At 32.9% G+C, this 57,671-nt stretch carries 44 protein-coding genes (2 of these 44 only partly in view); 28 read left to right on the top strand and 16 right to left on the bottom strand.

All coding sequences use genetic code 11. The annotated features are described in order from the left end of the window. From ABD859_RS06470 to ABD859_RS06425, 10 genes are all read left to right on the top strand, one after another. Window positions 1–119 carry the 3' portion of a YraN family protein gene (locus ABD859_RS06470; protein ID WP_345141837.1) on the top strand. Its footprint begins 253 nt before the window's first position, so only the last 119 of its 372 coding nucleotides appear in the window; the start codon falls outside the window, past its left edge; it ends in the stop codon at window positions 117–119. Window positions 120–238: 119 nt separating this feature from the next. Continuing rightward, on the top strand, window positions 239–895 hold the full coding sequence (locus ABD859_RS06465; protein WP_345141834.1) for an aspartate kinase: 657 nt from the start codon (window positions 239–241) through the stop codon (window positions 893–895). Window positions 896–1,281: 386 nt separating this feature from the next. Then, a complete protein-coding gene (locus ABD859_RS06460) occupies window positions 1,282–1,845 on the top strand; it encodes an RNA polymerase sigma factor (RefSeq protein WP_345141831.1) in 564 nt (187 codons plus the stop codon). A 281-nt stretch (window positions 1,846–2,126) separates the two neighbouring features. Further along, window positions 2,127–3,305 (top strand): FecR family protein, encoded by a 1,179-nt coding sequence (locus ABD859_RS06455; protein ID WP_345141828.1) that lies wholly within the window; start codon window positions 2,127–2,129, stop codon window positions 3,303–3,305. Window positions 3,306–3,496: 191 nt separating this feature from the next. Then, window positions 3,497–6,709 (top strand): TonB-dependent receptor, encoded by a 3,213-nt coding sequence (locus ABD859_RS06450; protein WP_345141825.1) that lies wholly within the window; start codon window positions 3,497–3,499, stop codon window positions 6,707–6,709. An 8-nt stretch (window positions 6,710–6,717) separates the two neighbouring features. After that, window positions 6,718–8,226, top strand: a complete 1,509-nt coding sequence (locus ABD859_RS06445; protein ID WP_345141823.1) for a RagB/SusD family nutrient uptake outer membrane protein — start codon at window positions 6,718–6,720, stop codon at window positions 8,224–8,226. 14 nt (window positions 8,227–8,240) lie between these two features. Further along, window positions 8,241–9,320: a SusE domain-containing protein gene (locus ABD859_RS06440; RefSeq protein WP_345141820.1), complete on the top strand. Its 1,080-nt coding sequence runs from the start codon at window positions 8,241–8,243 to the stop codon at window positions 9,318–9,320. A gap of 110 nt (window positions 9,321–9,430) precedes the next feature. Beyond that, complete coding sequence (locus ABD859_RS06435; RefSeq protein ID WP_345141817.1) at window positions 9,431–10,810, top strand: alpha-amylase family glycosyl hydrolase; 1,380 nt, start codon at window positions 9,431–9,433, stop codon at window positions 10,808–10,810. A gap of 80 nt (window positions 10,811–10,890) precedes the next feature. Beyond that, window positions 10,891–13,038 carry a glycoside hydrolase family 97 protein gene (locus tag ABD859_RS06430; RefSeq protein ID WP_345143874.1) on the top strand — a complete coding sequence of 716 codons (2,148 nt, stop codon included), beginning with the start codon at window positions 10,891–10,893 and terminating at the stop codon, window positions 13,036–13,038. 225 nt (window positions 13,039–13,263) lie between these two features. Then, window positions 13,264–16,380, top strand: coding sequence for an Ig-like domain-containing protein (locus ABD859_RS06425; protein ID WP_345141814.1), 3,117 nt, complete (start codon window positions 13,264–13,266; stop codon window positions 16,378–16,380). A 100-nt stretch (window positions 16,381–16,480) separates the two neighbouring features. Here the strand turns inward: ABD859_RS06425 and ABD859_RS06420 are convergent, their stop codons facing one another. The 3 genes from ABD859_RS06420 to ABD859_RS06410 all read right to left on the bottom strand — a co-directional run bounded on the left by ABD859_RS06420 (window position 16,481) and on the right by ABD859_RS06410 (window position 18,746). Further along, window positions 16,481–17,278 (bottom strand): hypothetical protein, encoded by a 798-nt coding sequence (locus ABD859_RS06420; RefSeq protein ID WP_345141811.1) that lies wholly within the window; start codon window positions 17,276–17,278, stop codon window positions 16,481–16,483. Window positions 17,279–17,320: 42 nt separating this feature from the next. Then, window positions 17,321–17,968: a hypothetical protein gene (locus ABD859_RS06415; protein ID WP_345141809.1), complete on the bottom strand. Its 648-nt coding sequence runs from the start codon at window positions 17,966–17,968 to the stop codon at window positions 17,321–17,323. 223 nt (window positions 17,969–18,191) lie between these two features. Beyond that, window positions 18,192–18,746, bottom strand: a complete 555-nt coding sequence (locus tag ABD859_RS06410) for a DUF5683 domain-containing protein (RefSeq protein ID WP_345141807.1) — start codon at window positions 18,744–18,746, stop codon at window positions 18,192–18,194. Window positions 18,747–19,083: 337 nt separating this feature from the next. Here ABD859_RS06410 and ABD859_RS06405 point away from each other — a divergent pair, with 337 nt between their 5' ends. Both ABD859_RS06405 and ABD859_RS06400 read left to right on the top strand, forming a co-directional pair. Beyond that, window positions 19,084–20,106 carry a hypothetical protein gene (locus ABD859_RS06405; protein WP_345141804.1) on the top strand — a complete coding sequence of 341 codons (1,023 nt, stop codon included), beginning with the start codon at window positions 19,084–19,086 and terminating at the stop codon, window positions 20,104–20,106. Window positions 20,107–20,161: 55 nt separating this feature from the next. Then, the gene (locus tag ABD859_RS06400) at window positions 20,162–21,253 is read left to right on the top strand and encodes a hypothetical protein (RefSeq protein WP_345141801.1); all 1,092 of its coding nucleotides are present in this window, start codon (window positions 20,162–20,164) and stop codon (window positions 21,251–21,253) included. 69 nt (window positions 21,254–21,322) lie between these two features. Here the strand turns inward: ABD859_RS06400 and mfd are convergent, their stop codons facing one another. Then, window positions 21,323–24,688 (bottom strand): transcription-repair coupling factor, encoded by a 3,366-nt coding sequence (gene mfd, locus ABD859_RS06395; RefSeq protein ID WP_345141798.1) that lies wholly within the window; start codon window positions 24,686–24,688, stop codon window positions 21,323–21,325. Continuing rightward, window positions 24,681–25,292: a hypothetical protein gene (locus tag ABD859_RS06390; protein ID WP_345141795.1), complete on the bottom strand. Its 612-nt coding sequence runs from the start codon at window positions 25,290–25,292 to the stop codon at window positions 24,681–24,683. Before ABD859_RS06390 ends, mfd begins: the two co-directional genes overlap by 8 nt. A gap of 418 nt (window positions 25,293–25,710) precedes the next feature. Here ABD859_RS06390 and ABD859_RS06385 point away from each other — a divergent pair, with 418 nt between their 5' ends. Beyond that, a complete protein-coding gene (locus ABD859_RS06385) occupies window positions 25,711–26,649 on the top strand; it encodes an L-threonine 3-dehydrogenase (protein ID WP_345141793.1) in 939 nt (312 codons plus the stop codon). Between the two features lie 171 nt (window positions 26,650–26,820). Next, window positions 26,821–28,026 (top strand): DUF418 domain-containing protein, encoded by a 1,206-nt coding sequence (locus tag ABD859_RS06380; protein ID WP_345141790.1) that lies wholly within the window; start codon window positions 26,821–26,823, stop codon window positions 28,024–28,026. A gap of 60 nt (window positions 28,027–28,086) precedes the next feature. Here the strand turns inward: ABD859_RS06380 and ABD859_RS06375 are convergent, their stop codons facing one another. Both ABD859_RS06375 and ABD859_RS06370 read right to left on the bottom strand, forming a co-directional pair. Then, complete coding sequence (locus ABD859_RS06375) at window positions 28,087–29,967, bottom strand: M1 family metallopeptidase (RefSeq protein WP_345141787.1); 1,881 nt, start codon at window positions 29,965–29,967, stop codon at window positions 28,087–28,089. Window positions 29,968–30,030: 63 nt separating this feature from the next. Further along, window positions 30,031–31,665, bottom strand: coding sequence for a S8 family peptidase (locus ABD859_RS06370; RefSeq protein WP_345141784.1), 1,635 nt, complete (start codon window positions 31,663–31,665; stop codon window positions 30,031–30,033). 241 nt (window positions 31,666–31,906) lie between these two features. Here ABD859_RS06370 and ABD859_RS06365 point away from each other — a divergent pair, with 241 nt between their 5' ends. Next, the gene (locus ABD859_RS06365; protein ID WP_345141781.1) at window positions 31,907–34,720 is read left to right on the top strand and encodes a LamG-like jellyroll fold domain-containing protein; all 2,814 of its coding nucleotides are present in this window, start codon (window positions 31,907–31,909) and stop codon (window positions 34,718–34,720) included. A gap of 185 nt (window positions 34,721–34,905) precedes the next feature. Then, window positions 34,906–38,076, top strand: coding sequence for a T9SS type A sorting domain-containing protein (locus tag ABD859_RS06360; protein ID WP_345141778.1), 3,171 nt, complete (start codon window positions 34,906–34,908; stop codon window positions 38,074–38,076). A gap of 75 nt (window positions 38,077–38,151) precedes the next feature. Here ABD859_RS06360 and ABD859_RS06355 read toward each other — a convergent pair whose 3' ends face one another. Both ABD859_RS06355 and ABD859_RS06350 read right to left on the bottom strand, forming a co-directional pair. Further along, window positions 38,152–39,009 carry an MBL fold metallo-hydrolase gene (locus tag ABD859_RS06355; protein ID WP_345141775.1) on the bottom strand — a complete coding sequence of 286 codons (858 nt, stop codon included), beginning with the start codon at window positions 39,007–39,009 and terminating at the stop codon, window positions 38,152–38,154. Window positions 39,010–39,091: 82 nt separating this feature from the next. Continuing rightward, window positions 39,092–40,018 carry a hypothetical protein gene (locus ABD859_RS06350; RefSeq protein WP_345141772.1) on the bottom strand — a complete coding sequence of 309 codons (927 nt, stop codon included), beginning with the start codon at window positions 40,016–40,018 and terminating at the stop codon, window positions 39,092–39,094. Between the two features lie 375 nt (window positions 40,019–40,393). Here ABD859_RS06350 and ABD859_RS06345 point away from each other — a divergent pair, with 375 nt between their 5' ends. The 6 genes from ABD859_RS06345 (at window position 40,394) to sufD (ending at window position 45,326) form a co-directional block, all read left to right on the top strand. Beyond that, a complete protein-coding gene (locus ABD859_RS06345; protein WP_012023267.1) occupies window positions 40,394–40,723 on the top strand; it encodes a HesB/IscA family protein in 330 nt (109 codons plus the stop codon). 63 nt (window positions 40,724–40,786) lie between these two features. Continuing rightward, window positions 40,787–42,235 carry a Fe-S cluster assembly protein SufB gene (sufB, locus tag ABD859_RS06340; RefSeq protein ID WP_207298284.1) on the top strand — a complete coding sequence of 483 codons (1,449 nt, stop codon included), beginning with the start codon at window positions 40,787–40,789 and terminating at the stop codon, window positions 42,233–42,235. Window positions 42,236–42,239: 4 nt separating this feature from the next. Continuing rightward, window positions 42,240–42,728 carry a flavodoxin family protein gene (locus ABD859_RS06335; RefSeq protein WP_345141767.1) on the top strand — a complete coding sequence of 163 codons (489 nt, stop codon included), beginning with the start codon at window positions 42,240–42,242 and terminating at the stop codon, window positions 42,726–42,728. 11 nt (window positions 42,729–42,739) lie between these two features. Beyond that, window positions 42,740–43,486 (top strand): Fe-S cluster assembly ATPase SufC, encoded by a 747-nt coding sequence (gene sufC, locus ABD859_RS06330; protein WP_057121683.1) that lies wholly within the window; start codon window positions 42,740–42,742, stop codon window positions 43,484–43,486. An 85-nt stretch (window positions 43,487–43,571) separates the two neighbouring features. Next, entirely contained in the window at window positions 43,572–43,961 is a 390-nt protein-coding gene (locus ABD859_RS06325) for a four helix bundle protein (protein WP_345141763.1), read from the top strand. A gap of 48 nt (window positions 43,962–44,009) precedes the next feature. Continuing rightward, window positions 44,010–45,326, top strand: coding sequence for a Fe-S cluster assembly protein SufD (gene sufD / locus ABD859_RS06320; RefSeq protein WP_345141760.1), 1,317 nt, complete (start codon window positions 44,010–44,012; stop codon window positions 45,324–45,326). A gap of 105 nt (window positions 45,327–45,431) precedes the next feature. Here sufD and ABD859_RS06315 read toward each other — a convergent pair whose 3' ends face one another. Continuing rightward, a complete protein-coding gene (locus ABD859_RS06315) occupies window positions 45,432–46,781 on the bottom strand; it encodes a serine hydrolase domain-containing protein (RefSeq protein WP_345141757.1) in 1,350 nt (449 codons plus the stop codon). A 217-nt stretch (window positions 46,782–46,998) separates the two neighbouring features. On the opposite strand from ABD859_RS06315, the gene ABD859_RS06310 reads away from it, so the two are divergent. The 6 genes from ABD859_RS06310 to ABD859_RS06285 all read left to right on the top strand — a co-directional run bounded on the left by ABD859_RS06310 (window position 46,999) and on the right by ABD859_RS06285 (window position 51,153). Continuing rightward, complete coding sequence (locus tag ABD859_RS06310) at window positions 46,999–48,213, top strand: aminotransferase class V-fold PLP-dependent enzyme (protein WP_345141754.1); 1,215 nt, start codon at window positions 46,999–47,001, stop codon at window positions 48,211–48,213. Window positions 48,214–48,226: 13 nt separating this feature from the next. Further along, window positions 48,227–48,652 (top strand): hypothetical protein, encoded by a 426-nt coding sequence (locus ABD859_RS06305; RefSeq protein ID WP_345141751.1) that lies wholly within the window; start codon window positions 48,227–48,229, stop codon window positions 48,650–48,652. A gap of 2 nt (window positions 48,653–48,654) precedes the next feature. Continuing rightward, window positions 48,655–49,080 (top strand): SufE family protein, encoded by a 426-nt coding sequence (locus tag ABD859_RS06300; protein ID WP_345141748.1) that lies wholly within the window; start codon window positions 48,655–48,657, stop codon window positions 49,078–49,080. Window positions 49,081–49,219: 139 nt separating this feature from the next. Next, window positions 49,220–49,543, top strand: coding sequence for an SUF system Fe-S cluster assembly protein (locus ABD859_RS06295; protein ID WP_012023258.1), 324 nt, complete (start codon window positions 49,220–49,222; stop codon window positions 49,541–49,543). Window positions 49,544–49,614: 71 nt separating this feature from the next. Beyond that, complete coding sequence (locus tag ABD859_RS06290; protein WP_345143871.1) at window positions 49,615–50,124, top strand: DUF2480 family protein; 510 nt, start codon at window positions 49,615–49,617, stop codon at window positions 50,122–50,124. Between the two features lie 78 nt (window positions 50,125–50,202). Next, complete coding sequence (locus ABD859_RS06285; RefSeq protein WP_345141744.1) at window positions 50,203–51,153, top strand: DUF3078 domain-containing protein; 951 nt, start codon at window positions 50,203–50,205, stop codon at window positions 51,151–51,153. A gap of 51 nt (window positions 51,154–51,204) precedes the next feature. Here ABD859_RS06285 and hflX read toward each other — a convergent pair whose 3' ends face one another. The 6 genes from hflX to ABD859_RS06255 form a co-directional block, all read right to left on the bottom strand. Beyond that, window positions 51,205–52,434, bottom strand: a complete 1,230-nt coding sequence (gene hflX, locus ABD859_RS06280) for a GTPase HflX (protein ID WP_345141738.1) — start codon at window positions 52,432–52,434, stop codon at window positions 51,205–51,207. A 150-nt stretch (window positions 52,435–52,584) separates the two neighbouring features. Beyond that, window positions 52,585–53,442, bottom strand: a complete 858-nt coding sequence (locus tag ABD859_RS06275; protein ID WP_345141736.1) for a hypothetical protein — start codon at window positions 53,440–53,442, stop codon at window positions 52,585–52,587. Window positions 53,443–53,608: 166 nt separating this feature from the next. Next, window positions 53,609–54,595 carry a hypothetical protein gene (locus ABD859_RS06270; RefSeq protein ID WP_345141734.1) on the bottom strand — a complete coding sequence of 329 codons (987 nt, stop codon included), beginning with the start codon at window positions 54,593–54,595 and terminating at the stop codon, window positions 53,609–53,611. Window positions 54,596–54,597: 2 nt separating this feature from the next. Continuing rightward, a complete protein-coding gene (locus tag ABD859_RS06265) occupies window positions 54,598–55,515 on the bottom strand; it encodes a hypothetical protein (protein WP_345141732.1) in 918 nt (305 codons plus the stop codon). Between the two features lie 80 nt (window positions 55,516–55,595). Beyond that, window positions 55,596–56,504: a hypothetical protein gene (locus ABD859_RS06260; protein WP_345141730.1), complete on the bottom strand. Its 909-nt coding sequence runs from the start codon at window positions 56,502–56,504 to the stop codon at window positions 55,596–55,598. A gap of 89 nt (window positions 56,505–56,593) precedes the next feature. Beyond that, window positions 56,594–57,671: the 3' end of an OmpA family protein gene (locus tag ABD859_RS06255; RefSeq protein WP_345141727.1), read on the bottom strand. It continues 1,781 nt past the right edge of the window; the window shows 1,078 of its 2,859 coding nt (coding positions 1,782–2,859); its start codon lies off the right edge, out of view; its stop codon occupies window positions 56,594–56,596.

The following is a 57,671-nucleotide window of genomic DNA, read 5'->3' as shown; positions in this document are numbered from 1 at the left end:
ACTATAGGGAAAAGGATTTTGAAGATGATTTAAATGTTCGTTTTGACATCGTTGCCATCCACAAAAACGAGGAAACATTTGCAATTGAACATCTTACCGATGCTTTTTATCATTTTTAACATAATTTTTTATTGTTATAATTGTAACAAATTGTTTTTTTATTTATCTTTGCAAAGTTTTATAACATCAAATTAACTAAACCAACCCAATTAAGTTACAAAAAAAAAGAAAAAAAACTATGAAAACCGTTTCTTCAATCGTCGAAAATTACATCAAAACGAAACCATTTCTCTTAAACGCTTTATCGCTGGGCATCATCAACCTAACGTCGCTTTCTCGGAACATTATGACAGAGCTTGAAAACGAGTTTGGTAAAGAGGTAAAACAAGGTGCAGTTGTAATGTCTTTAAAAAGACTTACTGAAGAATTAGATTTTAAATTAAACCACAAAATCAATAAAGTAATTAAAAACATTGGTGAGATTACAGTAAGATCTGAACTTACGGATTACACCTTTGCAGCTTCGGAAACTGTTTTAAACAAACAAGCTGATTTAATTTCAGATATTAATACTTTATCAGATATTTTCTATACCTCATCTCGTGGTGTAAATGAAACCAATATTGTAGTAAGCAGCAGTGTAAATCATTTGGTAGAAAAACACTTTATGAGAGAAAAACTGATTCAAAAACTAGATAATCTGGCTTCGATTACTGTAAAATTACCAAAAGAAAATATTGTTGTTCCTGGTATTTACTATTTCATTTTCCAACGTTTAGCTTGGGAAGGAATTATTATAAACGAGGTAATTTCTACTTCAAATGAATTTACTATTTTAGTTGGAGAAGATCAGGTTGATGTGGCTTTTAAAGTTATCAAAGACCTAAAAAACTAATTAAAATATATCTAATTTTAGATCTTATTAATATTTCAATTTCGAAAATCCTTTTGTCACCAGATAAAAGGATTTTTTGTTATTAATTGCTATTACATTTTCCTAATTCTATATTTTGAAAATAAGAATATTCTCAAAAACAAAAGCTCAAAATAGTTAATTTTTAAAATTAAAGCTAAAAAACTATCAACTTCACAAATTGCTTTTCCTTAGTGTTTGCTGAGATTTTCGCGATATTGCCTTAAAAAAAACACAAATTATGTTTTTTTACCACTTTTTTATGAGAATAATATTTTTATATATTTGTTAACCTCTCAAGGCGTTAAAGTATCGATTTTTGATAGTATCGTAATATAATTAGATTAAAATAAGAACTAATTAATTTCATGTTAGAAGGCAAGGACTATAGCGACAGATTAGTGGTAAGCGAACTCAAAAATGGCAGCGAAAAAGCATTTCGTTTCTTGTTTGATTTGTATTATCAGGATATTTATGGCTACAGTCTAAGTTTATTAAAATCGAAAGAGGCAGCAGAAGAGAACGTTCAGGATGTTTTTATGAAAGTGTGGCAGCACCGCGAAAACTTAAATCCGGAACAATCTTTTAAATCATATATTTTTACCATTGCCAGAAATCAGGCTTTTAATTTATTGAATAAAGCAGCCAATGATTTAGTATTAAAGGAAGCTGTTTTTTATGAAAGTCAGAAATCGCATGAATATGGAGATTACACAATTCGCGAAGAAGACTGCAAAAAACTCCGAAAACAAGCAATGAAACAGTTACCGCCAAAGCGGAAACAAATTTTTAAAATGTCACGAAAGAAAGGCATGAGTTACGAAGAAATAAGTCAGGAACTCGGCATTTCTATAAATACTGTCAGGAACCAAATGAGCAAAGCATTAGAATCGATGCGGGTCTTTTTTCAAGTTCATGATGAAATTATCTAACCAAAACCACATGTTAACCAATTAAAATCACTCTTTTCCGAGTGATTTTTTTTTGCTTTAAATTTTAATTCTATTGAATCCGTTTGTCATAATCTACAAATTTGATGAAGATTTTTAGTAATTCACAAAAATATTTTTCAGAATAAAAACCCTTAAAAAACAATACATTACATTGCTTTTTATAAATATCAAATGTTAAAATTTAAAAATTTACAACGTTTAAGTAGTACTTAAATCCTTTTCAACTGTATTATATAAAACCCCACCAAAAACAATTCGTAATGAATTCAAATTCTGAAATAAAAAGTCTTTTACAAAAGTTTGTTTTAAACCAATGCACGCCCGATGAAGTGAACGAGGTTGTGGCTTATTACAAAAAAAATCAGCTTACAGTTGATTTTCCAACTGTAGAAGATATTCAAAACCTTCTTGGCGAAATGCCAAAAATGGATAAAAAAACCGCCGATGATATTTTTAAAAATATTCTTTCTGCTTCTAAAGAAGAAAATACGGTAATTGAAATGCCTCAAAGAAAATCAAACTTTAGAAAATATATTTCGATTGCTGCTTCGATCGTGGTTTTACTTGGAATTGGCTTTTTCTATAAACAAAGTCTTTCTACTAAAACTGCGGTAAAAGAATTTGATTTTAAAAGCACTGATATTGTACTGCAGTTAGAAAATGGTGAAACACAGATTTTATCTGAACAAAATTCTGCTCAGGTAAAAGACGAAAAAGGAAATATTATTGGAAATCAAAACGGAGATAAACTGGTGTATGAAAACAGTTCAGATCCTGAGAAACTGGTTTACAACACAATCAAAATTCCGTATGGAAAAAAATTCCGTCTGCAGTTATCTGATGGAACTTTTGTACACTTAAATTCAGGAACTACTTTAAAATATCCTGTAAAATTTATTGCCGGAGAAAACAGACAGGTATTTCTGGATGGTGAAGCTTTTTTTGATGTTGCCAAAGACAAAAAACATCCTTTTATAGTAAATGCCGACGAACTGAATGTGCGCGTTTTAGGAACACATTTTAACGTTTCAAATTATCATGAAGATGCTTCTACAGATGTTGTTTTGGTTGAAGGATCAGTTGGAATGTATGAATCAAAAGAAGAGTTTGATGCTGCCAAAAACACGATTCTAAAACCCGGATTTAAAGGAACTTTTAATAAAGAAAACGCTAAAATCTCCACGAAAGCGGTTATTACAGATATTTATACTTCCTGGATTAACGGAGGTTTAACTTTTAGAAATATGACTTTTAAAAACATTATTACCAAGCTCGAAAGACGCTATAATGTTACAATTGTAAACAAAAATGAGAAACTGGCTAACGAAAAATTCAATGCCAGCTTTAAAGAAGAATCTATAGAAAATGTGATGAGTTATTTCAACGAAATCCATGGCATTAATTACACGATAAAAAACAATCAAATACTAATTAAATAACCACTAAAACCAAATACAAAATATGATGAAATAACATTACGGGAATAAAAAAATCGGAAAGAGCTGCGAACAATTTCCGATTAACTAAGTGATTGAATATAACGAATTAACTACAATCAATTAACAAAATTATGAAAAAAAAATCTAAGAATAATGGGTTTCTATACTCATTGTTCCAAAATGACCTAAAATTGAAACTAACTACTCTACTTCTTTTGGTCGCCATGTTTAATATTAGAGGGAATACTTATGCCCAAAAAACAAAAGTTACTCTTGAACTAAACAATTCAACAATCGAAAAGGTTATTGAGACCATTGAGCAAAAAACCGACTTTAGATTTATTTACAAATTGAACGATATTGACTTAGATCGTACCGTTTCAATTTCTGTAAAAGATCAGTCTATATATGTTGTTTTAGACAAAATTTTTAAAGGAACTCCAACCGAATTTAAAATTCGTGATACACAAATCATCCTTAAAAAACCAGAGCTGAAAACGCAAGTAATCGAATTTCAAAAACAAACCGTTTCTGGTGTCATTACTGATGAAAACGGTCTGCCGCTTCCCGGTGCTTCTGTTATTGAGGAAGGAACAAAAAACGGAATGGTTACTGATTTTGACGGTAAATACAAACTTACTGTAGAAAGCAGCCAGTCAGTAATTATCGTTTCTTTTGTGGGATATAAAGAGAAAAAAGTAACGGCAAATCAAACTGTAATCAATATTCAGCTTTTTCCAGATGCAACTGACTTACAAGAAATTGTAGTTGTTGGTTATGGAACTACAGCCAAAAAAGATGTAACCGGAGCCGTTTCTTCTATTGCAGCAAAAGATATGAATCAGGGTGCGATTGTAAATCCGTTACAATTAATTGCCGGAAAAGCAGCTGGTGTAAATATAACGCAGATAGGGAGCGAGCCGGGTTCAGGACCAAGTGTTCGTATTAGAGGAATTGGCTCTTTAATTGGAGGAAATGATCCTTTGGTAGTTGTAGACGGAATTCAGGGAAACATGGATTTATTAAATCAGGTTCCACCAAGTGAAATTGAAAGTATCGATGTTTTAAAAGATGCTTCTGCAACTGCGGTTTATGGTTCAAGAGGTGCGCCTGGTGTAATCATTGTAACCACTAAGAAAAACAAAGCAGGAAAAACTACGATAGAATATACAGGATCAACTTCTGTTGATTTTATTCCAAAAAAACTGGATATGTTAAGCGCAGACCAATGGTGGGAAACGGGTCAAAAATATGGCGTTCCGGCTTCTGCAAATCATGGTTCAAATACAAACTGGTATGGTCTTTTAACTGAAACCGGAATTACTCAGACTCATACGTTATCATTTGGCGGCGGAACAGATAAATTTAATTACAGAGCTTCTATAACGGCTATTATGCAAAATGGTGTTGTAATTAATTCAAACAATCAAAAATATATTGGACGTATTCAGGCGACACAATTGGCCTTAAACGATAAATTAAAATTGACTTTTAATTTAAATTCAGGAGTAAATAATATTACAAGCAGTATTGGAAGTATTGGTACAATTGCTTATCAGTCCAACCTAATCACAAATGCATTATTAGCAAGACCTACAGATCCTGTTTATAATCCTGATGGAACTTATTTTACAGATCCTGCGGTATTTCATTATCTAAACCCTTATGCAGCTGCGCAAGAAGTTACAAATGAAAGACAAGAAGATAATTTATTTGGAAGTTTAAAAGCTGATTTAGACTTAGGTAAAGGTTTTAGCGCAAACTGGTTTGGAAGCTGGAGAAAAACAAACTATACGGCAGGCTATTATATGCCGGCAGAATCTACAGATTTTAATGCCGTTGAACAGCATGGTTTTGCCAATATCGACAATAAAAAACAAAACGAAAAATTAACCAATTTAAGTCTTACTTATAAAAAAACTTTCGGAATCCACAGTTTTAATGCCTTGGCTTTATACGAATGGCAAAGTCAGACTTATCAAGGTAATTATACTCAGGCAAGAGGTTTTATAAGTGATGAAGCTACTTATAATGCGCTTCAGTTTGGTGATTTATCAAAAGTAAGAACGGGAGATATTAGATCTTATAAAAATGACAGATCATTGGTTTCTTATTTGGGAAGATTAAACTACTCTTTATTAGACCGTTATTTGTTAACGGCGAGTATCAGACGTGACGGTTCATCTGTATTTGGCACCAACAACAAATGGGGGAATTTCCCTTCAGCATCTGTTGCGTGGCAGATAAACAAAGAGCCGTTTATGATGAATCAAACTCTGTTCAGCGAATTAAAACTGCGTGCGGGTTATGGTGAAACAGGAAACCAGCAGGGACTTTACCCGCAGACTTCACTGCCATTAGTTGACAGCGCAGGAAATATTTATTTTGGAGGATCTATCATTACTAATTTTGGTATTTCTCAAAATGCAAATGCTGATTTGAAATGGGAAACCAAAAAACAAACCAATCTTGGACTTGATTTTGCACTTTTAGACAACAGATTAAGAGGAAGCATCGATGTTTACGATTCCAGAACAGATAATCTTTTATTTGATTATACTGTACCTCAGCCTCCATATCCGTATAATAAAATTAAAGCCAACGTAGGAAGCATTTCTAACAAAGGTTTAGAAGTTGCACTTGCTTATGATGTTATTAGAACTGAAAACAGCACGCTGACAATAGCAGGAAATGTCTCTTTTATGAAAAACGAAGTTCTTAATTTAAGCGGAAGCATTAACGGTATTCCTTTAAATACAAATTTTGTAAACTGGGGAGCACCAAACTCATTATTAGTACAAGGAAAACCAATTGGCTCGTTTTATATTTTAGAAAGTACAGGTACAAATGATAATGGCGTCGAAACAGTAAAAGACCGCGATGGAGACGGTAAAATCGATCAGGGAGCTACAAGTGCAGATCGTTATTATGCAGGTTCTGCACTGCCAACGTACACTTTTGCATTTAACCCATCTTACAGATACAAAAACTTCGATGCCTCTATGTTAGTAAGAGGTTCGGGAGGAAATAAAATTTACAACAACCTTAATCAACGATTAAGCATGCTGGAAAACACTGGTAGTTCGAATGTTCTTCAAAGTGCTGTTGACAGAGGAATTTTTTCTTCTCCATACGGATCTGATGCATGGTTAGAAGACGGTTCATTTGTTCGTTTAGAAAATCTTACTGCCGGATATACTTTCCGCTTTACAGATAAATATGTAGACTCTGTACGCCTTTCTCTTACTGGAAATAATTTACTGTTAATTACAGATTATACAGGTGTTGATCCTGAATTAAACATAAGCGGAAGTGGTGACCCTAATGATAATTTTGGCGGCGATAAAGGAATTTATCCTCGTACCAGAAGTATTGCATTTGGTTTGACTGTAAAATTTAAATAGTAGAAGAAATGAAAATTAAAAATATAGTAATAGCAGGAAGCGCATGTTTCCTGACACTTTTCAGCTGTACAGATATCAACGAAAATATATACGACAAATATCAGCCGGACAGCTTTTATGGAACTCCGGAAGGAGCAAATATAGCTCTTGCCAGCGTTTATGCAGAAATTCCGGGAGATTTTGAACGTAAAGGTGTCCCAGGCGTAGGTTATGCAGGAGCAGATAACGGCTGGTATGACATGAACTGTATGTCATCAGATGAACAGGTAATTCCGCATAGAAACGATGGTAACTGGCAGCAGGATTTTGCCCGTTTACACAAACACGAGTGGTTACCTTCAGAATTTATCATCAACAATACCTGGAACTGGTTATATAAAGGTATATTCAATGCCAATTTAGCAGTTGAATTATTGGAAAAAGGAAGTGCAGAACCTTCAAAAATTGCCGAAGCAAAAGTGCTGAGAGCTTTCTTTTATTACTTATTGATTGATGATTTTGGTGATGTTCCTTTTTATACAGACAACAATATTACGGTTGACAAAATCCCACAGTCAAGCCGTAAAGAAGTTTTTGATTTCATTGTAAAAGAACTGACCGAAAATGTAGAATTACTTTCAGTAACAAAAGGCGGTAATTATTATGGAAGATTCAATAAATGGGCTGGTTATACTTTATTAGCAAAAGTATATCTAAATGCCGAAGTATATACAGGAGTGGCAAAATGGAACGAATGTTTAGCAGCTTGTAACAAAGTAGGCGAAGGAGGTTTTTCACTGCATTCTGGCGAAGCAAACGATGCAAGTCCGTTAGGAAATAAATATTATGAATTATTTGGAGACGTACTTCCTGATGATGAAACCATTTTACCAATTTTCGCTACTCTTGATGTTGTTTCTCGTAATGTTTATGCCGTTCGCAGTGTATACGGTCCGCAGGGTACAAATATGTTTGGATTAAGCGGCTGGAATGGAACTATAGTTCCAAAAGATTTCTTTCTGAAATATGCCACAAATGATATTCGAAGAAAACAATTTTTATTTGGAGAACAACCGGGAGGATTTAATTATACACTCGAAGTTGCTTCGTTAGATAATCCGGGAGCAGCACCGCAGGCCGGAGTTCGCAATGTGAAGTTTTATCCGGCAGGTGTAAAAAGCGGCGGAGGAGCTTCAAACGACTTCCCTATTTACAGATATGCTGATGTCATTTTAATGATGGCAGAATGTAACGCACGTTTAGGAAATCCTGCCGCTGCGAAACCTTTTATAGATCAAATCAGACAGCGCGCAGGCTTAGATGCTTTAGACCACAACCCTACTCTTGAAGACATTTATAATGAAAGAGGATTTGAATTAAGCTGGGAAGGCCACAGAAGACAGGATATGATTCGTTTTGACAAATTTTTATTGGCAAACGAATTCAGACCAGCATCACCAGCTTTCAGAAAATTGTTCCCAATTCCAACATCGGCTTTAGATGCAAATCGTGGACTTAAACAAAACCCAGGTTATTAAAAACAAAAACTATTATGAAAAAATATATTAATAAATTATTCGTATTAGGCAGTTTGCTTTTTTTAGCTGCTTCCTGCGAAACAGAAGGACAATTAACAACCTTAGCAACGGTCACTTTTCCTTCTGCAATAGAAGCTTCATCAAGTACAATTGTGCTTAAAGAAGATGTTTCAGACCAGCCGGCCTTACTAATTTCATGGCCAAAAGTAACATATCCTATTAGTGCTCCTGTGAGTTATGCAATACAATTTGATTTAACTACAGACATTAAAGGAAGTGAAGCCTGGCAGAAAGCCAAACGAATTGATGCAGGACAAGATGTTTTAAGCAAATCATTTACAGGTGCTGAATTAAATAAAATTGCAACAGATTTAGGACTAAAACCTGACACGGCAGGAGAATTAGTAATTCGTATCGAATCGACTATGGACCACCGAATTTATTCAGATCCTATTACAATAACAGTTACGCCTTACCTTAAAACTGTTGTTATGGGCGAAATCTATATGCCGGGAAGTTATCAGGGATGGGCTGTAGAAACTGCTGCAACATTAAACGAGATTCAATTGGGAGTCTACCAAGGTTATATGACTTTACCTGAAGGTGCTGGTCCTGGATTTAAATTAAACAAAGGAAGAAACTGGGCGCAATTCTTTGGAGCAGGTGACACAAATGCTGATTTAAGAAACATGAGCGACACTGATTTTACACTTCCGGGAGCAGGTTCTTATCAAATAAAAGTAAATTTAAATACTTTAAAATGGAGCCCAACACCGTATTCATGGGGAATTGTTGGAACTTCTCAAGCCGGAGGCTGGGATAACAGCACGCCTATGAGCTACGATCATCAAACTAAAACATGGAAAATTACGACCAATTTAGTAACAGGAGCGTTAAAGTTTAGACTAAACAATAGCTGGACTATCAATTACGGGCCGGCAGACCCTTCTACAAATACCATTAATCTAGATAATGGAGGTGCTTATGACATCCCGGAAGCGGGAGTTTACGAAGTAACTTTCAAGATTGATGAAGTTGATCCTGTAAGCAATGGATACCCTGCAACAGCAACTTGTACCATTGTTAAAAAATAATCTAACATGTAATAAGCTAGATTAGTTTGAGTGATACCTGCCTTTTTTGAGCGAAAGGCAGGCTATCTTAAACTAAAAAAATACTGGACTTATTCAAAAAACTGAAAAATATGAAATTCAATACAAACATAATTTATACCCTTTTGCTGGCATTAGCGTTTGTTTCGTGCAGTTCATCAGACAGCGATCCAACACCGCCATCTCCATACACACAATATGGAGCTCCATTTGAAAAAATGCCAAATAAAGAAGACGCCATTATCTATCAGGTTAATATTCGCGCTTTTAGTCAGGCAGGAACCTTAAAAGGAGTTCAGGAAAGATTAACACAGATTCAGGAATTAGGTGCCAATGTTGTTTACTTAATGCCTATTTATCCTGTTGGAAAATTAAAAGCCACTGGTGAATTAGGTTCTCCTTATGCCGTTCAGGATTATAAAGCAGTAAATCCTGATTTTGGAACGTTACAAGATCTTCAGACTTTAGTAGAAGAAGCGCATAAAAAAAACATGGCTGTAGTACTGGATTGGGTTGCCAATCATACAGCATGGGATAATACATGGATTACACAACATCCCGACTGGTATTTAAAAGATGCAGACGGAAACATTACAATTCCGCCTGGTACGAATTATAATGATGTTGCACAGCTAAATTTTGATAATACTGAAATGAAAGCTGCCATGATCGATGCCATGTCATACTGGGTTTATAATGCCAACATTGATGGGTTTAGATGTGATTATGCAGATTTTGTTGCACCGGGATTTTGGACAGAAGCCATTACAAAATTAAGAAGCATTAAAAAAACACAAAAAATATTAATGCTTGCAGAAGGTTCTAAAGTAAGCCATTTTGTTTCCGGTTTTGATTATACTTTTGGATTTAATTTCTTTAGTACTTTAGAAAAAGTTTTTAAAGAAAATCAATCTGTTACTACTTTGCAATCTTCAAATTCTACTGAATATGCAAATACTTATAGTTCTGAAAACAGAGTTGTAAGATATACGACCAACCACGACGTAAACCTATCTGACGGAACGCCTTTGGAACTTTTTGGAGGTAAAAAAGGTTCTGTTGCCACTTTTGTTGTGGCTGCGTATTTAAAATCAATTCCAATGATTTACAACGGTCAGGAAATTGGCTACAACAAAAGATTAAATTATTTTGCTAAAACTCCAATCGATTGGTCAACCGCAGATAACGACATGTTAGCTGAATACAAAAAAATCATTGCGTTTAGAAATACCAGTAACGCTCTTAAAAAAGGAGAATTTACAGGATACAGCAGTGATGCCGTTAGTGCTTTTACGATGGTTAAAGATTCTGAAAAAGTATTTGTACTTTCTAATTTAACTGATTCAACTGTAAAACAGCTTATTCCAACGACATTAAAAGGAACATGGAAAGATGCCTTTACCGGAGCTTCTGTAACAGTTGGTGCAGATGTAACCTTACAGCCTTTTCAATATTTAGTGTTGAAAAATTAATACCTAAAGCAACTTTAAAACCTAAATTTGCACAAAACTAAATAAACATGAATTTTCAATCCCACAAATCATTGCTTCAAATGCGTTTGAGCAAAAAAACGGCGCTATTATTTTTTGTATTCCTAAGCACATTTTGGCTTCAGGCACAAGAAATAACTTCGCCAGACAAAAATCTTTCTTTAAAATTTGAATTAAAAGAAGGCGGTATTCCGTCTTATCAGCTTTCATATAAACAGAAACCCGTTATTAAACCAAGTACATTAGGTTTAGAACTAAAAAATAATGCTTCGTTTATGGATGGTTTTACCATTACAAATACGGCACAAACTTCTGTTGATGAAAATTGGAATCCTGTTTTAGGGGAAGAAAAAACAATTCGCAATCATTATAACGAATTGGTTGTCACTTTAGCACAAGCGAAAAACAACAATAGATTTATCCGTCTTCGTTTTCGTTTATTCAACGACGGATTGGGATTTAGATATGAATTTCCAAAACAAAATGACCTGAATTATTTTGTAATTAAAGAAGAACGCACTGAATTTCAATTGGCTGGAAATCATAAAATTTTCTGGATTCCAGGAGATTATGATACCAACGAATATGCGTATACAACATCGAAGATTTCAGAGATTCCTTCGTTAATGAAAAAAGCAACTATCGAAATAAATGCACAGCAGCCAATAAAAGAACTTTCTGTACAAACGCCTTCGATGATGAAATCTGATGATGGATTGTACATCAATATTCACGAAGCAGGATTAATTAATTATCCGGCAATGTATCTTGAAGTTGATGCTAAAACCAATAAAATGGTAAGTCATTTGGCACCAGATGCTGTTGGAAATAAAGGTTATATGCAGACTGATGCGCAAACTCCTTGGAGAACTATTGTAGTAAGCGATAAAGCCACAGATATTTTGGCTTCTAAACTTATTCTCAATTTGAATGACCCAACTTCATACAAAGATGTTTCCTGGATTAAACCTGTAAAATACATCGGAATTTGGTGGGAATATTTCGTAGCCGGAAGAAGTACGTGGGCTTTTGGAAAAGAAAACAACGTTAAAATGACGGATGATTTCACCAAATTAACTCCAAACGGAAAACACGGCGCTACAACAGAACGTGCTAAAGAATACATTGATTTTGCTTCAAAAAATGGTTTTGATGCGATTTTGATCGAAGGCTGGAACATTGGCTGGGAAGACTGGATTGGCAATTGGAAAGAAGATGTTTTTGATTATGTAACGGCTTACCCAGATTTTGATGTAAAAGCAGTTCATGCTTATGCCGATTCAAAAGGTGTCAAAATTATTATGCACCACGAAACTTCTGGATCGGCTACGAATTACGAACGTCGTTTGGATCGTGCTTTTCAATTTATGAATGATAACGGTTATGATGCCGTAAAAACAGGTTATGTAGGACAGATTATTCCGCGAGGCGAACACCACGACGGACAATGGATGGTCAACCATTACATTAACGTTGCGAAACGTGCTGCCGATTATAAAATTATGGTTAACAGTCACGAAGCCGTTCGTCCAACGGGATTACACAGAACTTTTCCAAACTGGATTGCTCAGGAATCAGCGCGCGGTACTGAGTTCGAATCTATGGGAGGATTAGCTCCGGATCATACTACAATTTTGCCATTTACCCGTTTAATGGGAGGTCCAATGGATTATACACCGGGAATTTTCCAAACCGATCTTTCGTATTACGGAACAGGAAGTTCACAACGAGTAAATACGACTTTAGTAAAACAATTGGCTTATTATGTTACCATGTACAGTCCGTTGCAAATGGCTGCAGATATTCCTGGAAATTATGAGCGTTTTCCAGATGCATTTCAGTTCATTAAAGATGTGGCTGTAGATTGGGATAACAGTTATATTCTGGAAGCAGAACCTGGAGATTATATCACGATTGCAAGAAAAGCAAAAGGTAAAAACGAATGGTTTATTGGCGGAATTACAGATGAAAATGCAAGAACTGCCAACATTTCATTTGATTATTTACCTGCAGGAAAAAGCTTTATTGCCACTATTTACGCCGATGCTAAAGAAGCAGACTGGAAGCAAAATCCGCAGAAATATACTGTTACTAAAGTTGTTGTAAACTCAAAAAGCAAACTGAAGCAATATTTAGCTCCGGGTGGCGGTGCTGCCATCAGCATCAAAGAAGGAACTGCTTCAGATTTAAAAGGATTGAAAAAATTATAGATTAACAAGTTTTTTTAGCCACGAAATCACGAATTTTCAAATTAAGATTTTTACATAAATACTTAATTCGTGAATTCGTGGCGGAAAAACTATGCTCATTTATAAGCAAAATTAAAACTTACTATTGAAAACTATTAACCACAAAATGTTTGTCGAATTTAAATACAATGCGAGTGAGAATGAATTTTAGTTAGAAATGCCGACAAGCATGCAAAAACTATTATTATGAAAATCAACATTACCCCTAAGTTATTTCATTTTACGAAAACACTATTTTGTTTTCTATTATTATTTGCAGGTTCAATTTACGCACAAGATCCCGCTCAGTACGGAACACCCTTTGCAGGCGTGCCTGATACGCGAGATATCAATATGTATCAGGTGCATATTCGTCCGTTTAGTGCCAACGGAAATTTAGCCGGAGTAACCGCCCGATTAGACAATATAAAAGCACTCGGCACCAATGTTATTTACTTAATGCCGATTTTTCCTCATGGAACAGATTCTCGAAGTTCCCCTTCGCCTTATTGCATTAAAGATTTTAAAGCTGTTGGATCTGAATATGGTTCCCTTTCCGATTTAAGAACTTTAGTTGACGGCGCTCACAATCGCGGAATGGCAGTTATTCTGGACATTGCCATCAACGGAACTTCTTGGGATCATGGCTGGACTGTTTCTCATCCTGAATATTACAAACGAACCGGAACAACGATTCAACAATTAGGAAACTTCTCAGATATTGCGGCATTAGATCTTAACAATTCAGCTACAAGAGCAGCTATAAAAGATGCCATGCGTTACTGGATTTTTGCTGCCAATATTGATGGTTATCGCTGTGATTATGCTAATAATCCACCTCTTGATTTTTGGTCAGAAGTCAATTCAAACCTTAGAAGTATATCATCTCATAATTTATTGATGTTAGCCGAAGGAGACAGACAAGAAAACTTTCAGGTTGGTTTTGACATGAATTATGGTGACAGATGGTTTCACAGCGGTTTATACGATATTGCTAATGGAGGCCCTGTTTCTCAAAGACTTCAGGATCAATCTACTTATGAATATGCTAAAGCGACAGGAAATCAGCAAATCGTTCGATACACTGGAAACCACGATACTTATACGAATGATGACGGAGTAAGAAGACCATTCGTAGCTTTTAAAAACCATAACGGAATTGTTGCCAACTTTCTCGTTTCTGCTTATATGAAAGGTGTTCCTTTCCTGATGAGCGGACAGGAAATTGATTACGAACCCAAAACCGACTGGCCTTGGCAAAACTTCAAATTCAATTGGTCGCAAAACCCAAACGCTGCCGCCGATTTCGCTAAAATTCTAAATTTCAGAACACAAAGCGCAGCTATACGTCGTGGTGATTTAACAACTTATGCAAACGACGATATCAGTATTTTTACCAAAACATTAGGTTCAGAAAAAGTAATCGTAATGTCGAATTTAAGAAATGCTTCTAAGTCATATGTAATTCCGGCAGCTTTGGCAGGAACTTATGTAAATCCGTATAACAATAATGCTTCGGTGACTTTAACTGCGGGTTCAACACGAAATTTTGCTGCTTACGAATATTTGGTTTTAACTAATACTAATGCACCAGTTATTGCCGTTACAGGAGTTTCTGTGAGTCCAACAACTGCAACAGTTGGTTTAGGAACAACACAACAATTAAACGCAACAATTGCTCCGGCAAATGCAACCAACCAAAACGTTACATGGACTTCTAGCAACACATCTGTTGCAACTGTAAATGCATCGGGATTAGTTAGTGCAGTTGCTGCAGGAACGGCAACCATAACTATAAAAACAGTTGACGGAAACAAAACTGCAACTTCTGCTATTACTGTTTCAACGATTCCGGTATCTTCTGTAGCCGTTTCACCAACTTCTGCAAGTTTGTACGCAGGAAATACGCAACAGCTCACAGCAACAATTTCACCAACAAATGCAACAAACAAAAACGTAACTTGGACATCTAGCAATACTGCAATTGCAACTGTAAATTCCGCTGGATTGGTAACCGCTGTTGCTGCTGGAAGTGCAACTATTACGGCGACAACACAAGACGGAAACAAAACCTCCTCGGCAGCAATAAATGTTAATCCAAACACTAGTTTTACGGTTAATTTCTATAAACCATCGAATTGGGGAACGGGAATCAAAATCTATTATTGGAGTGCTTTACCAACCGGAGTTTTGGCAGATGCATCTTGGCCGGGCGTAAACATGACCAATTCTGGAAATGGCTGGTACAGCTATACATTTACAAATGTAACCTCAACCAATTTAATCTTCAACGACGGAACGAGCCAAACGGCTGATTTAAGCCGAAATAAAACAGGCTGGTACATGAATGGCACTTGGTACGATTCTAACCCAGGAACTGGTATTGCGGTTACAAGTGTGAGTTTAAGTCCATCTACAGCACCATTGAATGTTGGCGGGACTCAACAGCTTACTCCAACAATTCTTCCTTCAAACGCTACTAATAAATCGGTAACATACAGTTCAAATAATACTGCTGTTGCCACTGTAAATACTTCAGGGTTAATTACCGCTGTCGCGAATGGAACAGCAACAATTACCGTTTCGACTGTTGACGGAAACAAAACAAGTACTTGTGTCGTAACCGTTTCTACAACACAAACCGGAGGTTCGTATATTACTATAAAAAACAGATGGACCGGAGCTTATCTATATGATGCTGGAACTAATGTGGGATACGGAACAACAGTTTCCGGGAACAGTTACAAATGGCAGAAAATTGCAATTGACGCCACTTATTTTGTATTGAAAAATGCAGCAACAGGCGAATTAATAAATATCGAAAATCAAACAGGAACCGTTCAATGTAATATTACAGATACTACTTTCTGGAGTGCGCAATGGTCCAGCGATTATATCGACGGAACGTGGACAAGACTTAGAAACAGATGGCAGACAGGAAATATTATTCATGTAGAAAACCAAACAGGCTCTGCCCAATACGGAAATTCGCAAGACGGCTGGTACAGCGCACAATGGCAGTTAGAACCAACAACTGTTGGAACTTCTAAAATGGCATTAAATATTGATGAATCTTCTGCAACAGAAAAAACAATTAGCATTTATCCAAATCCTTCAATAAATAATGAATTTAATGTGATTTTGCCAGAATTAGAAAACGGAGATTCAGCTGTAATTTCTGTTTCAGACATGAACGGAAGAACGGTTTTAACAGAAAATCTTTCAACTTCAGGAAAAATCGATCATCATTTAGCTTCAGGAATTTATATTGTAAATATTGTTTCTAAAGATTTAAAAACGACTAAAAAACTAATTGTTAGATAATCTGGTTTAAAATTCGAAAATAAAAGGCGTATGAAAAATTTCATACGCCTTTTTTATTTAGATTAAGCTTTCGATTTTGAATAAATCTTATTGTCCAAAATTAATTATTCAAACGGCTTTTTAACAATTCAACAAATAACTCAGGATTGGATATTAATAAATAGTAAACGGTAAACAATGTGTCTCCGGTTTTGCTGTAAACTGCAATCTCCCCGTCAGAAGGAAATGTTACTGATTGAATATCTGAAAAAAAGTAATCTTTTCCTTTAAAGTTTATTTTTTCAGAATTGACTGTAACAATTTCTTTAAATCCTTTTAGCATATCGGTGGCCTTAAGTGCCGTAATTTTATTTTTCAAAATATCATTATCCGATGACATATTAAATGTTACTTCCTTTCCGCTTTCTAACATATTTTGCAATATTGGCAGACGGTTTAGCAGATAAGCATCTTTAAATCTGTAAATTAATTCATTAGCTTCTTTAATACCTGCACCAATGATGTACCACTCTTCATTTTCGTTTTTACGAAAAGCAAGATGCTCGACATAATATCCTCTTCCAAGATAGAAAGTTCTTTGTTCTGTTATATCTTTTAACTGAATTGCTCTTTCTGTGCGAGTTTTATTTTCGATAATAATTATAGCATCATCCGTTAATTTAAAAGAAGGCTGATCTGAAAGTTGTCTGCCCCGATAAAATAAAAAAGCGCCAAGTCCAATACACAAAAGCGGAAGTAATCTAAACTGTGAAGTTTCAGGATTATTGAAGCCTAATTTTAGTATTAACCATAAAGCTGCCACACCTACTATAAAAAGTAAAACTATTGCTGCTTTTGCGATTGTGTTGTATAATGAATCTGCTTTATATATTTTATTTGCTTTAATAGAAGTACTCATTTTTGTTTTTTATTAGAAGTTATGCTAAAAGAATAATCACGACTATCTGCAATTCACTATTTCAAGCTTTTTAAAATCAGCAATCGACATAGTATCTGGATGAAAAGTATCAAATTGATTACCCAGATGGTTGTCTTCTACAATATTCATAATATCTTCAGAAACATCTCTTATCTGATATCCTTTGTAATATTTTATTGAATCATTGCTTACTGTAACAATTTGTATGAGTTTACTCTTTGTGTGATTCTTTTTTAAGAAATCAATGTCACCCTTAGTGTCATCTACACCAACCTGATATATTTTTCCAGGCGCAGCATCTTGTTCACTACACATTACAATACGATTCTGTTCAACTTCTTTTTTATGCTGCTTCTGCCAATATGTAAAGCCATATGATAATAAAATAACAACAAGACCTGTAAACAGCCAAATTGGCGGCATTGGTTTTTGCTTTTTATATAAAGCTTCATATTTAGGAGACATGGATTCACTGTCTGTCGTATAGCCGCAGTTTTTACATGATGTAGTGGCAAATCGCGACCAAGGTAAAAATGGTATCCAAAAAACGTGCAAATACTCTTGAAAAAACTGTATCGCAGTCGAACCTGTTTTTCCACAAGATTCGCATTCAATTTCTAATCCGTCTTTAGACTTTGTTTTAATCGTTTTATAACCGTAAATAACCATGAGATTGTTGTTTTAGTTGAAATAAAAAATTTTCAATTTATAGATATCCATCCAACCATTTATAAACTATTCGTTTACAATCAATCAGACATTTTCGTAACGCATTGAAAATATTTTGTAAATATCCCTTTAGTTTGAATACTTTTTTACCCCTAACCGTTTTTAAAACAACATTAAAAGACAATCTTTATTAAGACCGAAATATATTTAAGAAGATTCTATATTAAAAAGAATAATTCAAAGCAAAACCAAAATCATTTGATGATGATATTTCATTTTTTATTATAACCGGTTTAAATGCAAGCTTTTCGTCGACATTAAACTGCGATAGAGCCGCATCGATATTAGCATCAATAATGTTTAAAATATAAAAACCAACCATAAATAAAGCAGATAAATCTCTGTTTCTTTGAAACACTTTTTGAGCCGCAATTAATCTGCTTTCATCTAATTTAGCTATACTTGGATTTTCACTTATGTTTCCTCCAAGTCTGTTTTTATATTCGTTTCGGTACAAATTATACTTTTTTTGATTGTCAACAAACAAATAAGCACTTGTACCTATTGCACCATAAACTAAAGGAACTTTCCAATATTTTTTATTGTAAGCCTGTCCTAATCCTGGCAGAATTGCTGAATAAAATGATGCTTTTGCCGGTCGAAGCGGATCTATTGCTTCTAATGAAAGTGTGTCTTTTGAAAGGATTTTGGTTTTTTCCTGAGCGAAAATTGAAGTTAAACCAAAAAATAGAAATAGAAGAATGAATTGATTCTGCATATAAAGCTGGCTTTGAAAATTTGATTTCAAAGAAAACTTTTTAGTTCTAAGGTTTTTCCTAAATAAAAGGTAAATAAAACTTAATTTTTTAAAAACTTTTAGTTACTAATTCCTCGAATTTTCACAAATTTTTATTAACGATTATTATTATAAATAAAATTTTCTACTACTGAAACAACTCAAAAGTACTTTTTATTGACTTCACAATTTCGAAAGTCTATAATAAACCATAATTAATCATTTTTATTAAACTTTATCTTTAAAAGTAAAAAAAAACCTACCAAAATAAACAAAATAATTATATTTGTTTTTTTGATAACCAACAATTTTTAAATTAATGATTAAAAACTTGATTTTAACATTCCTGATTTTATTCGGATATTCTTCTTACGCCCAAAACAAATTTGCCCTAAATTATTTTTATGAAATGGATGATTATAACGGACAATTTGTAAAAATTGAATATAATCTAAAAAATGACAGTATTACTGGAACAGCAAAATTCTACCGTTACCGAACTCTGGAATTTATCAAAGAAGAAAAGATTTTTAACAATGCGGTCGATGTTGCATCAAAGCTGGATTTGGTAACCAGAATAAAAAAAGGAATAAAGAATCAAGATATTATTTTATTTGATACTAAAAATGCAGAGTTTGAAACTTGGTTTGAAAATGAAAAGAAAAAATACAAATCCTATTTTTTATTTATTCTCAACGGAAAAAAATATTACTGCTTTGATATACTTCGCCATGTTTCAACTAATTGGAGTTCTGAAACATCATCTGATTTAAAAAATGCTCTTTTGAAATGGTCTAATCCCAGAAAGTATTTGGCAAGACAAAAATATGAAAGAGAAGAAGATTCTATTGCAAAAATCAATAAAGCAACAATAACGAAAAAACCAAAATTACTTGTAAATACAAATCCTAAAGCTTTTAAAAAAATATTCATTAGTCAGTTATCTGAATTTGAAAATAAGACAAGAGTGGAAATTAAGTTAACGATTGATAACAAAGGAATTCGAACCAAAGAAATTATTTCAAATAAAGGAACCCAAACAAAAATCGATACCATTGCCAATTTTGATGTTTTAAAAAATGAATTAAATGAATTAGTTACAAAAGAAAAAATTATATTACAGCGACCTTCTTGGGTTCGATCACTTCCAGCTGTAGGCGGAACTGATGGATATATTGAAATACAAATGGTTGATAATATTTTAGATCATCAGGATGATAAAGTAGAATTTGTTTTTAGCTGGAGAGCCAATAACATTTACACTGAAGACAAAAAGCTTATTTATAATACTAAAATTGAAAAATCGTCAGTTGAATTTTTAGAAAATCTAATTTATAAATAATTGAATTTACAATTCTTAAGTAAACACAGAATTTAAATAAGAACCAAACATAATAATGAAACAATTACTTATTTACTCTTTTTTATTTACATTTTTAATATCCTGTAAACAGGAACCTGAAAAGAAGAAAACATTGCCCAAAAAACATACTGAAAAAATAAATGAGGCTAAAAAAGTAATCCCGATTTCAACAGTTGAAACAGAAGTATTAAAAAAATTAATGCACGAAAATCTGAAAAACTATGGTGAATGGTCGGTAGGTCTTAAAGAATATCCGTATGAATTATCATTTAGAGATGAAGCAGGAAACAGATCGTACATTTATTATTCTATTTTTACTTCTGATGATTTAAATGATGATGGAATAACGGATTATATCGTACGAGCTAGTTCTGATGGAATGTCTGGTTCAGATCTTATGTTTGTTATTATGGAAGATAATTTAAACATCAAAGAAAAAAAAGAAATTTTAGAGTATGCCCCATTTTCATATAATAATTTAGATGAATTTAAATATAAAGCAAAGAAACTAACGTGTTCTGCTATGAAAAATTTTAGAGCATATAATAATAACGACGGACCTTATGATAGTATAAAACTAGAATTTACATATCAAAATGGCAATCTATATGAAGGCTCTTATTTATCTAAATGTAAATTAGCTTCTCTGGAAAACAAAACCATTTTTAATGATATATCAAACATTTCTAGAAGAGAGAGAAATCTCGAAATGCACAATTATACTGAAACTATCAGTGAAACTTACAGAACAAAAGACACTCTTATTCACGCAGATTTATCAGGCTGTGACAATCCTTTATTACAATTAGAAATAACAATTCCCGCATTAATCAGTGAACTCAATGAAGTTGATTTTTTTAAAGATAAAACAGTTTCATTACTTGAGTTTTTAGCCAAGAATACACAATTTGCTAATAACATCAATCCGATAATTAAATATTACAGCGAGAATAAACTGAAGACCCAAAAAGAAATTACTGTTGACAATAATTTAGTATTTACAGTATATGCTGATAAAGAACGATATGATAAAAAACTAAAGCAATTGTCCATGAGTATTAATATCGAAAGACGCTATAATCCAAAACAAGTGGAAAACTGGGAAATAACAGCCAGAAAGAAATAGTGTAAAAAAAACTGCTCTATAAAAATTTTCATAGAGCAGTTTTTTTTAATTCTTGAAGGTTTTTAATATCTATTCCTCAAACAATTCCATCAGTTCCAAAGCCCGTTTAATAGACTTCACATTTTCAAAAGTCAACAATAAACGTAAGCCATTTACAGTTTGTTTTTCTTTCATTTTGCAAAGATTACTGTGCTTTTGAACAAAGTTTAAAACATTTCTAAACTTCACAGACTGGTAATAATCAGATTGTTGATCTGAAACAAAATAACCAATCATTTTGCCTTGTTTTAAGACCAATTTCTCGATTCCGACTTTTGTTGCGATCCATTTTATTCTGATGCTGTTTAATAAAGCCGTGGCTTGTTTTGGAAGTGGTCCGAAACGGTCAATTAATTTTTTCTCGAATTCTTGTAAACCAGCTTCGTCTTTTATCGCTCCTAATTCGTTATATAAAACCAAACGCTCTGAAACGTTATTGATATATTCATCCGGGAATAATAATTCGAAATCGGCATCGATTTGAATGTCTTTTACGTATTCTTTTGTATCAATATCATTTTCTTCCGGATACAAATCTTTGAATTCGTTTTCCTTCAATTCTTCAATCGCTTCATTCATGATTTTTTGGTAGGTATCAAATCCAATTTCATTAATGAAACCGCTTTGTTCTCCGCCTAATAAATCTCCTGCGCCACGAATCTCCAAATCTTTCATCGCAATGTTGAAACCGCTTCCTAATTCGCTGAATTGTTCCAGCGCCTGAATACGTTTTCTGGCATCTTCGGTCATTGACGAATACGGAGGACAAATGAAATAACAGAATGCCTTTTTATTGCTTCGACCAACGCGACCGCGCATTTGATGCAGATCTGATAATCCGAAATTATTGGCGTTGTTGATGAAAATCGTGTTGGCATTTGGAACGTCTAATCCGCTTTCGATGATTGTGGTTGCCACCAAAACATCAAAATCTCCGTTCATAAAACCAAGCATCAATTCTTCCAATTTCGCGCCGTCCATTTGTCCGTGGCCGATTCCGACTCTTGCATTTGGAACCAAACGCTGAATCATTCCTGCGACTTCTTTTATATTTTCGATTCGGTTATTGATAAAGAAAACCTGTCCGTTTCGTTGAATTTCATATGAAATCGCATCACGAATAATTTCTTCATTAAAAGTAACCACATTCGTTTCAATCGGATAACGATTTGGCGGAGGCGTTGTGATTACCGATAAATCTCGCGCCGCCATTAATGAAAACTGTAAAGTTCTCGGAATCGGTGTTGCTGTCAATGTCAGTGTATCGACATTCGCAGCAATCGTTTTAAGTTTATCTTTTACGTTTACACCAAACTTTTGCTCTTCATCGACAATCAATAAACCAAGGTCTTTAAAAACTACATTTTTGTTTACCAATTGATGCGTTCCAATAACGATATCCAGTTTTCCTTCGGCTAAATCTTTTAAGGTTTGCGTTTTTTGTTTTGCTGTTCTAAATCGGTTTAAGTAACCTATTGAAACCGGCATATCTTTTAAACGTTCTGAGAAAGTTCTATAATGCTGATACGCCAAAATTGTGGTCGGAACCAAAACCGCAACCTGTTTACTGTTGTCAACGGCTTTAAAAGCGGCACGTATAGCAACTTCCGTTTTACCAAAACCAACGTCACCACAAACCAAACGATCCATTGGGCGATCGCTTTCCATATCGGCTTTTACTTCTGCCGTCGATTTCATTTGATCTGGCGTATCTTCATAAATAAACGAACTTTCTAATTCGTTCTGTAGATAACTGTCAGGCGCAAACTGAAAACCTTTTTCTAATCGTCGTTTTGCATACAATTGAATCAAGTTGAATGCAATATGCTTAACACGTGCTTTTGTTTTCTGTTTCAGAACCTTCCAGGCGTTCGAACCTAATTTGTATATTTTTGGAGGCGTTCCGTCTTTTCCGTTATATTTTGAGATTTTATGAAGCGAGTGAATGCTCACATACACAATATCATTATCAGCATAAACCAACTTTATGGCTTCCTGCGTTTTTCCTTCAACCTGAATTTTCTGCAAGCCGCCAAACTTCCCAATTCCGTGATCAATGTGCGTTACATAATCGCCCACAGAAAGTGCCGTTAATTCTTTTAAAGTGATATTCTGCTTTTTAGAATAGCCGTTTTTGATGTTGAATTTATGATAACGCTCAAAAATCTGGTGATCTGTATAAGCTGTTATTTGATTTTCTTCATCAACAAAACCTTGGTACAAAGGCAATACAATGGTATGATATTGTTTGCGGATATTTTCTGAATTGGCTTCATCCAAGCTTTCAAAAATATCGTGAAAACGTTTCGCCTGAGTTTCATTCGAACAAAACAGATAATTTACGTATCCGTTAAAATGATTATCGCTTAGATTATTCAGCAATAAATCAAATTGTTTGTTGAACGATGGCTGAGGCTGAATATGAAATTCGAATTTCTTAGTGGTTTTATAAACTGGCCTTGAAGCCAATTCTACAACAGAAAAATCTAACGAACGCTTTATAAAAGAAGCCTGATTTAAAAATAATTGTTCCGGTGCGGCGTGTTTTATTTCTTTCGAAAGTTTCTCAAAAGCTTCTTCTGCTCTGGCAAATTGTTTGTCTAATTGAGAAAAAAGTCCTTCGGTATTCTGGATAAAAAGAACAGTTTTTTCGGCAATATAATCTAAAAAGCTTTCACGATTTTCCTGAAACAATTTGTTTTCTACATTTGGGATAATCGCGATTTTTTTATGTGTTTCTACGGATAATTGTGTCTCAACATCAAAGGTTCTGATGCTGTCGACTTCATTTCCAAAAAATTCAATTCGGTACGGATGATCGTTTGAAAAAGAAAACACATCGACAATTCCTCCACGAACAGAAAATTCTCCCGGTTCTGTAATGAAATCTACTCTTTTAAATTCATATTCGAACAAAACTTCGTTGATAAAATCTATCGAAATTTTATCGTTTAAAGCGACTTTTAAAGTGTTTTTATCGAGTTCTCTTCTGGTAACTACTTTTTCAAAAAGTGCTTCCGGATAGGTAACAATTACGGCTGGTTTTTTTCTTGAATTAATTCTATTTAAAACCTCAGCACGAAGCAATACGTTGGCATTATCAGTTTCATCGATTTGATACGGACGACGAAATGAAGCAGGATAAAACAATACGTCCTGCTCTCCAATCATCTGCTCTAAATCGTTTAAATAATAAGCAGCTTCTTCTTTATTGTCTAAAACAATCAGAAATGGCAGTTCGGTTTTTTTGAAAACAGAACGGATAATAAATGAAACAGCAGATCCTAACAATCCGCTGATATTCATTTTTACCTGATTTCCTTCCAGTAAGCTCGAAGCAATCTGCTGTGCTTTTGGCAGATTATCGTATATAGTATATAATGCGTTTTTACTCAACTCTTGGTATATTTGGGTCTATTGGTACTGATGATGCGTTTGGAATCGCACGCGTTGTGTCTAACATTCTAAGAAAATCTTCTTCGCCCTGCTCTTTTGGAATCTTACTTCGCTCTACAATTTTATCCATTTGTCTTTCCAGAGAAACTAATTCTTTGTTGATTTCTCCAATTAAAAAAGCCACTTTATCATCTGGAATCTGACTTAAATGAATAAACAAATCCATCATTTTAATTTTAGTTATTAAAACAGATATTCTGCTTTTAATTGCAGGCTGATCAAATTGAGAAGGAATACTGTTATTCAGCGCCATTGCTTTTTTTGAAATGGCAGTAGATTTTTTTTGAAACGCTCCAATTGTCTTTCTTGGTTTATCACCAATTTCTTTTATAAAATCGCGCCATTCAGCCCATGTTTTTATATTTTCTTCTGAAACCTCATTTATAGGCTCATCAATAAAAATCCATGCTTTGTTTATATTGTTAAAAATCTTAGCATTCTTTTTAGCTTCTTTCGCATTTTCAGCAAGACGTTTTTCGTTCTCATTCTGACACGATTGAATAACAAAAATTAAGATTAAAAACAGCGCAGCTTTATATTTCATTTCATAAAATGTTAGACCGCAAAGTTACGAAGTAAATTTACAATTACGAATTCTGATTTTTGCTAAAGATTCTATAAATCAGTCGTGTGTTTTTGTCTCTTTTTACAGCTGGATTGTATCTGAGAAATTTAACCGCAAAGCACACAAAGATTTTTAAATTAAGAAGTTTATAAAAATACTAAGTTCGCAAAAGTTATATGTTGAAACAGCTTTGCGAACTTTGTGTTTCTAACCATAATGCAAATAAAATCTTTGCGCGCTTTGCGGTTAAATATATTAAATGATATCCTGTTATTAATTTTTCAATTCGAGAATAATCCAACAAACAATCTTTATAATTATTAATTTTATAATTTAATGTTATAAAAATACGGGATATTTGCGAAAACGTTATATTTGCAATACTAAATCTAAAGAAATGAACCCAAAAATATTAATCATTGGCGCCTGTGGCCAAATTGGAACAGAGCTGACTCAAAAACTTCGTAAACTATACGGAACCGAAAATGTAATTGCATCTGATATTCGAAAATTAAATACTGATGTTGTAAATTCCGGACCTTTTGAAGTAGTTAACGCTTTAGATTTTAACCAAATCGAACATTTAGTTGAAGTTCATAAAATTACCGATGTGTATTTAATGGCGGCACTTTTGTCTGCAACTGCCGAAAAAAATCCTGCATTTGCATGGGATTTAAATATGAATTCGCTTTTTCATGTTTTGAATTTAGCAAAAGCCAAAAAGATTCAGAAGATTTTCTGGCCTTCGAGTATTGCCGTTTTTGGACCTACAACTCCAAAAGAAAACACGCCTCAATATACGATTATGGAACCTTCAACGGTTTACGGAATCAGTAAACAATCAGGAGAAAGATGGTGCGAATATTATCATAATATTTACGGTGTTGATGTTCGCAGTATTCGTTATCCAGGTTTAATAAGCTGGTCTACGCCTCCGGGCGGCGGAACTACAGATTATGCAGTTGATATTTTCTACAAGGCTATTGCCGATAAAAAATACCAATGCTTTTTATCTTCTGAAACCAAAATGCCAATGATGTATATGGATGACGCGATCGACGCAACAATCAATATTATGCAGGCACCAGCTGAGGAAATTAAAATTCATTCTTCATACAATTTAGCAGCTATGAGTTTTACTCCAACTGAGATTGCTGCTGAAATCAAAAAACATATTCCAGATTTTGAGATTACTTATAATCCAGATTTCCGTCAGAAAATTGCGGACAGTTGGCCAGCGAGTATTGATGATTCTTCTGCAAGAGAAGATTGGGGATGGAATCATAAATTTGATTTGGAATCTATGACAAAAGATATGATTGAGCACTTAAGTTAAAATCTCAAAGTCTTTATAATTTAAAAAAGCAGTTATTTTATAGTAACTGCTTTTTTTATGAAAATATATTTCTGCAAATAAAAACAATTGTTCTATTTTCTTACATTTGGTTTGCTTTTGATTTCAAAAGTCATTCAATACTAATTATAAAACACCACAAAAAATAACCACATGACAAATTCATTTCAACCCATTCAGGAAAATAAAAGAACTGCAATTGTTGACATTTTAAGAGGCTGGGCGTTATTGGGAGTCGTAATTGGTAATTATGTTGATTTCAGATACATTGGAATGGAAAAATGGATTATGAAAAAAGGCATTTTTTCTCAAGTAATAAGTTATACCAATCTATATATTTTTTCGGCCAAATCCTGGACTTTGTTAAGCATTTTATTTGGGTATGGATTTGCTGTTCTAATCAATAATGTTGCAGAAAAAGGTAAAAATCCTGTTCTCTTTTTTACCTGGAGAATGTTTATACTTTTTATTCTTGCTTTTATAAATTCGGCATTTTGGCTTGGCGATATTTTAAAAGATTATGCTTTTTTGGGTTTATTGCTTTTATTATTTTACAAAAGCTCTCCAAAAACAATTTTAAGAAACTCTATAGCACTACTTTTATGTGTTCCGTTTCTTATGGCGTACATTAATACAATAAAACAGACCTTGCCAAATGTACAATCGACTGCGACTTATTTAAAATTATTTTATTCTGGAAATTGGATTGATTTGTTTCAATTTAATTTGCTTGGCACTTATTATCAGGAAATGATTAGTCTTCCCTACGCTGTTACGGTTCATGTTGTTATGTTTGCTTTAATGCTTTTTGGTTTTTATCTGCAAAAAATCAACTTTTTTAATCGCTTGCCTGAATTCAAAAAATTATTGAAAAAGATAATTATCGTCACATTCATTTTAGCGATAGCTTCTGGTGTTCTTTTTGAAATTGCTATTCATTACAAAATAAAATTCCCTTATTTCCATCCTGTTTTCTGGATCATCATAAATACAATGCTATTTATTGCATCTGGAATTTCATTGCTTTATACAAATGGAAAACTGAAAACTCTTTTTGAATATTTCAGAGTAAGCGGCAAAATCACCTTGACCAATTATATGATGCAAAATATTCTCGCTGCCTTTCTTTTTTCTGGAATTGGACTGAAAATTTATAATAATCTGCCGTATTGGTTTTATTTTTTCCTTGCCATTTCAGTATTTATAATTCAGTTATTTATTAGTAAATGGTGGCTTTCTAAATTCAATTACGGCCCTATTGAATGGCTTTGGAGAGTATTGAGTTACAGAAAAATGTTTCCTTTTAAAAAAGAAACTGCACAGCACAGTGTTGAGAAAGAAATTACACCGCTGACATAAATCATAAAAAAAGCCCTTAAAAATATTCTCAAGGGCTTTTCTTTAAAAATTTGTTTTTGATTATTTCACTTCAAAAACGTTATTGGCTTGTTTTACATCTGCCATTAATCCGCTTGGATCGATAGTGATTTTTTTGATTGACGTTTTGTTTTTATCAATTGTAAAACTATAGTTTTGCTGTGCCCAAGCCCAGTCATCCAAAACGGTTCTTTTTTCGTTAGGATTTGGATTTGGTTTGATGAAATTCATCATTCTTAAAGGAATGTAGAATGTTTCTGAAGTTCCGTCAGTATAATCTACTTTTAAATCTATAGGCATTGGCATTCTTCCGATTCTTTCTAAAGAAACAGTCGTTTTTCCTGCGTTATCAGCCACATCTTTAATTCCGTAATCAATTGTATTTGTTGTTTGTGCCCAATCTGTTAAATACCAGTCTAACTCAGCTCCTGAAACTCTTTCTGCACTTCTTTTTATGTCATTTGGAGTTGGATGCTTGAATTTAAAATCGTTGAAATATCTTTTTAAAGTAGCATCAACATTTTCTTTTCCAATTACATATTCTAATTGCGAAAGGAAAAGGCTTCCTTTAATGTAAGAAGAAATACTATACGGACGGTTTTCGTCGTAACGATCTCCGTGAGTTGTCTGTGGCTGTTCTTTACCCGAATTTACCAAACTGTAATAAGCATTGTAATTTCCTTTAAACGGATTTACTTCTTTTTTATCGCCTTTTAATTCATTTAAAGCACTGTCTTCAATATAAGTTGTAAAACCTTCGTCCATCCAAGGGTGTTTAGACTCATTTGAAGCTAAAATGTGCTGGAACCAAGAGTGTCCTAATTCGTGAGTTGCTGTTCCCAGAATTCCTTCAAGAGTTCCGTTACCAAGCATTAAAGTACACATTGCATATTCCATTCCGCCGTCGCCGCCTTGAATAAATGAATATTGTTTGTACGGATACTGACCTACTCTATGATTGTAATAATCCATAACTTTTACCATTAACGGCTCTAACTGTTTCCAGTTTGCAGTTGTTTTTTCGTTGTTTTTGTAGAAGAAATGCAAATCTACATCGTTTGGTCCTTTTACAATATCATGTGTATATTCTTTATCTGCAGCCCATGTAAAATCATGTACATTTGGCGCGATGAAATGCCATGTAAGTGTTTTTGCTTTTTTTGGATACGTAACCGTTACACCAGCATCTTCGTAACCGTGACCAATTGAATTTTTGTCTTGTAAATATCCTGAACCTCCAATTGTGTAATCTTTATCGATTGTAATTTTTACATCAAAATTACCCCAAACACCGTGAAATTCTCTCGCAATGTACGGATCTGCGTGCCATCCTTCGAAATCAAATTCGGCTAATTTTGGATACCATTGTGACATAGAAAGCTCTACTCCTTCAGAATTGTTTCTTCCAGAACGACGAATCTGAACGGGAACCTGACCATCAAAATCTAATGTAAAAGTAGTTTTTGAATTTGGTAAAATTGGTTTTGCTAAAGTTACTTCAAGAATAGTTCCTGAAACTCTTGTTTGTGTCGTAACTCCGTCTTGTTTAAAATCAGAGATTTTTAGAAATCCAATTTCATTTGGTTTTAAAGTTTCAATTCGGCTTTGCTTAATATCTTTTCCATCGGCACCTTTTATTTTATTCACCATTCTTCCGTCAGGATCTTTTATAAAGTGCAGACGTGCATCCATTTCACTTCCAGGCTGAAATGCATTTGGAAACAAATGATAAAATACTTTTCTCAACGTATCAGGAGAATTATTGGTATAAACCAATTCTTGTTTTCCTTTGTACTGATAGTTTTTTACATCCATCGAAACCTCCATTTTGTAGTCGGCGTGTTGCTGCCAATACGGAGCGCTTTGTGCAAATGCTGAGCTGAAACCCATGCTCAGGAATGAAAGTAAAATAATTTTTCGCATGTTTATATGTAATAGAAAATGGAAGAGCTTACGCCCTTCCATTGGATTAATAGTGTATTCTTATTATTTTTTTGACATCTTTTCAGCCATTAATAAAGCATTGTAAGCATTTACCATTTTAGCTGTTTTTGATGATTCTGCAGAAGAAACAGCAGTAGGTTTTTCTCCCGGATTTTCGCTTTCGCCTAAAACAACCATTGAAGGAAGTGCTACTCCAGAATCCATTAAGATTTTTTTAACCTGAGCTGCTTTTAATTTTGGATAGTATGAACGAATTAATGCTGCAACACCTGCTGCATTTGGAGACGCCATTGAAGTTCCTTGTAAATATTTGTATTTATTATTAGGAACTGTTGCGTAAATCTCTTCTCCCGGAGCAAAAACGTCAACGTTTATTTTTCCGAAGTTAGAAAATGAAGCTACGACATTTTCTCCATACGATTTATTAATCGCTCCAATTGTAATAACATTATCTGCAAATTCTTTAACGTTATCTTCTGCATCATTTGGATAATTGATGTTTTTTGTTTCATCAATATTGTATCCGTCGTTTCCTGCTGCATGAACAATTAATACATCTTTTTTGGCTGCATATTTTATAGCATCGTAAACCCATTGTTTGTGCGGAGAGAAGCTTTTTCCAAAACTTCCGTTGATTACTTTTGCTCCGTTATCAACTGCGTAACGAATTGCCAAAGCGATATCTTTATCGTACTCATCTCCATCCGGAACAGCTCTTACTGTTAAAATTTCAACATTGTTTGCTACTCCGTCTCCACCTAAATTATTACCGCGAATCTGCGCAATAATACCGGCAACGTGAGTTCCGTGAAGTGCTTTTTCTTTATCCGGACCAAAAACAACGTTATTTCCGTAACGTGTGTTTTTAATATCATCAGGATTATCGCCTACAATTTTTCTTCCGTCGTATTCTTTATTTAAATTGTAGTTTAACTGATCGTAAACGTATTCTCTGTATTCTTCAAATTCAGCTTCAGGATCAAAGGTTGGTCCTGTATTCGATAGAATTTGAGTCATTACTTGTTTGCTGCTTAAAACCTCAGGATCTGTTGATGTAATAGATTTTAAATCTTCAAGAGTGTATTTATCTTTATTTACAGCTTTTTTTATTGTTTTATGTGCATTCAATAAAAAGTCAATTCTTTCTTTGCCTTGTAAAGCTTCTTCATACTTCTTTGTGTATTCTTCTAAAGCTTGTTTATATTGTGCAGAACCATCATCGGCTTTTTTAATGATACGTGTCATCTCAAGATTTTCATGAACAGCATCTCCAAGGAAGTTCCAACCGTTTACGTCATCTATAAATCCGTTTTTATCATCGTCGATTCCATTTCCTGGAATTTCTTTAGGATTTGTCCAGATCATTCCTTTTAGATCTTCGTGTTCGATATCAACACCAGAATCTACAATACCTACGATAACTTTCTTACCTGTTTTACCCTGTAGTAATTCAGCATAAGCTTTATCAACGCTCATTCCGGGAATAGAATCTTTAATTAAATCCAGATGACTCCATCTTTTTAATTCATTTTCGCTGACAGGAGCTTTTTTTACAACTGCCGCCGGCGCTGTAATAAACTGTTTTGAAGTTGAAACCTGCGCTTGTACAGTAGCGCTGCATCCTGCTAAAACCAATAGTGCAAAAGCAGATAATTTAAGAGGTTTTATATGACTCATGTATCTTAATTATAATTGTAAAGTTAAAAGATGGGTCTAAATTATGCTTTTTTGTTACAAAAAGCTAACTGTTAACACTGTGTTATGAAATTTTGGTTAAAAATTCCGTTCAAAACAGATTTTTCTTAAACAATATCAGCCTATTCTAACTCGTAAAATATTGTTATTAAAGTACGCCTTCGCGTAATAAAATTAAGATTCAATGTTGTATTATTGTACTGCTAAAAATACAAACCAGCCTATGAGAACAAAACTACTTTTATTACTGCTTATCAGCAGTTTATCAACTCTTGCTCAAACCCTTCCTTCTTATGTTCCTGCAAATGGTTTAATTGCATATTATCAGTTTAATGGAAATGCAAATGATATTAGTGGAAATGCGTTTAACGGCAATGTTACATCAGCTGTTTTAACAACTGACAGATTTGGAAATACAAACAATGCTTATAGCTTTAATGGTGTAAATAGTTTTATTGACGCTGTTATAGCGAATCTTCCAAATGGAAATACTTCAAGAACAATATCAGGATGGTTTAAGACAAATGATACGTTTTCTGAACCCAATAAAATTGATGTTTCTATTTTTGATTCTGGAAAATTAACTTCATTACAAAGACTAAATCTTTCCCTTTACTCAAAAGGTTATCTACAAATGGTGACTGGACCTAACGCTGGGGGCTTTTACATCAATAACTTTAATTACGTAAATGATGATTGGTATTTTTTTACTCTTACTTATGACGGAACTAAGCTTTCAATATTTGTAAATGGTAAATTTGTAGATGCAAGTACTGTGAATTTAAATACTGTTGGTAGTATTTTTAGAATTGGTCAGAGGATTTCTGGAGACAATATTAATGAAGCTTTTAAAGGAACAATTGATGACATTGGTATTTGGAATCGTGTTTTGACTCCGGAGGAAATTTCGGCTATGTATATTCCTGGTGAACAGCCAAAATATACCTTAATTCCAGATGCTAATTTTGAACAAAAATTAATTAATCTTGGTCTTGATTACGGAGTTGTTGATGGAAAAGTGTTGACATCTAATATCAAGAAGGTAACTTTCTTAGATGTTAGTAAAAGTGCTATTTCTGACTTGACAGGAATACAAGACTTTGCATCTTTAACTAATTTGTATTGCGGTCAGAATACTTTAAAAACATTGAACGTAAGCAAGAATACTGCGCTGACTATTTTAGATTGTAATAATAACCAGATAACAGCTTTAGATATAAGTAATAATATTGCTTTAACTGAATTAAGTTGCTATGCTAATAAATTAACCTCGTTAGATGTCAAAGTAAATACAGCTTTAACAAAGCTAGATTGCGGCTCAAACCAATATACTTCCTTGGATATAAGTAAAAATACTGCTTTAACATTTTTGGGCTGTAATACCAGCCAATTAACCACTTTAGATATAAGTACAAATACGTCTTTAACTCTTTTGGACTGCCGTGAAAATAAAATAACCTCTTTGGATGTTTCTAAAGTCACTACATTAACAGAGCTGTATTGTCAGTCTAATCAATTAAAAGATTTGAATGTCGGCAAAAATAAAGTGTTAGAATTTATAAACTGTTCAAAAAATCTACTAACCACTTTGGATGTTAGCATAAATACGGCCTTAGTTGGTTTATATGCTAACTCTAATCAATTAACAAGTCTAAATTTAAAGAATGGAACCAATGCTAAACTTGCCTATCTAAATCTTAAAAACAATCCAAATCTGAGCTGCATTCAGGTTGACGATATTAGTTATTTCAATGCAAATTGGGCTTCTTATAAGGATTCTGGTGCAACTTTCAGCACAAACTGTCTAGACGAATACACATTAATTCCTGATAGTAATTTTGAAGAACGACTAATTATGCTAGGTATAGATAAGGATGGTAAAAATGGAAAAGTATTGAATACCAGCATCTCTAAAATAGACCATTTATACGTTGGGGAATATGCTATAAAAGACTTAACTGGAATAAGCGGTTTTACCTCACTTAAAGGATTAAATGTTTCTGGAAATGAACTAACTTCTTTAGACTTATCTAAAAATACTCTTTTAGATACTTTAGATTGTTCAAAAAACAAGCTTAGAACTCTGAATTTAAAAAATGGAAACAATAAAAAATTCTATAGTGAAACATCTAATTTTTCTAACAATCCTGATTTGACATGCATTCAAGTTGATGATGTTACATATGCTAATGCAAATTGGGCATCTATAAAAGATGCAACAGCAGCTTACAACACAAACTGCGAAGTAATCTATGCCATAATTCCAGATTCAAATTTTGAACAGAAGCTAATTGATTTAGGAATTGATACAGATGGTTTAAACGGAAAAATTACTACCGCAAACATAAGCTCAATAACCTCTTTAGATCTTTCGAATAGTAATATTAAAAATCTAACTGGAATTGAATATTTTACGTCCTTGACATCTTTAGATGTGAGCAATAATCAAATTACTTCTCTTGACTTAAGCGGTAATTTGTTTCTTGAAACTTTAAACGCTTCTTCAAACCAGCTTACCACATTAGATGTATCTAAAAACACTAAACTTAGAATTGTATATGTGGTTAATAATCCTTTGGTTTCTTTAAACCTGAGAAATGGAAACAATGCTAACTTTATTCTGCCGTCAAATACGGGTAAAAAATCAGTTTCAGCATTATACACTTCCTTTTTAGGACTTAAAACTCTTGGCTGTATACAAGTTGATAATGAGAATTATTCAAATGCAAACTGGTCAAATATCAAAGAATCGTCTACAATTTATTCTAATACCTGCAAAAATCTAGGTGTAGATGAATCTATTTTTAGTCAGGCTGTTGTTTATCCAAATCCAACCAAAGGAGCGTTAAATATTAAAAACGTAAATTTAGAAAAAGCAAATGTTTATAATACTTTAGGTCAACTTGTAAGATCATTTACTCTAAATTCAGGCAATACAGACAACAGCATTAATTTATCTGATCTGCCAAAAGGAATTTATTATATATACTTAATAAATGGTAATAATGCTTCTGTTAAAAAGATAATTGTAGAATAATTTTTAATCACCCAAACCATAAAAAAATCCCATTTTCAATTTACAGAAAATGGGATTTTTTAATTATTAAAGTCAATTTGAATTATAAAATATCCTGGAAAAATAAACACGCGCTTTACGGTTTCACGTAAGGAATATCCGTTTAAATTTTCTACACTTGTTCGGTCGAACTCTAAACCTTTTCTATGAAAACAAAACTACTTTTATTGCTTTTATTAGCGAATTTTTCAATTTATGCACAGACCAATTTAGTTCCAGACGGTGGGTTTGAAAAGTGGACAAGTACCACAGTATTACCCGATTGGACAACTCAAAATAATGTTACTCAAAACACAGCAGAGTATTGGGAAGGATTTAATAGCGTAAAATTATCTTTTACAAGCAATGCTTCAATTCCAAAAATTACAACACAAGTTCCTTTAAAAGCCGGAATTACTTATATTGTTAAATTCAAATATAAATACTTAAGCAGCAATTATAACAGTTCTCACCCAATTGTATTAAACGTTAGTAAAAACGGAAGTTCGACAACACTTTCAAATAGCATTTTTGCTAAAAATAATAACTGGACAACCGTTGAAACTACTTTTACACCAGATCAAAATTTATCTTATGATTTAAGTATTTCTTTAAATACTGTTGACAACATCGGATTTAACGCAAATATCGATCATGTGCAGGTTTATGCTCAAGGAACAGAACAATATACCCTTATTCCAGATTTGAGTTTTGAAAAGAACTTGATAGCTCTTGGTATCGACTCCGGTACAACAGACGGAAAAGTTCTGACATCTAGTATTTCTACACTAACTTCTTTGAATATCACTGGAAGTGGTAATGGTCTTATTAAAGACTTAACTGGAATTCAAGATTTCACAGCCCTCACATTCCTAATTTGTCAAGGTCAACAATTGACGACTTTAAATCTGACTAAAAATATTGCCTTAGTTACTTTAAATTGCCAGAACAACTTGCTGACAAACCTTGACATTTCTAAAAATTCAGCTTTAACTACTGTTACTTGTAATAATAATAGCCTAACCAATCTTGATGTTTCTGAAAAATTACGTTTGACCAATTTACAATGTGCATCTAATAAATTAACAAGTCTTGATATTTCAAAAAATACTGCCTTAATCACTTTAGATTGCTCAAAGAACTTAATAACAAGTCTTGATGTTACAAAACATACTGCATTAATCACTTTAGATTGCTCAAAGAATTTACTAACAAGTCTGGATGCTTCAAAAAACACAGCTTTGACATCTTTATATTGTACAGACAACTCCCTAACAAGTTTAAATGTAAAAAATGGAAATAATAACGCTTTTTATTGGAATTCTATTTATCATTTAAGTTTTTCTGGAAATAATGACTTGAAATGTATCACTGTAGATGACATAGTCTATTCAAATAAAAATTGGACGGGAAACAAAGAATCTGGGGCTACTTATGCATTAGCTTGTGATGGGCTGTACACCGCTATTCCTGATCCAAGATTTCGACTAGAACTAATAAACCTCGGAATAGATTCAGGTTATTTTGCTGGAAAAGTACCAACAGCAAACATTTCTTCTGTGAAAACTCTTGATTTATCTTCCAAAAACATCACAGATCTTACAGGAATTGAGGATTTTACTGAATTAACTTCCTTAAAGTGTAGTAATAATAAGTTGTCTTCAATAGATATTTCAAAAAATATTGCTTTAACAACATTAGATTGTTCATCTAATTTTAAATTAAATTTTCTTGATGTTTCTAAGAATATTAATTTAAAAATTCTATATTGCATTGGCCTAACTCTAAGAGATTTAAATCTAAAAAATAATTTAAAGCTGACTGAACTAGACTGTCGTTATAATGCTTTGACTAGTTTAGAAATTCCTCATAATCCTGATTTTACTTATCTTAATTGTTCTGATAATCGATTGTCACAGATAGATGTTTCGAAGAATACTAAATTGACTTACTTTGATTGCTCCAATAATAAGTTATTGAATCTTGATGTTTCAAATAATCCTTCTCTAACTACTTTTTATTGCAACTCTAACAATCTGTTTAACCTGAATGTAAAAAATGGTAATAACCTTAGATTGAGTAAACGTAACTTTATCGACAATCCAAACTTAACATGTATTAATGTTGACGCTTATAGCACTTCGAGTTGGGGTCCTAATAAAGATCCAAAAGCTTTTTACAACTCAAACTGCAGTGGTGAAAACATTCCTTATACTCTTATCCCTGATCCCGCTTTTGAACAAAAATTGATAGATATGGGAATTGATACTGATGGTAAAAATGGAAAAGTAATTACAACCAATATAGCTTCGCTAAAATCATTAGATGTGTCGTCTGGCAATATTACAGATTTAACAGGAATTGAAGACTTTACATCTTTAACATACTTAGATTGCGGTTCAAATAAAATCTCTAATATTGATTTAACGGAAAATACTGTTTTAACTACTTTGTTTTGTCCCAAAAATGATTTTGAAGGTTTGAATCTTTACAAAAATACATTCTTGACTTATTTAGATTGCAACACAAATCGATTAAAAGGACTCACTGTATATTACCTTACAGCCCTAACTTATATAAATTTAAGTAATAACGATGTTCTAAATCTAAATTTGGGTTTTAATACTGCCTTAACAAATTTAAATTGTTCTTATAATAAATTGACGACTTTAGACATAACTAATAATCAAGCTTTAAAGACTTTAAACTGTGATAACAATGTACTAAGAACTTTAGATGTGAGTAAAAACTCCGCCTTAGTGACTTTTATTTGCAATAATAATAACCTAGAAAGATTAGAAATGACTAACAACTTGGCCTTAGCGAACTTTATTTGTAATAATAATAAACTAAATTTTTTAGATTTAACTAAAAATGTTAAGTTAAATAAATTTGATTGTCAATATAATGAATTGCGATATTTGAATTTGAAAAATGGGAATAATAAAAATTTTGATCTGACTGATTCTAATTTCACAAACAATACTCTAGCTTGTATTAACGTAGATGATGAAAATTATTCAAATGCAAATTGGTCGAATAAAAAGGACGCCAAAACCGTTTATTCTTCAAATTGTACCACTTTGGGTGTTGAAAATTCTGTTTTCAACAAAGTAGTAGTTTATCCAAACCCAACCAAAGGTGAATTAAACATCAACAATGTTTCTTTAGATAAGGCTAATGTTTACAATATTTTAGGACAGCTTGTAAAATCATTTAATCTAAATTCTGACAATACAGACAACAGCATTAATTTATCTGGTTTACCAAAAGGAATTTATTATATCTATTTAATAAATGGAGATGCTTCTACGGCAAAAAAAATAATCATAGAATAATCGAAAAATTAGTAAAAACAAAAATCCCATTTTCTAAATTGAAAATGGGATTTTTTTATATCTGAATTATCATTATTAAAAAATTTCTTCGCAGGTAAAAACCTCTTTTAAACGGACGCCTTTTTCTGTATGCTCTACCGTTATAATTTGATTATGAGCATCGTGTTCTAAAAACAAATAATAATTCTTATCCGCTGCGGCATTTAAAAATTTTGCTTTTTCATCTAAAGTTAAAAGCGGTCTTGTATCATATCCCATTACATATGGAAGCGGAATATGTCCGGCTGTAGCCAATAAATCAGCGCAAAAAACAATTGTTTTATCCTTATACTGAATATGCGGAATCATTTGTTTTTCGGTATGACCATCTGCATAGAAAATTCCAAATCCTAATTCTTTTGAAAAACCAAAATCGCCTTCAGGTTTTTCAATAAAATTCAATTGGCCGCTTTCCTGCATTGGGATAATATTTTCTGTCAAAAAAGAAGCCTTTTCACGAGCATTTGGTTTTACTGCCCATTTCCAGTGATTTTCATTTGTCCAAAACTTTGCATTTTTAAAAGCCGGCTCATAAAATGTTTTATCAGAATTCCATTTAACACTCCCTCCGCAGTGATCAAAATGTAAATGTGTCATAAAAACATCTGTAATATCGTCTCGGTTAAAACCATATTCAGCCAGCGATTTATCAATAGAATGAGAACCCCAAAGCGAATAATATCCAAAAAACTTTTCTGATTGTTTGTCGCCCATTCCGGTATCGATCAAAATCAAACGGTTTCCATCTTCAATAAGCAGACATCTTGCTGCAATATCAATTAAATTGTTCGAATCTGCCGGATTGGTTTTATTCCAAATTGTTTTGGGCACAACACCAAACATGGCACCGCCGTCTAATTTAAAATTTCCTGATTCTATTGGATAAAGTTTCATGAGTATAAATTTCTAAATGAAAAACAAAGCTAGGAAATCCAATTTTCTTTTGCCTTAATTTCTATTAAAAACGTAAACAATGCTATTCTAAAGTCAGAGAAGCACTTCCCATGATTTCTTGTTTGTCGAAAAAGTTAACAAAGTAAGTTCCTTTTTTAAATTCATTTCCATCAGAATTCAAAACTCCATAAACATTTACAGGTTTACCCTGAAAATCTACAGCAACCATAAAACTGTAAACCAAAGCTTTATCATTTTCAAATTCTATTAATTTATTCTCCCCCATAACAGTGTTTTTTTGATCTAAAACCTGAATGTAGAAAACTCGTTTACCGGTTTTAGCAATCGAATTTCCATTTACTGAAAAGCTTACTTTTAATTTCTGGGTGTTTTTTGCTTTTTCAGTTTCAAACTCTTTGCCTGATTTTTTTTCGCGAAGTCCAATTACTTTAAAATTATTTAGAGAAAGTCTGGAAGCATCTTTTATGGTCGATTCTAATTTCTTTTGATTCAAAATCAAGGTATCATTCTCTCTTTTTTGCTGATACATAACCACATTTTGGCTTTCTATTTCTGTAAGCAGACTTTTATTTTGAGATTTTAAACTTTTAATTTCGACAATTTTAGCTGATAATGTCGTTTTTAAATCCAAAAGCTGTTTTCTGTAAATTTGTATTTGTGCCACAGAAGGATTTTTAGAAACCCTGATAATCTCCATTAGGTTTTGTACATTTTTACGTTCAAGCTCTAATTGCTGCGATAATGATGTTTTTTCGAGAATGGCCACATCATATTCTAATTTTAAAACATTTAAAGAATCGAGTATTCTTTTTTGAGCGAGAGTTTCATTACTCGGCCCAGTAAATTTGCTTTTTTTGGTGAGTATTTTAGCTTTTTCGGCACTTTCTTTTAGTTCATTACTAAACAAAAAAAATGTTGCTCCTATTCCTAAAATAAAAAATATAGCTAAAAATGCTCTTAACCATTCATTTGTGTAGTTTTTCTTCATGATTTCTCACAATTTCCTGTAAAAATAGTATTATTTTATTCCACTCAACAAGTAGAAATACTGTTTTTTACCATTTTATATAGATTTAACCATCACAAAATCAACATTTTACACAAAAATAAAACTTTTCTTTCAAACCAAATAACAATTGTAAAACAAAAGAGACTGCATTTCTGTTTTTTATGACAAAATAACTTCTATCTATTTTAACATTTGTTATAATAATGTGAACCGTTATGGAAAAAGGTTTTTAAGTCGTATCTTTGCAGGCAATTTCATTTCAACATTGAAATTGGCATTTAAAATTTGTGTAATAATTTGATTATTATTCAAATGCAAATTAAAATGATCTTTTAAAAACAAATACCATAAACAATGATAAAGGTTTCTGATACAGCCAAAAAGAAAATCATCGACTTGATGACTGATGATGGTTTTGACGCCGCAAGCGACTACGTAAGAGTAGGCGTAAAAAGCGGTGGATGCTCTGGTTTGTCTTATGATTTAAAGTTTGACAAAACCAAAGGAGAAGATGACAAAATATTCGTAGATAACGACATACAAATTGCAGTTGAAAAAAAATCATTTCTGTATTTAGCCGGAACAATTTTAGAATTTTCAGGAGGATTAAACGGAAAAGGATTTGTATTCAACAATCCAAATGCAAGCAGAACTTGCGGATGCGGAGAATCATTTTCGCTTTAAAATTAATTTAAACGATTGCAAAATTTAAAGATTTAAATAATTAAGTCTTTCAATAAAAAAACAATGAGCAAATACACCGAAGACGATTTAAAAATCGAACTGGAAACCAAAGAATATGAATACGGATTTTATACCAATATAGAATCTGAAACTTTCCCTATTGGCTTAAACGAAGAAATTGTAAGAGCTATTTCGCTTAAAAAAGAAGAACCTGAATGGATGACCGAATGGCGCATTGAGGCTTTCCGTGCATGGAAAGAAATGATTGAGCCGGAATGGGCAAACGTTAGTTATGAAAAACCAGATTTTCAGGCAATTTCATATTATTCAGCTCCAAAAACTGTAGATCCTAACAAAACTTTGGATGATGTAGATCCAGAATTATTAGAGATGTACAAAAAACTTGGAATTTCTGTAGACGAACAGAAAAAGATGAACAATATCGCTATGGATATTGTAGTCGATTCTGTTTCTGTGGCTACAACTTTCAAGAAAACTTTGGCCGAAAAAGGAATTATTTTCTGTCCGATTTCTGAAGCTATCAAAGAACATCCAGAATTAGTAAAAAAATATTTAGGTACCGTTGTTCCTCAAAAAGACAACTTCTACGCAGCGTTAAACTCAGCAGTTTTCTCTGACGGAAGTTTCTGTTATATTCCAAAAGGCGTAAAATGTCCAATGGAACTTTCAACATATTTCAGAATCAATCAGGCGGGAACTGGACAATTCGAAAGAACTTTGGTTATTGCCGATGAAGGAAGTTACGTTTCTTACCTTGAAGGATGTACAGCTCCAAGCCGTGACGAAAATCAATTGCACGCCGCTGTGGTTGAATTAATCGCTTTGGATGATGCTGAAATTAAATATTCTACAGTTCAAAACTGGTTCCCTGGAAACAAAGAAGGAAAAGGCGGGGTTTACAACTTCGTAACTAAAAGAGGTTTATGCGAAACAAACGCTAAAATTTCGTGGACACAAGTTGAAACTGGTTCTGCTGTAACTTGGAAATATCCTTCTTGTGTATTGAAAGGAGATAATTCGGTTGGAGAATTTTATTCTATCGCCGTTACCAATAATTTCCAGCAGGCTGATACCGGAACTAAAATGATCCATTTAGGAAAAAACACTAAATCGACTATTATTTCTAAAGGTATTTCGGCTGGAAAATCACAAAACAGCTACCGTGGTTTAGTGCAGATTTCGCCAAGAGCAGAAAATGCAAGAAACTTTTCTCAATGTGACTCATTATTAATGGGTAACAATTGCGGTGCGCATACTTTCCCATATATTGAAAGTAAAAATCCATCAGCAAAAATTGAGCACGAAGCAACGACAAGTAAAATTGGAGAAGATCAGGTTTTCTATTGCAACCAAAGAGGTATTCCGACTGAAAAAGCGATTGCCTTAATTGTAAATGGTTTCAGTAAAGATGTATTGAACAAACTTCCAATGGAATTTGCTGTTGAAGCTCAAAAATTATTAGAGATTTCTTTAGAAGGTTCTGTAGGATAATAAAATGGAAAACAAAACAGTAATCATTTTAGGTTCTTCCAGAAAAAACGGAAATACAACAAAAATTGTAGATGCCCTTTCTAAAGAACATAATATTGATATAGTTAATTTAAGTGATTATAATATTTCCTATTATGATTACGAAAGCAAAAATATAGACGATGATTTTTTGCCTTTAATTAGAGGAATTATCGAAAAATATGACACGCTGATTTTTGCAACGCCTGTTTATTGGTATAATATGAGCGGGATTTTAAAAGTCTTTTTCGATCGTTTTTCAGATTTAATCCGAATTGAAAAAGAAACAGGAAGAAAACTGAGAGGAAAAAAAATTGGCGTAATATCAAATTCACACGACAATATAATAGAAGACAGTTTTTATATTCCGTTCAAAAAAACGTCTGATTATTTAGGCATGGAATATTTAGGACACGCGCATTTTAATGCCAATGTTTTAAACCAAACAACAAAAATAGAATTGACATTTATATAAAATAAAAAACAATGTTATCAATAAAAAACCTTCACGCCGCTATTGGTGATAAAGAAATCCTGAAAGGAATTAATATAGAAGTAAAAGCTGGAGAAGTTCACGCGATAATGGGGCCAAACGGTTCTGGAAAAAGTACACTTTCTGCTGTAATTGCAGGAAATGAAAACTATGAAGTTACAGACGGAGAGGTAATTCTTGATGGAGAAGATCTTGCTGATCTTGCGCCAGAAGAAAGAGCGCACAAAGGTGTTTTCCTTTCTTTTCAATATCCGGTAGAAATTCCTGGAGTTAGTGTAACTAACTTTATGAAAACTGCTATCAACGAAACTCGTAAAGCAAACGGACAGGAAGAAATGCCTGCAAACGAAATGTTGAAAGTTATTCGTGAGAAATCTGAATTATTAGAAATCGATCGTAAATTTTTATCTCGTTCTCTTAACGAAGGTTTTTCTGGAGGAGAGAAAAAAAGAAACGAGATTTTCCAAATGGCTATGTTAGAGCCAAAATTGGCTATTCTTGACGAAACCGATTCTGGTCTTGATATCGATGCTTTAAGAATTGTTGCAAATGGTGTAAACAAATTAAAAAGCGAGAAAAACGCAATTATCGTTATTACACACTACCAACGTTTGTTAGATTATATCGTTCCGGATTTCGTTCACGTTCTTTATAACGGAAGAATCGTAAAATCAGGAGGAAAAGAATTGGCTTACGAATTGGAAGAAAAAGGATACGACTGGATTAAGGCAGAAAACTAAAATTTTTGTTTCAGGTTTCATGTTTTTTTAGTTTCAAGTTAAACTATGTTTTGTAAGTTTAAACTTAAATTAAATAAACAGAAAAATGGCAACAATTACACGATTTGAAGATTTAGAAATTTGGAAAGAAGCTCGAAGATTAGCAAAAGAAATTCATCTTATTGCAGTTCAAACTGAGTTAAAATCAGATCTCAGATTTAAAAGTCAAATAAAAGATTCTTCGGGTTCAGTAATGGATAATATTGCTGAAGGTTTTGAAAGAGATGGAAATTTAGAATTTAGACAATTTTTATCTATTGCAAAAGGTTCAGCCGGAGAAACAAGATCTCAGCTATATCGGGTTTTTGATTTTGAATATATTTCAGAAGAAAAATTCGAAGCTTTAAAAAAGGATTACGAAAATTTAAGCGGTAAAATAAAAAACTTTATCACTTATCTAAATAAAAAAGATTTCAAAGGGAATAAGTTTCAGTGAACAACCTGAAACTTGAAACCTGAAACATCCGAAGGAAACAACAAAAAAATGGATTTAAAAGAAAAATTAGTATCGTCTTTTATGGCTTTTGAAGAGCGTGTTGATGTGCATTCAGATTTGCATGACATCCGTACAAATGCTATAAAAAACTTTGAAAATAAAGGTTTTCCAACCAAAAAAGAAGAAGCCTGGAAATATACATCGCTAAATGCCATCTTAAAAAATGACTTTACGGTTTTTCCAAAGCAGGAAAATGCAATCGAATTTAATCAGGTAAAAAAATATTTTTTACACGAAATTGACACGTACAAATTAGTTTTTATTGATGGTGTTTTCAGTTCGCATTTGTCTTCTACAACACACGACGGAATCGATGTTTGCTTGATGTCTTCGGCATTGACCAAACCAAAATATAAAATGGTTATTGATACCTACTTTAATCAAATTGCAAGCAAAGATGATAGTTTGACTTCGTTGAATACGGCTTTTGCTATTGAAGGAGCTTTTATCAATATTCCAAAGAAAAAAGTGGCTGACAAACCAATTGAGATTATGTATTTCTCAACCGGAAATGAAGCTGCTTTAATGGTTCAGCCAAGAAATTTGGTTATTGTGGGTGAAAATTCACATGTACAAATTATTGAGCGTCACCAAAGTTTGAATGAAAATCCGGTTTTAACAAATTCTGTTACAGAGATTTTCGCTCAAAAACGTGCGATTGTTGATTATTACAAAATCCAAAATGATAATAGTGAAGCAAACTTAGTAGACAATACTTTTGTTTCGCAGCAACAAGAAAGCCATGCTTCTGTTCATACTTTCTCATTTGGAGGAAATCTGACTCGTAACAACTTAAACTTTTATCATTTCGGAGAAAGATTAACGAGTACGCTTAACGGAATTTCGATCTTAAATGACAAACAGCACGTTGACCATTATACTTTGGTAAACCACGCGCAACCAAACTGCGAAAGTTTCCAGGATTATAAAGGAATTTTCTCTGATCGTTCGACTGGAGTTTTCAACGGAAAAGTTTTGGTAGAAAAAGAAGCGCAGAAAACAAATGCTTTCCAAAAAAGCAACAACATTTTATTGAGCGACAAAGCAACAATCAACGCAAAACCGCAATTGGAAATTTTTGCTGATGACGTAAAATGTTCTCACGGATGTACAGTTGGACAGCTTGATGAAACAGCAATGTTCTACATGCAGTCTCGCGGAATTCCGAAAAAAGAAGCTAAAGCTTTATTGATGTACGCATTTTCAAATGCCGTTATCGAAAGCATCAAAATACCAGAATTAAAACAAAGAATTACTAAAATCATTGCTATGAAATTAGGCGTGAATTTAGGATTTGATTTGTAATATTTCTTAACCGCAAGGTTCGCAAGGATTTACGCAAAGTTCGCAAGGTTTTTATTTAAGCTTTGCGAACTTTGCGCTTTTACTTAGCGCCTTTGCGGTTAAATATTATTTCCCAACAGAAGCAATTACTTCTTTCAAAAACCCATTAAAATCAAATCCAGGTTCTTCTTCTCTCACTCCCATTCGCACAATCACCATATCTTTTGACGGAATAATCACCACCATTTGCCCTTGGTAACCACTACAATAAAACATATCACGAGGAACATCCGGGAATTTCCCCCCAGCATTTAACCAAAATTGCGCTCCGTATCTTCCGTTTGATGTATTTGTTGGCGTTGCGGTGTATTTTACCCAGCTTTCATCTAGAATTTGTTCTCCGTTCCAGTTTCCTTTATGAAGATATAATAATCCGAATTTTGACCAGTCGCGAGGTGTTGCCCAAGCATAAGAAGAACCAACAAAGGTTCCCGACATATCCTGTTCAACAATCATTGAGTTCATTCCGATTTTGTCAATTACAGCACTGTACCAAAAATCAAGATATTCTTGCTGGGTTTTAAATTGTCTTCTTAAAATCAGTGATAATAAATTGGTTGTTCCTGACGAATAATTCCAATGTGTGTTCGGTTTAAATTGTGCCGGTTTTTCTAATTGCACCTTTCCCATATCTTCAGCTTGGAAAAGCATTTTTGTAGCATCGCAGATCTTACTGTAATTCTCTTCCCATTCTAAACCAGAATTCATGTGCAATAAATCATTCAGCGTAATATTTTTACGTTCGTCATTTTTCCATTCTGCAACTGGAGCGGGTTTATAAATATTAATTTTTCCTTGTTTTGCCAAAACTCCAAAAGCCGAACTTGTAATACTTTTTGTCATCGACCAACCTAAAATTTTGCTGTCTTTAGTAAAACCTGTATCGTATTTTTCAGCAATTAATTGATCTTTATATAAAACAACAACAGCTCTTGTTCTTTTCTTTTTTCCGCCATCTTTATCAAAGGCATTATCAACTGCTTTAGTTAATTTTAAATAATCAACATCAGCAAGCAAAGTATCTTTACGTTCATTATTTCCGTATGGAAAAGGAAGATTATTTTTCAATTTGGTTCTTTTAGGAAGCAAATAAGGTTTCGAAACATCAAAATCATCATTAATCAAAGTTGCTCCTAAACCTTCACGGTAGATGGCTTTTCTTTCCTTTAAACCATAAACCGAAGCAGTTGCGAACTTGCCAGCTTCATCAATCGAATTTTTAGCCAGATCAATCATCTTAATATCGTTGTCTGTTTTTTCAATTAAATCCAATGGACGATTGTCCATAAAATGTCCTGAAGCCACACTCTTTGCAGAAAAGCCTGAAATTAAATCAAGCTTCGGATAAGTGGTGAATCCGAAATATAAAAATGCAATGACTATTAAAAGCAAAAGTACTTTTAGAAATTTTTTCATGTTTGTGGTATTTGTAATGCAATATAAATAATTTATGTTCACGTTTTTAGAACTTAAATTATAATTCTGTTTGGGATAATTCATAAAACCGAATCGATTTTTAGAGAATCAGCATTTACGGCTTGTAACAATGGCATCATAAAAGGAAATTATAGAATTCCTGTATAAACAAATTTAGTTTTAGTACTTTTGTAAATAGATTTTTTCTAAATAAGACATGCTAGATATTCAAAAAATAAGAGCTGATTTTCCGATACTTTCACAGACTGTAAACGGAAAGCCATTAGTATATTTCGACAACGGAGCTACTTCGCAAAAACCAAAAGTTGTAATTGATGCTGAAGTAAAATATTATAACGAAATCAATGCCAACATTCACCGTGGCGTTCACACTTTAAGCCAGTTAGCTACTGATGCTTACGAAATTTCACGCGGAAAAGTAAAAGATCACATCAACGCAAAACATGCTCACGAAGTGCTTTTTACTTCGGGAACAACACACGGAATTAACTTAGTGGCAAACGGTTTTGCTTCTATTTTAAAACCAGGCGACGAGGTGGTTGTTTCTTCATTAGAACATCACAGTAACATTGTGCCTTGGCAGATGTTATGCGAACGAACAGGAGCAACTTTAAGAGTAATTCCGATTGATGAAAATGGTGAATTAATCATTTCAGAATTTGACGCTTTACTTTCTGAAAAAACGAAAATCGTTACTGTAAATCATATTTCAAATGCATTGGGTGTAATTAATCCAATCAAATATATTATTGACAAAGCACACGGTGTTGGCGCTGCGGTTTTAATTGACGGTGCTCAGGCTGTTCCGCATTTAAAACCAGATGTTCAGGAATTAGATTGCGATTTTTATGCTTTTTCTGGTCATAAAATGTGCGGTCCAACCGGAACTGGAATTTTATACGGAAAAGAAGAATGGCTGAATAAACTTCCTCCTTATCAGGGCGGTGGCGAAATGATTAAAGAAGTTACTTTCGAAAAAACTACTTATGCAGATCTTCCTCATAAATTTGAAGCCGGAACACCAAATATTGCGGGCGGAATTGTTTTAGGAACTGCAATTGATTATTTAAACGAAATTGGTTTTGATAAAATTCATGAATACGAAAATGAATTATTAGAACACGCCACAAAACGTCTTAACGAAATTGAAGGAATCAGAATTTACGGAAACACAAAAAATAAAGCCTCTGTAGTTTCGTTTAATATCGATGGAATTCACCCGTATGATGTTGGTTCTATTATAGATAAATTAGGAATTGCTGTTAGAACCGGACATCATTGTGCACAGCCAATTATGAATTTTTTCTGTATTCCGGGAACTATTCGTGCTTCTTTTTCTTTCTATAATACAAAAGAAGAAATTGATTTAATGGTTGATGCCGTGAAAAAAGCACAAACAATGTTAAGCTAAAAAAAATAAATTTATGAGAATACTATCATTATTGCTATTAACTGTTTTCATAACAGGCGGATGCTGCAGTCAAAAAAAAGTAGATATGAAATCGACTCAAATTGAATATTCTGCAATGTCTAGAGGATATTACAAAAGTATTGTTGTTGAAGACAAAACGGTTTCGGTTATTAAAGAACGTAATGCAGAAGCTGTAAAAAGCAATATTGATGAAGCCAAATGGAATCAAATCGTTTCAGCATTTTCAAAAGTAAATTTGGACAGTCTTTCCACATTAAAAGCACCAACAGACAAACGTACGTATGACGGCGCCGCAATTGGAAATTTAAAAATAACAAAAGATGGAAAAACGTATGAAACTCCAGGTTTCGACAATGGTTTTCCTCCAAAAGAAATCGAAAAACTAGTAAATTTATTAGTTGATTTTTCTAAAGAATAATTATGACGATAAAAGAAATTCAAAACGAAATAATAGACGAATTTTCAATGTTCGACGACTGGATGCAGCGTTATGAATACATCATCGAACTGGGAAAAAGTCTTCCGTTAATCAAAGAAGAACACAAAACCGACGATAATTTAATCAAAGGCTGTCAGTCTAAAGTTTGGTTACAAGGTGAAGAAAACGACGATAAAATTGTTTTCACGGCAGATAGCGATGCTATTTTGACAAAAGGAATTATTGCGATTTTAATTCGTGCTTTCTCCAACCAAAAAGCAAAAGATATCTTAGAAGCCGACACAGATTTTATTGACGAGATCGGCTTAAAAGAACATTTATCAGCAACTCGTGCAAACGGTTTGGTTTCGATGATCAAAAACATCAAAATGTACGCTTTGGCATTTGATGCAAAAAACAAAAATTAAAAAAATTAAACCATTAAGACATTAAGTTTCATAAAGCGTTGTGCTTAATTTTCTTAAAAGAAATTTAAGCTATTATTTAAACTCAAAAGCGCAAACTTAATTTTCTTAATACCTTAATGGTGAAAAACAAATACAAAAAATGGAACAAGAAATAGACACAAACGAATTAGGAGAATCAATCGTAAGAGTTTTAAAAGGCATTTACGATCCTGAGATTCCTGTAGATATTTACGAATTAGGATTAATTTACGACGTAATGGTAAATACCGATTACGAAGTAAAAATCTTAATGACATTGACTTCACCAAACTGCCCGGTTGCAGAAAGTTTACCTAGAGAAGTGGAAGAAAAAGTAAAAACAATCGAAAACATTAAAGATGTAGACGTAGAAATTACTTTCGATCCTCCTTGGAGCAAAGATTTAATGAGCGAAGAAGCGAAGTTAGAATTAGGAATGCTTTAAAAATATTTGTTTCAGGTTTAAAGTTTCAGGTTACTCAACTTGAAACTTTAAACTTGAAACCAACTTTTCACATGGAAGAAATCATCAATAAAGTTGCCAACAGCGCATTAGAAGTATTCGATTTGGAAGATTATTATCCAAAAGGATTTCGTGTGCAGATTGACATTTCGCAATGGCTTTTAGAAGGATTTTTATTAAAAGAAAAAGACTTTAGAGAGCATCTTAAAAATCACGACTGGTCACAATATCAAGATCAATATGTGGCTGTACACTGCAGTACAGACGCGATAATTCCCGCTTGGGCATTAATTTTGGTAAGCGTTCATTTGGCGCCTTTTGCTAAAAAAGTCGTTAACGGAACAATCGAAGATCTAGACGCTAGTCTATACGAAGAAATCTTAAGTAAAATCGATTATTCTGTTTACAAAAGTAAACCCGTTATTGTAAAAGGCTGTTCCAGAAAACCAGTTCCAATGAGAGCTTATATTTTGGCAACAACTTACTTACAGCCATTTGCCCGAAGTATTATGTATGGCGAAGCTTGTTCGGCAGTGCCTCTATACAAGGAATCTAAGAAATAACCTGCATTTACAAGCAATTAAGGGCCCGTTTTAAATTGGTTTTTAGTATATTTGATAATATACTTAAATTAAATAACCATGAGAAAGCTGGCATTTTTACTATGCATCGTGGCGAACTTTACTTTTGTTCAGGCACAAAATTCAGAAAAAGAATTAGTACAAAACACAGAAAAAGCTGTAAAAAAAATCAACGATACAATTGAAGAAGAAGGTTGGAAAGCAAAAGGAACCGTTTCTCTTTTATTAAACCAATCCAGCTTCAATAACTGGATTGCTGGTGGTGAAGACAGCTTCTCAGGAACTTTAGGAATAAACTACGACTTTAATTATAAAAAAGACGATTTAACCTGGGACAACAAACTTCTTGCTTCATACGGGCTTTTACAAACTAAAAACACTGATTTCGGAAAGAAAACCGATGACCGCCTTGAATTCAATTCAATTCTTGGAAAAAGAGCTTTTGGCGAATGGTATTACTCTTATTTCGTAAATTTTAGAACCCAATTTACAACTGGTTATATTTACGGTCAGGATGCTAATGGAAAAGAAATTAGAACTGAACAAACTAAATTCATGTCTCCAGGATATCTCACCACTGGACCCGGTATTTATTGGTCAAAAGATGATAATCTTAAAATAAACTTTGCGCCGCTGACTTCAAAATTTACTTTTGTAGACAATGCTTATACAAGTGGAATTGACAGGTTTACCGGTTTACCGTATGTAGATGGCGACTATTTTGGAGTTGACGAAGGAAAAACGATGCGTTACGAGCTGGGTTTTTATGCTTCTGTTTATTATAAATTGGCCATTATGACCAATGTTACGGCAGAAAACACCTTGAATCTTTATTCCAATTATCTTGAAGATCCACAAAATGTAGACATTAATTACTCGCTGAATATTATCATGAAAGTAAACAAATTCTTGTCGGCAAATTTCGCATTTCAAGCTATTTATGATGATAATGCTTTCAGAGGACTTCAAACCAGACAAGTGTTTGGTCTGGGAATTAATTTCGGATTCTAATATAAAATCAATAAAAAACGGCTTTTGATGATTCAAAAGCCGTTTTTTATTTTATTCTTCTTCCTTTTCAATCGCATCCTTATAATCAGGATACAGGAAATTATTATAAGGAAATCTTGTAATATGGATCTGACGAACAGCTTCATAGACTGTTTCCCTGAATTCTTCAAAATTTTCTTTTTGAGTCGCTGATATAAACAAAGCTTTATCCTCACCTACATTACTCATCCAGGTTTGTTTCCATTCATCAAGTATCCAGTGTTTTCTGGTTCTTTCTGTAATTAGATCGTCTTCATCAATTGTCAGATGTTTGTAAGCATCGATTTTATTAAAAACCATAATTGTTGGTTTATCGTTGCTTTTGATTTCCTGTAAAATCTGATTTACAGATTCAATATGGTCTTCAAAATCAGGATGCGAAATATCTACCACATGCAAAAGTAAATCGGCCTCGCGAACCTCATCAAGCGTACTTTTAAAAGAATCTACTAATTGTGTCGGCAATTTTCGAATAAATCCAACGGTATCTGAAAGCAAAAACGGAAGGTTTTTAATTACTACCTTTCGAACCGTTGTATCAAGAGTTGCAAACAATTTATTTTCTACAAAAACCTCACTTTTACCAATGGCATTCATCAAAGTCGATTTTCCAACATTGGTATAACCCACGAGCGCTACACGAACCATTGCTCCACGGTTGCTTCGCTGAATACTCATTTGTCTGTCAATCGTTTTGATTTTCTCTTTTAACTGCGAAATTCGGTCACGCACAATTCGTCGGTCTGTCTCAATCTCTGTTTCTCCCGGACCACGCATACCAATTCCCCCTTTTTGGCGCTCAAGGTGAGTCCATAAACCAGAAAGTCTTGGCAGTAAATAAATACATTGTGCCAATTCTACCTGCGTTCTTGCATAAGATGTCTCGGCTCTTTGCGCAAAAATATCCAGAATCAGGTTGGTTCTGTCAAGGATTTTACAGTCTATAATTCTTGAAATATTTTTTTGCTGTGAAGGCGATAATTCATCATCAAAAATTACTGTCGATATTTTGTTTTCTTTTACAAAAAGATTGATTTCTTCTATTTTTCCCGTACCAACGAAAGTCTTTGGATTTGGGCGTTCCATTTTTTGCGAAAAGCGTTTAATAACTTCTCCGCCTGCGGTGAAAGTCAAAAACTCTAATTCGTCTAAATATTCGTTAAGTTTTTCCTCACTTTGGTTTTGAGTTACGATACCTACAACGACCGTTTTCTCAAAATTTATAACTTCTTTCTCTAACATATCTTAAAATAAGGCTACAAATTTAATCATTTGTAAACTACTACAATTATAGAATTTCAATTTTAAATTCATTTCAAAAAAATAAACCATTTACAAATCAGTTTTAAAACTTGATTTTATAAATGGTTTAAAAAGTTAGTTAAAATTTAATTACTCGTAAATAAACGTTTTTTCAGTTTTTACAATTCCGTTTTCTTCAATTTGAGAACACGAAATTGGAAAATTTAATTTGTTGTATTTGTATTTTCTGCTTACCGCAACTAAGGCCGTAGAAGAAGGACTGAAATTCATTTCGTTGTTGTATGAAATTGATTCAAAAGCAAATTCATCTTCATGATAAGAAATCATTGGTACAATTACTTTGTAATTATCTCCAAAAAGGCTTTGAACGATTAACTGATCTACTGATTTTTTATCATCATAAGTATATGATTTAGAAATTTTATCTCCCACTAATCCTTTATGTCTAGATACGTTATCGTTTACATAAACATACTCTAGTTTTCCAATAATCGCTTTATTTCTATCGCGTGAAGTACGTCTTACAATGATTCCGTTTTCAATAAGATATTCAATATCATCAACTAAATTCTGGTGGTTTGTGCTCTTTTTAGTCGTTACTTTTACTCTTGCTCCTTCATATACAAAAGAAACCACTTTAGTAATATAATTAGGTCCTTCCTGATATTTTTTAACAAATTTGGTAATGTTGTTATCAGCGTCGTAAGTATAATTTATTACTTCTTTCCAGTCGCTTCCAATTTTATCTTTTACAGTCATATCCAGCAGTCCGCCTTTGTTGTAGTAAAAATGCTGTACGACATCTGAAGTTGTAATAGTTTGAAGTTTACCATCTTTAAAAACCATTGTTTTATTAACAATTTCGCCGTCTTTAGAATTTTGGTAATTTGTTTTTACAATGTTGATCTGCTTTAGTCTAACATTATCCTGACTATGCATCAAGAATGGAAACACCATCATTACGATGGCAATAAAGTAGGTTTTCATGTTGTTTTTGTATTTAAATTTGGGATGACCAAAATACAAAATTCAATTAAATTTTAAGGATTTGAAATACAAAAACTACAAACTTTTCAATAAAACTTTAAAAATCAACCCATTATTTACCAAATTAAAAAACAAAATTTACTTTTCCTCAAAAATTTTTATATCATCATCTCAAAATTTTAAGTTCATTTTCTCCTTCTGGTATATACAAATAATATTTTCGGAACTTTGCTCTTACAGCTTCCTCGTCTTTATATTTACCCCACAAAACTGATTTACCTCTCATTATTTTCTCTAAACTTTTGAGTTCTAAACTTACTAATTTACCATTGCCATAAAGTTTAACAGTATAATTTTCTATTGGTTCAAGTTTGAAAGTTGAATTTGTAAAAGGAAGCAGATAAGCCTCTAGATTTTCTTGCAATTCTGTTTTATTACTATACTCGCTTTGACAAGTTTCTTTTTCTTTTAATTCTAAAAAAGAAAAATAATCATCTACTCTTTTCTCGTTAATTATGTTCCATTGTTTTTTGTAAAAATCCACTACTTTTTCTTTTAATATTTCTTTGTCCCATTTACTTAAATCTCGAGCTTTATCTAAACTGTTAAAATCGTATGGTACAACAACATTAAAAGTAAAAGTAGCCTCATAGTAAGTTTTACCAGAACCCTCGAATTTACTTTTTTCATAACCATCAATATTTTTAAATGAAACAATTGGAGTAACATAACTAGTTATTTCCTTTCCTTTTAAATCTCTTTTTACATTATCAGATTCTTCTATATCTATTTTCATATCAGTTTCATCTGTAAATGTTGAAAAATCAAAATCCTTATTATCATCTATAGCATACAATTTTACGGTTACTTTCTGAATACCGCTTTTAAAGATATAATTGTTAATACGAATCGTTCCACCGTCAACCATTTCTTTGAAATTTTTATTAACAGGAATATCATTTACAAGTATTTCTGAATAGCAAATGTTTTGCTCATAAGTTAAATAATACATTGGCTCATAAGTGTACCTTTTTGTATTATTACTCATTATTTCAATATAATTTTTACTTGTTAAATTGCTCATTTTTTTATTTTGAGAACAAGCTGAAAAACATAATGCAAGACCAAAAAATATAAATTTTAAAAATCTCATTTCTAGTATATTTTAAATTCTGTTTCTCCTTTTGGAATATAAAAATAGCTATTGCAGAACAAGGTTTCAATTCCTTCTCCTCTGTTGAATTTTGCCCATAATGCTGTATTTCCTCTTACTCTTGGATCTTTAGAATTCTGCATCAAGGCAACCAGCCTGCCCTCTGCAAAAAACACCAATTTATAATCCTCAATAGGCTGCATTTCAAATGTTGGTTGCTTATAAACTTCCATAAGCATAGTCCAAACATCATTTATATATTCACGATTTTGATATTCGGCCACAAATTGATTTCTTAAACCATCATAAGATGTTCTAGCAATATTGTCATATTCCTTATTCTGATAAATATTTTTTACTTTACTATATTCATAAAGGAGCTTTTTCTCCAATATTTTTTTGTCCCAGTCTCGCAAATCACGCGCATTTTCAAAACCTTCAACTTCGTAAGGAATCGTTGCATTAAATGTAAAACTAGCTTCATAGTAATCTTTACCAGTAGCTATAAACCTTGTTTTTTTATAACCGTCAACTTCGTACGTAGATAATGGCGTTACATAAGTGAGGACTTCCTTTCCTTTTAAATCCTGTTTTCTATTGTCTGCTACCGTAATATCAATTTTCATATTAGTATCCCAAGCTAGAGCCTGTAAATCTCTCAAACCGTGCTTTCCCGCAGGATGCATCCTCAACGTTATCTTTTGAATGCCGCTCTTAAAAATACAATTGTTAATTTCAAATGTGCCTCCATCGACTAATTCCTTAAAATTTTCATTAATGGGAATATCATTTAGCAATATCTCTGAATAACATATGTTTTGCTCATAACTTAAAAAATACATAGGTTCATAGTCATAGCGTTTTACTTCTGAGGATAATTTATTGACAATATTTTTTTCTGTAATTTCTGTATTCTGCATGATAGTTTCTGTTTTGTTTTGAGAACAGCCACAGAAACATACCATCAGCAGAGTAAAAAACAATTTATGCCTCATCACCATTATCTTATAATTTCAAACTCTGTTCCGCCTTTTGGCATATATATATAAAATTTTAGAAAATCTGCCATTCTATCCTTATCATATTTTGCCCATAAAGCAGACTCTCCTCTTAAATTTTTATCCTGACTTTTGAGTTCTAAGCAAACTAGCTTTCCATCACCATACAATTTGAGTTCATAGTTCTCCAATGGCTGAATGTTATAATCTTTGATGGTAAAAGCCTCTGTATAAGAGTCTAAAATTTCTTGCAATTCTTGTTTATTACAAAATAAGCTTTGGCGTGTTTCTTTTTCCTTCAATTCTAAAAATGAAAAATAATCATCTTCTCTTTTTTCATTAAGGATATTCCATTGCTTCTTATAGAAACTAACAACCCTTTTTTCGAGTATATCTTTATCCCATTTGCTTAAATCCTCGGCTCTGTTTAAAGTGTTGAACTCATATGGCACAGTAGCATTAAACGTAAAACTGGCTTCAAAATAGTTTTTCCCCGTTGCTATAAACTGGGTTCTTTCATATCCATATTTTACAATCGGAGCTAACGGAGTTATATAACTAGCAATTTCTTTCCCTTTTAAATCTCGTTTTCTATTGTCAGATTCTGTTATTTCAATTTTCATATTTGTTCTATCTGTTAAAGTTAGAAAATCAAAATCCTTAGTTTTACCAACAGCATATAATCGAAACGTTACTTTTTGAACACCGCTCTTAAAAATAAAGTCGTTAATAGGCATTGTCCATCCATCACCTATTTCGGCAAAATTTTTATTTACTGGGATATCGTTTACCAGTATTTCTGAATAACAAATATTTTGTTCATAAGTTAAATAATACATTGGTTCATAATCATAGCGTTTTATGCTCTTGAATATATTTTCGATATAGTTTTTACTTGTTAAATTGCTCATTTTCTCTGTATTTGTGTTAGTGCTTTCCTTGCATGAGAGGAATATAAAAAGTGACGTTAAAAGTATGACAGTGTTTCTCATAATTTCTATTATTGTGGTTTTGTATTATTAAATAGATAAATTATACCTAAAGAAATTGTATGACCTTCTAGAACCGTAAAATCTATAGGTTTGCCCTCATTAGCAGAATAACCTATTGGTTTCTTATTTTTAGGTTTTACTCTACCATTTGCTTGAAAAGTTCCTTTCAGCCCAGAGAACTTCATTTTTTTTTCCATAAATAAGCCTTGCCCCCCTTTTTTATCATACCCAAATTTTGTTATTAGGATAGCTTCACATGCTAAATCTAGTTTGATGTGTGCCGTAACTTTTGTTTCTATAGGAGTAAACTTAAACAGTTCTCTCTCAAGATCAGTCTCAAACGATACAGTACCTTTTATTCTCTTGCTATAGGCTGTTGTATTGTTCTGTACTAATTCGCTAAATTTATCTTTTAAGCTATATTGTTCCGTTAAGACATTATATAGAACATTTTGTTCTAAATTTATTTCGCCGACAATAGTTAATGTAAACGTTACATCGTTATTACCTATTTTAGCTAAAATCTCACTTATAGCTTCATTAGCTTCTTTTTTATCTTTATTGGTTTCATGTTTATGACCTTCATCATAGAGCAGACTTTTTAAATTGAATTTTCTCTCGAAGTTTATAGCAACTAAAGGGTCAGCTTTTATATTCGCTTCAAGAATTAATGCCATTCTTCTATCTTGCATTAACTTGTAATACATTCCTGTATTTATAGCAATTGATGACGGCACTAATTTGGCACCGACTTCCTTTACATATTTTGAAACTTCATTTGCTTTACTGGTTATTTTGAGTATTTTCCCTTTTGCACTTCCACCCTCCGTAAGATAAATCATTAGTAAATCTATTATGATTCCCACAGCAACCATTTCGTAAATTATAAGTGCTGCAATACGGCGTGTTGTACTATCGGTTTTTATAAAATCAAGTTCAGTTCCTTTAAGATTTAAAGGTTGCTCTCTTTTTTCAAGCTCGCGATCATAAATTGCATGTAATCCTACATCATAAATTAAAGCTGAACCTCTAACATAACCTAGAAAAATTTTTTCTGTAAGCCAGTATGCCGGAAAAAATGCCAAA

Origin of the sequence: Flavobacterium ginsengiterrae, assembly GCF_039539785.1 — a bacterium.
In the GTDB taxonomy this organism is placed as follows: domain Bacteria; phylum Bacteroidota; class Bacteroidia; order Flavobacteriales; family Flavobacteriaceae; genus Flavobacterium; species Flavobacterium ginsengiterrae.
The sequence above is the reverse complement of the archived record's forward strand: the minus strand, read 5'-3'. Positions and strand labels throughout refer to the sequence as shown.

Coding starts and splice junctions, on each gene's coding strand:
- ABD859_RS06265 (WP_345141732.1), bottom strand. CDS start 55,515: ATGCAGAATACAGAAATTACAGAAAAAAATATTGTCAATAAATTATCC.
- sufB (WP_207298284.1), top strand. CDS start 40,787: ATGAGCAAATACACCGAAGACGATTTAAAAATCGAACTGGAAACCAAA.
- ABD859_RS06290 (WP_345143871.1), top strand. CDS start 49,615: ATGGAAGAAATCATCAATAAAGTTGCCAACAGCGCATTAGAAGTATTC.
- ABD859_RS06375 (WP_345141787.1), bottom strand. CDS start 29,967: ATGCGAAAAATTATTTTACTTTCATTCCTGAGCATGGGTTTCAGCTCA.
- ABD859_RS06445 (WP_345141823.1), top strand. CDS start 6,718: ATGAAAATTAAAAATATAGTAATAGCAGGAAGCGCATGTTTCCTGACA.
- ABD859_RS06460 (WP_345141831.1), top strand. CDS start 1,282: ATGTTAGAAGGCAAGGACTATAGCGACAGATTAGTGGTAAGCGAACTC.
- ABD859_RS06415 (WP_345141809.1), bottom strand. CDS start 17,968: ATGGTTATTTACGGTTATAAAACGATTAAAACAAAGTCTAAAGACGGA.
- ABD859_RS06410 (WP_345141807.1), bottom strand. CDS start 18,746: ATGCAGAATCAATTCATTCTTCTATTTCTATTTTTTGGTTTAACTTCA.
- ABD859_RS06345 (WP_012023267.1), top strand. CDS start 40,394: ATGATAAAGGTTTCTGATACAGCCAAAAAGAAAATCATCGACTTGATG.
- ABD859_RS06275 (WP_345141736.1), bottom strand. CDS start 53,442: ATGAAAACCTACTTTATTGCCATCGTAATGATGGTGTTTCCATTCTTG.
- ABD859_RS06435 (WP_345141817.1), top strand. CDS start 9,431: ATGAAATTCAATACAAACATAATTTATACCCTTTTGCTGGCATTAGCG.
- ABD859_RS06380 (WP_345141790.1), top strand. CDS start 26,821: ATGACAAATTCATTTCAACCCATTCAGGAAAATAAAAGAACTGCAATT.
- ABD859_RS06370 (WP_345141784.1), bottom strand. CDS start 31,665: ATGAGTCATATAAAACCTCTTAAATTATCTGCTTTTGCACTATTGGTT.
- ABD859_RS06385 (WP_345141793.1), top strand. CDS start 25,711: ATGAACCCAAAAATATTAATCATTGGCGCCTGTGGCCAAATTGGAACA.
- sufD (WP_345141760.1), top strand. CDS start 44,010: ATGGATTTAAAAGAAAAATTAGTATCGTCTTTTATGGCTTTTGAAGAG.
- ABD859_RS06310 (WP_345141754.1), top strand. CDS start 46,999: ATGCTAGATATTCAAAAAATAAGAGCTGATTTTCCGATACTTTCACAG.
- ABD859_RS06425 (WP_345141814.1), top strand. CDS start 13,264: ATGAAAATCAACATTACCCCTAAGTTATTTCATTTTACGAAAACACTA.
- ABD859_RS06465 (WP_345141834.1), top strand. CDS start 239: ATGAAAACCGTTTCTTCAATCGTCGAAAATTACATCAAAACGAAACCA.
- ABD859_RS06420 (WP_345141811.1), bottom strand. CDS start 17,278: ATGAGTACTTCTATTAAAGCAAATAAAATATATAAAGCAGATTCATTA.
- ABD859_RS06390 (WP_345141795.1), bottom strand. CDS start 25,292: ATGAAATATAAAGCTGCGCTGTTTTTAATCTTAATTTTTGTTATTCAA.
- ABD859_RS06440 (WP_345141820.1), top strand. CDS start 8,241: ATGAAAAAATATATTAATAAATTATTCGTATTAGGCAGTTTGCTTTTT.
- ABD859_RS06295 (WP_012023258.1), top strand. CDS start 49,220: ATGGAACAAGAAATAGACACAAACGAATTAGGAGAATCAATCGTAAGA.
- sufC (WP_057121683.1), top strand. CDS start 42,740: ATGTTATCAATAAAAAACCTTCACGCCGCTATTGGTGATAAAGAAATC.
- ABD859_RS06455 (WP_345141828.1), top strand. CDS start 2,127: ATGAATTCAAATTCTGAAATAAAAAGTCTTTTACAAAAGTTTGTTTTA.
- ABD859_RS06325 (WP_345141763.1), top strand. CDS start 43,572: ATGGCAACAATTACACGATTTGAAGATTTAGAAATTTGGAAAGAAGCT.
- ABD859_RS06335 (WP_345141767.1), top strand. CDS start 42,240: ATGGAAAACAAAACAGTAATCATTTTAGGTTCTTCCAGAAAAAACGGA.
- ABD859_RS06300 (WP_345141748.1), top strand. CDS start 48,655: ATGACGATAAAAGAAATTCAAAACGAAATAATAGACGAATTTTCAATG.
- ABD859_RS06270 (WP_345141734.1), bottom strand. CDS start 54,595: ATGAGATTTTTAAAATTTATATTTTTTGGTCTTGCATTATGTTTTTCA.
- ABD859_RS06355 (WP_345141775.1), bottom strand. CDS start 39,009: ATGAAACTTTATCCAATAGAATCAGGAAATTTTAAATTAGACGGCGGT.
- ABD859_RS06260 (WP_345141730.1), bottom strand. CDS start 56,504: ATGAGCAATTTAACAAGTAAAAACTATATCGAAAATATATTCAAGAGC.
- hflX (WP_345141738.1), bottom strand. CDS start 52,434: ATGTTAGAGAAAGAAGTTATAAATTTTGAGAAAACGGTCGTTGTAGGT.
- ABD859_RS06315 (WP_345141757.1), bottom strand. CDS start 46,781: ATGAAAAAATTTCTAAAAGTACTTTTGCTTTTAATAGTCATTGCATTT.
- ABD859_RS06350 (WP_345141772.1), bottom strand. CDS start 40,018: ATGAAGAAAAACTACACAAATGAATGGTTAAGAGCATTTTTAGCTATA.
- ABD859_RS06430 (WP_345143874.1), top strand. CDS start 10,891: ATGCGTTTGAGCAAAAAAACGGCGCTATTATTTTTTGTATTCCTAAGC.
- ABD859_RS06285 (WP_345141744.1), top strand. CDS start 50,203: ATGAGAAAGCTGGCATTTTTACTATGCATCGTGGCGAACTTTACTTTT.
- ABD859_RS06305 (WP_345141751.1), top strand. CDS start 48,227: ATGAGAATACTATCATTATTGCTATTAACTGTTTTCATAACAGGCGGA.
- ABD859_RS06405 (WP_345141804.1), top strand. CDS start 19,084: ATGATTAAAAACTTGATTTTAACATTCCTGATTTTATTCGGATATTCT.
- ABD859_RS06365 (WP_345141781.1), top strand. CDS start 31,907: ATGAGAACAAAACTACTTTTATTACTGCTTATCAGCAGTTTATCAACT.
- ABD859_RS06400 (WP_345141801.1), top strand. CDS start 20,162: ATGAAACAATTACTTATTTACTCTTTTTTATTTACATTTTTAATATCC.
- ABD859_RS06360 (WP_345141778.1), top strand. CDS start 34,906: ATGAAAACAAAACTACTTTTATTGCTTTTATTAGCGAATTTTTCAATT.